45 protein-coding genes, 1 tRNA gene and 2 pseudogenes are annotated in these 57671 nt (G+C 58.8%); 22 read left to right on the top strand and 26 right to left on the bottom strand.

The genetic code is table 11. From position 1 onward, the window contains the following. Window positions 1-15 precede the first annotated feature (15 nt). The gene (locus GGQ88_RS02935; RefSeq protein ID WP_183611585.1) at window positions 16-1239 is read right to left on the bottom strand and encodes a hypothetical protein; all 1224 of its coding nucleotides are present in this window, start codon (window positions 1237-1239) and stop codon (window positions 16-18) included. 250 nt (window positions 1240-1489) lie between these two features. Here GGQ88_RS02935 and GGQ88_RS02930 point away from each other — a divergent pair, with 250 nt between their 5' ends. Next, the gene (locus tag GGQ88_RS02930; RefSeq protein WP_183611583.1) at window positions 1490-3931 is read left to right on the top strand and encodes a TonB-dependent receptor domain-containing protein; all 2442 of its coding nucleotides are present in this window, start codon (window positions 1490-1492) and stop codon (window positions 3929-3931) included. A 174-nt stretch (window positions 3932-4105) separates the two neighbouring features. Further along, window positions 4106-5377, top strand: coding sequence for a PQQ-dependent sugar dehydrogenase (locus tag GGQ88_RS02925; RefSeq protein ID WP_183611581.1), 1272 nt, complete (start codon window positions 4106-4108; stop codon window positions 5375-5377). 57 nt (window positions 5378-5434) lie between these two features. Here GGQ88_RS02925 and GGQ88_RS02920 read toward each other — a convergent pair whose 3' ends face one another. Next, on the bottom strand, window positions 5435-5839 hold the full coding sequence (locus GGQ88_RS02920; RefSeq protein WP_183611580.1) for a YybH family protein: 405 nt from the start codon (window positions 5837-5839) through the stop codon (window positions 5435-5437). A 620-nt stretch (window positions 5840-6459) separates the two neighbouring features. Here GGQ88_RS02920 and GGQ88_RS21190 point away from each other — a divergent pair. Further along, window positions 6460-7065 (top strand): c-type cytochrome, encoded by a 606-nt coding sequence (locus GGQ88_RS21190; protein ID WP_246385410.1) that lies wholly within the window; start codon window positions 6460-6462, stop codon window positions 7063-7065. Window positions 7066-7089: 24 nt separating this feature from the next. On the opposite strand, the gene GGQ88_RS02910 is transcribed toward GGQ88_RS21190, so the two are convergent. Next, window positions 7090-7644, bottom strand: a complete 555-nt coding sequence (locus tag GGQ88_RS02910; protein WP_183611578.1) for a rhodanese-like domain-containing protein — start codon at window positions 7642-7644, stop codon at window positions 7090-7092. A gap of 70 nt (window positions 7645-7714) precedes the next feature. Between GGQ88_RS02910 and GGQ88_RS02905 the strand changes: the two genes are divergently transcribed. Both GGQ88_RS02905 and GGQ88_RS02900 read left to right on the top strand, forming a co-directional pair. Then, on the top strand, window positions 7715-8518 hold the full coding sequence (locus tag GGQ88_RS02905) for a quinoprotein dehydrogenase-associated SoxYZ-like carrier (RefSeq protein WP_183611577.1): 804 nt from the start codon (window positions 7715-7717) through the stop codon (window positions 8516-8518). Next, window positions 8515-9465, top strand: coding sequence for a quinoprotein relay system zinc metallohydrolase 1 (locus GGQ88_RS02900; protein ID WP_343057058.1), 951 nt, complete (start codon window positions 8515-8517; stop codon window positions 9463-9465). Before GGQ88_RS02905 ends, GGQ88_RS02900 begins: the two co-directional genes overlap by 4 nt. Here GGQ88_RS02900 and GGQ88_RS02895 read toward each other — a convergent pair. Both GGQ88_RS02895 and GGQ88_RS02890 read right to left on the bottom strand, forming a co-directional pair. Then, window positions 9449-11734, bottom strand: coding sequence for a TonB-dependent receptor (locus GGQ88_RS02895; protein ID WP_246385409.1), 2286 nt, complete (start codon window positions 11732-11734; stop codon window positions 9449-9451). The genes GGQ88_RS02900 and GGQ88_RS02895 overlap by 17 nt on opposite strands. Further along, window positions 11724-12803 (bottom strand): TonB-dependent receptor domain-containing protein, encoded by a 1080-nt coding sequence (locus GGQ88_RS02890; protein ID WP_343057057.1) that lies wholly within the window; start codon window positions 12801-12803, stop codon window positions 11724-11726. The genes GGQ88_RS02895 and GGQ88_RS02890 overlap by 11 nt, the downstream gene beginning before the upstream one ends. Between GGQ88_RS02890 and GGQ88_RS02885 the strand changes: the two genes are divergently transcribed. Both GGQ88_RS02885 and GGQ88_RS02880 read left to right on the top strand, forming a co-directional pair. After that, window positions 12797-13989 (top strand): IS3 family transposase gene (locus GGQ88_RS02885; protein ID WP_234782508.1). Its coding sequence is split into 2 segments (ribosomal slippage): window positions 12797-13055 and window positions 13055-13989, totalling 1194 coding nucleotides; the frame shifts between segments, so codons are not numbered across the junction. The genes GGQ88_RS02890 and GGQ88_RS02885 overlap by 7 nt on opposite strands. A 34-nt stretch (window positions 13990-14023) precedes the next feature. Further along, window positions 14024-14689: a response regulator transcription factor gene (locus tag GGQ88_RS02880; protein WP_183611576.1), complete on the top strand. Its 666-nt coding sequence runs from the start codon at window positions 14024-14026 to the stop codon at window positions 14687-14689. Here the strand turns inward: GGQ88_RS02880 and GGQ88_RS02875 are convergent, their stop codons facing one another. The 5 genes from GGQ88_RS02875 to adh all read right to left on the bottom strand — a co-directional run bounded on the left by GGQ88_RS02875 (window position 14690) and on the right by adh (window position 20470). After that, window positions 14690-16903 carry a hybrid sensor histidine kinase/response regulator gene (locus GGQ88_RS02875; RefSeq protein WP_183611575.1) on the bottom strand — a complete coding sequence of 738 codons (2214 nt, stop codon included), beginning with the start codon at window positions 16901-16903 and terminating at the stop codon, window positions 14690-14692. Continuing rightward, a complete protein-coding gene (locus GGQ88_RS02870; RefSeq protein WP_183611573.1) occupies window positions 16900-18054 on the bottom strand; it encodes an FIST N-terminal domain-containing protein in 1155 nt (384 codons plus the stop codon). Before GGQ88_RS02870 ends, GGQ88_RS02875 begins: the two co-directional genes overlap by 4 nt. 56 nt (window positions 18055-18110) lie before the next feature. Then, window positions 18111-18530 (bottom strand): DUF779 domain-containing protein, encoded by a 420-nt coding sequence (locus tag GGQ88_RS02865; RefSeq protein ID WP_183611571.1) that lies wholly within the window; start codon window positions 18528-18530, stop codon window positions 18111-18113. A 2-nt stretch (window positions 18531-18532) separates the two neighbouring features. After that, window positions 18533-18841 (bottom strand): EthD family reductase, encoded by a 309-nt coding sequence (locus GGQ88_RS02860; protein WP_343057056.1) that lies wholly within the window; start codon window positions 18839-18841, stop codon window positions 18533-18535. A gap of 108 nt (window positions 18842-18949) precedes the next feature. Continuing rightward, complete coding sequence (gene adh, locus GGQ88_RS02855; RefSeq protein ID WP_183611569.1) at window positions 18950-20470, bottom strand: aldehyde dehydrogenase; 1521 nt, start codon at window positions 20468-20470, stop codon at window positions 18950-18952. A 150-nt stretch (window positions 20471-20620) separates the two neighbouring features. Between adh and acs the strand changes: the two genes are divergently transcribed. The 5 genes from acs to GGQ88_RS02840 all read left to right on the top strand — a co-directional run bounded on the left by acs (window position 20621) and on the right by GGQ88_RS02840 (window position 28291). Beyond that, window positions 20621-22576 (top strand): acetate--CoA ligase, encoded by a 1956-nt coding sequence (gene acs, locus GGQ88_RS02850; protein WP_183611567.1) that lies wholly within the window; start codon window positions 20621-20623, stop codon window positions 22574-22576. A gap of 164 nt (window positions 22577-22740) precedes the next feature. Further along, window positions 22741-22992 (top strand): hypothetical protein, encoded by a 252-nt coding sequence (locus GGQ88_RS21630; protein ID WP_343057055.1) that lies wholly within the window; start codon window positions 22741-22743, stop codon window positions 22990-22992. Then, a complete protein-coding gene (locus GGQ88_RS21745; RefSeq protein ID WP_425490401.1) occupies window positions 22904-23293 on the top strand; it encodes a phage integrase central domain-containing protein in 390 nt (129 codons plus the stop codon). Before GGQ88_RS21630 ends, GGQ88_RS21745 begins: the two co-directional genes overlap by 89 nt. 804 nt (window positions 23294-24097) lie before the next feature. Further along, the gene (locus GGQ88_RS02845) at window positions 24098-26515 is read left to right on the top strand and encodes a TonB-dependent receptor (RefSeq protein WP_183611565.1); all 2418 of its coding nucleotides are present in this window, start codon (window positions 24098-24100) and stop codon (window positions 26513-26515) included. A gap of 81 nt (window positions 26516-26596) precedes the next feature. Beyond that, window positions 26597-28291, top strand: coding sequence for an amidohydrolase (locus GGQ88_RS02840; RefSeq protein ID WP_183611564.1), 1695 nt, complete (start codon window positions 26597-26599; stop codon window positions 28289-28291). 353 nt (window positions 28292-28644) lie between these two features. Here the strand turns inward: GGQ88_RS02840 and GGQ88_RS02835 are convergent, their stop codons facing one another. From GGQ88_RS02835 to GGQ88_RS02800, 8 genes and pseudogenes are all read right to left on the bottom strand, one after another. Next, window positions 28645-29877 (bottom strand): rhodanese-like domain-containing protein, encoded by a 1233-nt coding sequence (locus GGQ88_RS02835; RefSeq protein ID WP_183611563.1) that lies wholly within the window; start codon window positions 29875-29877, stop codon window positions 28645-28647. Continuing rightward, entirely contained in the window at window positions 29874-30497 is a 624-nt protein-coding gene (locus tag GGQ88_RS02830; protein ID WP_183611561.1) for a cysteine dioxygenase family protein, read from the bottom strand. The genes GGQ88_RS02835 and GGQ88_RS02830 overlap by 4 nt, the downstream gene beginning before the upstream one ends. 393 nt (window positions 30498-30890) lie before the next feature. Further along, window positions 30891-32016, bottom strand: a pseudogene (locus GGQ88_RS02825) (IS3 family transposase). Between the two features lie 82 nt (window positions 32017-32098). Continuing rightward, window positions 32099-32328: pseudogene (locus GGQ88_RS21185) on the bottom strand (IS110 family transposase); the annotation flags it as partial. A 184-nt stretch (window positions 32329-32512) separates the two neighbouring features. Continuing rightward, window positions 32513-34879, bottom strand: coding sequence for a TonB-dependent receptor (locus tag GGQ88_RS02815; RefSeq protein ID WP_221214462.1), 2367 nt, complete (start codon window positions 34877-34879; stop codon window positions 32513-32515). A 272-nt stretch (window positions 34880-35151) separates the two neighbouring features. Beyond that, window positions 35152-35979 carry a hypothetical protein gene (locus tag GGQ88_RS02810; protein ID WP_183611556.1) on the bottom strand — a complete coding sequence of 276 codons (828 nt, stop codon included), beginning with the start codon at window positions 35977-35979 and terminating at the stop codon, window positions 35152-35154. Between the two features lie 45 nt (window positions 35980-36024). Further along, window positions 36025-36402, bottom strand: coding sequence for a DUF6152 family protein (locus GGQ88_RS02805; protein WP_183611554.1), 378 nt, complete (start codon window positions 36400-36402; stop codon window positions 36025-36027). Between the two features lie 250 nt (window positions 36403-36652). Continuing rightward, a complete protein-coding gene (locus GGQ88_RS02800) occupies window positions 36653-38902 on the bottom strand; it encodes a TonB-dependent receptor (RefSeq protein ID WP_221214461.1) in 2250 nt (749 codons plus the stop codon). A 669-nt stretch (window positions 38903-39571) separates the two neighbouring features. Between GGQ88_RS02800 and GGQ88_RS02795 the strand changes: the two genes are divergently transcribed. Then, on the top strand, window positions 39572-39937 hold the full coding sequence (locus tag GGQ88_RS02795; protein ID WP_183611552.1) for a DUF6152 family protein: 366 nt from the start codon (window positions 39572-39574) through the stop codon (window positions 39935-39937). 97 nt (window positions 39938-40034) lie between these two features. Further along, on the top strand, window positions 40035-40826 hold the full coding sequence (locus GGQ88_RS02790; protein WP_183611551.1) for a hypothetical protein: 792 nt from the start codon (window positions 40035-40037) through the stop codon (window positions 40824-40826). Window positions 40827-40836: 10 nt separating this feature from the next. Here the strand turns inward: GGQ88_RS02790 and GGQ88_RS02785 are convergent, their stop codons facing one another. Then, window positions 40837-41865, bottom strand: coding sequence for an ATP-binding protein (locus GGQ88_RS02785; RefSeq protein ID WP_183611549.1), 1029 nt, complete (start codon window positions 41863-41865; stop codon window positions 40837-40839). Window positions 41866-41903: 38 nt separating this feature from the next. After that, window positions 41904-42581: a response regulator gene (locus GGQ88_RS02780; protein WP_183611547.1), complete on the bottom strand. Its 678-nt coding sequence runs from the start codon at window positions 42579-42581 to the stop codon at window positions 41904-41906. 106 nt (window positions 42582-42687) lie between these two features. Here GGQ88_RS02780 and GGQ88_RS02775 point away from each other — a divergent pair, with 106 nt between their 5' ends. The 3 genes from GGQ88_RS02775 (at window position 42688) to GGQ88_RS02765 (ending at window position 45914) form a co-directional block, all read left to right on the top strand. Further along, window positions 42688-42903, top strand: coding sequence for a hypothetical protein (locus tag GGQ88_RS02775; RefSeq protein WP_183611546.1), 216 nt, complete (start codon window positions 42688-42690; stop codon window positions 42901-42903). A 228-nt stretch (window positions 42904-43131) separates the two neighbouring features. Further along, window positions 43132-44469, top strand: a complete 1338-nt coding sequence (locus GGQ88_RS02770; protein ID WP_246385407.1) for a DUF4185 domain-containing protein — start codon at window positions 43132-43134, stop codon at window positions 44467-44469. An 80-nt stretch (window positions 44470-44549) separates the two neighbouring features. Beyond that, on the top strand, window positions 44550-45914 hold the full coding sequence (locus GGQ88_RS02765) for a hypothetical protein (protein ID WP_183611544.1): 1365 nt from the start codon (window positions 44550-44552) through the stop codon (window positions 45912-45914). Between the two features lie 50 nt (window positions 45915-45964). Here the strand turns inward: GGQ88_RS02765 and GGQ88_RS02760 are convergent, their stop codons facing one another. Both GGQ88_RS02760 and GGQ88_RS02755 read right to left on the bottom strand, forming a co-directional pair. Next, the gene (locus GGQ88_RS02760; RefSeq protein WP_183611542.1) at window positions 45965-47248 is read right to left on the bottom strand and encodes a hypothetical protein; all 1284 of its coding nucleotides are present in this window, start codon (window positions 47246-47248) and stop codon (window positions 45965-45967) included. 148 nt (window positions 47249-47396) lie between these two features. After that, window positions 47397-49493, bottom strand: a complete 2097-nt coding sequence (locus GGQ88_RS02755) for an oxidoreductase (protein ID WP_183611541.1) — start codon at window positions 49491-49493, stop codon at window positions 47397-47399. A 185-nt stretch (window positions 49494-49678) separates the two neighbouring features. Between GGQ88_RS02755 and GGQ88_RS02750 the strand changes: the two genes are divergently transcribed. After that, complete coding sequence (locus GGQ88_RS02750; RefSeq protein WP_183611540.1) at window positions 49679-50068, top strand: RidA family protein; 390 nt, start codon at window positions 49679-49681, stop codon at window positions 50066-50068. Window positions 50069-50367: 299 nt separating this feature from the next. Here the strand turns inward: GGQ88_RS02750 and GGQ88_RS02745 are convergent, their stop codons facing one another. Further along, window positions 50368-50631: an Arm DNA-binding domain-containing protein gene (locus tag GGQ88_RS02745; RefSeq protein WP_183611539.1), complete on the bottom strand. Its 264-nt coding sequence runs from the start codon at window positions 50629-50631 to the stop codon at window positions 50368-50370. Between the two features lie 166 nt (window positions 50632-50797). Further along, a tRNA-Ser gene (locus tag GGQ88_RS02740) sits at window positions 50798-50890 on the bottom strand. 222 nt (window positions 50891-51112) lie between these two features. Between GGQ88_RS02740 and GGQ88_RS02735 the strand changes: the two genes are divergently transcribed. Both GGQ88_RS02735 and GGQ88_RS02730 read left to right on the top strand, forming a co-directional pair. Beyond that, entirely contained in the window at window positions 51113-51883 is a 771-nt protein-coding gene (locus GGQ88_RS02735) for a DUF1134 domain-containing protein (protein WP_425490407.1), read from the top strand. A 141-nt stretch (window positions 51884-52024) separates the two neighbouring features. Further along, window positions 52025-53197: an amino acid aminotransferase gene (locus GGQ88_RS02730; RefSeq protein WP_183611536.1), complete on the top strand. Its 1173-nt coding sequence runs from the start codon at window positions 52025-52027 to the stop codon at window positions 53195-53197. Window positions 53198-53328: 131 nt separating this feature from the next. Here the strand turns inward: GGQ88_RS02730 and GGQ88_RS02725 are convergent, their stop codons facing one another. Together GGQ88_RS02725 and GGQ88_RS02720 are read right to left on the bottom strand one after the other, a co-directional pair. Continuing rightward, window positions 53329-54249: an SDR family NAD(P)-dependent oxidoreductase gene (locus GGQ88_RS02725; protein WP_183611534.1), complete on the bottom strand. Its 921-nt coding sequence runs from the start codon at window positions 54247-54249 to the stop codon at window positions 53329-53331. Next, on the bottom strand, window positions 54246-55166 hold the full coding sequence (locus GGQ88_RS02720; protein WP_183611532.1) for an SDR family NAD(P)-dependent oxidoreductase: 921 nt from the start codon (window positions 55164-55166) through the stop codon (window positions 54246-54248). Before GGQ88_RS02720 ends, GGQ88_RS02725 begins: the two co-directional genes overlap by 4 nt. A gap of 160 nt (window positions 55167-55326) precedes the next feature. On the opposite strand from GGQ88_RS02720, the gene GGQ88_RS02715 reads away from it, so the two are divergent. Together GGQ88_RS02715 and GGQ88_RS02710 are read left to right on the top strand one after the other, a co-directional pair. Beyond that, window positions 55327-56754, top strand: a complete 1428-nt coding sequence (locus GGQ88_RS02715) for an MFS transporter (protein ID WP_183611529.1) — start codon at window positions 55327-55329, stop codon at window positions 56752-56754. 86 nt (window positions 56755-56840) lie between these two features. Continuing rightward, a complete protein-coding gene (locus GGQ88_RS02710) occupies window positions 56841-57584 on the top strand; it encodes a nuclear transport factor 2 family protein (RefSeq protein ID WP_183611528.1) in 744 nt (247 codons plus the stop codon). Window positions 57585-57671 lie beyond the last annotated feature (87 nt).

Raw genomic sequence — 57671 nt, 5'->3', positions numbered from 1 at the left:
TGATGTGCGTGCTCGTTATCGCAATGGATGCACGGCGATAAGCCGTCGCTCAGCATGGATCGGATCAACCGAGGTCACTTCAAACAGCGCCTCGTAGTACCGGTGGCGGGCCGGACCACGCTCAAGATCGTCGAGTGCGGCGGCGTTGGAGACGAGCCGCACCATGTCTTGCATCGCCAGATCGCCGATGCCCGTGATGAAGATCAACCGCCTCCCGTCAGACGTGCGCAGACTGGCAATCATACCCAGATCCGCACCGTCGGTCGCCTTCGCAAGCTTTTGTGTCGATTGATCGCGAACCGTAGCTTCGCCTTCAAGCCGGAAGCGTGAGGCAGCAGCGAGGCTGGGGGAGAGAATGCCGAGATCGGCGAGGCGGCCTACATAGACTACCGTTCGGGAGCGCAGCGCCGATTCGGTTGCGCTGGACACGGGCAGCAGCTGTGACCTGCGTATCTTGCCGGCGCGGGTGAGGGGGAGGGTGGCCTGCAGATCCCACGCGGCCATGACTGTGCTGACCGGTGCGAAATGCAGGTCGAGATCGTAAAGCCGGTAGAACGCTTCGGGATGTGTCTTGAGGTGTTGCCCGAGTTGATCGCGGGACTGGATCGCTGGATCGCGGATCAGGCGACTGACGCTGCTCTGATCGCGGGTTTCGGCAAGGATGAAGGAATCCCCGGTCACAAGGGTGATGGGCTGCGAATCGTCAAGGCCGCCCCAGAACTGCGTTGATGCGAGCTTGCGCGCGTTGCCCTCGGCTGCGTCAGGTTGTGGCATCAGCATGGCACCTGCAACAATCAGGCAAATGATGCCGGCAAGCAGGAACCAGTGCCAGCCTGCGGGCCGGACCGCCTTGCGCACGAATTCGGTGAATGGGCTGCTGGCAACGCCTTCTGCTTCCGGCATCTGCAGAACCAGACGGTATTCGCCTTTGGGAATGACCAAGCGTGCGCCGACTGAGCCTCCATAGAACTCGTCGACCCGCTTGCGCAGGCGGTGAACATAGACCCGCACGCCGGAATCGTTGGGACTTTCCTGCAGGCCGGTTTCATTGCCGAAGACGGCATGGGCGATCTCGATTTCCTTCGGCGCGCGCGCATCGGCCGAGCGTTCAGCAAGATAGTCGAACAACTTGAGCTGCGCTGCCGACCGGCTGGCCGAAAGTGACGCGCGAAACCGTGCGATCTCGCGTTCCATTTCGGGCGATCCAGGCACGTCTTTGGCGCCGATCGGGCTGTCCAACCTTTATTCTCCCCACTCTACCTGCGAGCTCAGGCACGTCTGGTCTGCCCACCTTAGGGGAGACCCCTTGCAACTTACAGTTTGCATTTACTTTAGGTTTAAAATAAATCGACGTCCAGACGTGAGTCGAGGCTTCAAACCTTTGGTCATGGCAAACCGGCCGATTGCAAGGGGCGATCGACCGATGATGCCGGGCCGTTTCCTAAGGCTGACCCCGACCCGCTGCGGACACAAAAAGGGAGAAATTACAGTGAGACATTCGATCCACTGCCGTGCTGCTCGCTTCGGTGCTGCAAGCACATTCAAGAAAACGCTGCTTGGTGGCTGTGCACTTTCGATGATGGCCTTTTCCCCCGCAGCAATCGCTCAGGACCAGCCCGCCGATCAGCCGCAGGCTGCAGAGGAAGCGTCTAAGGGCCTCGGCGTCGGCGAGATCATCGTCACGGCACAACGCAAGTCGCAATCGCTCAGCCGGGTGCCGGCGAGCATCGTGGCAAAGGGCCAGGAAGAACTGGATGTGCAAGGTGTGCGCTCGGTCGGCGACATCGCCCAGATCACGCCAGGCATCAGCTTCGGACAGAGCGCGACGCTCTATGGTACCGGCCAAACCACGATTGCCATTCGCGGCGTGGATTCATCGTCCGGCATCCCGACGACCGGTATCTACATCGATGACACGCCGGTGCAGACCCGCGTCGGCGTCAGTCCGTCGTTGAGCAATCCCTACCCGCAAGTGTTCGATCTCGATCGTATCGAAGTGCTGCGCGGGCCGCAGGGCACGCTGTTTGGCAGCGGTTCGGTTGGCGGCGCACTGCGCTTCATCATGCCAAAGCCGAGCTATGACAGCCTCTCGCTCTATGGCCGCACCGAGCTTGCGACCACGCGACACGGCGCTGAAAGCTATGAAGCAGGGCTGGCCATCGGTGCGCCAATCGTCACCGACAAGGTCGGCGTGCGTGCGAGCGCATGGTATCGTCGCGATGGCGGCTATATCGACCGACTGGATCGTGTGACCAAAAAAGTTACCCAGAAGGACATCAACAGCTCTGACTCCTTCACCGGACGCATCGCGGTTGGTTTGAAGCCTTCCGAAACCCTCACGCTTACCCCGTCGTTCTATTATCAGCATCAGACGATCCGCGATGGTTCGCGCTTTGAAGTCGATGAAACCAATCTGGATACCGGTGATCAGCGGCTCAGCCTCAACGTACTTCCTGAAAATCACCGGGATGATTTCTATCTCCCTGCGTTGAAGATGGAACTGGAGCTGGGTGGCGCAACGCTGGTTTCGGACACATCGTATTTCTATCGCACCACCGACACGGCGTCGGATGACACCACGCTCAGCCTCGCGCTGAGCGGCCTGACGTCGGGCGCGTTCCCCCCGGGCTTCGTCGACTATACGCCAGGCACGAACAGCCGGACCAAGCAGACTGCGTTCACGCAGGAGTTGCGCCTGCAGAATGACAATTCGAACGAACCGTTCAATTGGATCGTCGGAGCATTCTACCAGAAGTCCTATGTGCGCGATCAGTATGCAGGAACAGACCGGCGCTTGCTCGACGTGGTCAACCTCGGTCAGGAAACGCTTGGCGAACCGCCATTTGATTCGCTTACCGACGTGTTCGGCGTGGAATTGTATCAAGGCCAATTTAGCCTGTTCCAGCGCAATATCCATCGTGACGAGCAGATCGCAGCCTATGCGCAGGCCGACTATGAGATCGTGCCCCGCCTGAAGGTGACACTCGGCGGCCGCTACACGATCGCGAAGTATCGCTACGAAAACTTCACCGCAGGTCCGTTCTACACCACGGACGGTCAGACCGAAAATCTGCGCGTGACCAGTCGCAACTTTACGCCGCGTCTGGGTCTTTCATTCCAGGCAGACCGCAACAACCTGTTTTATGCCAGCGCTGCAAAGGGCGTGCGTGGTCCGGGTGTATCCCCGCCAGTGGGTTCGACCTGCGCCGACGATGCGGCAGCAATCGGCATCGATCCGCTGACGTCAAACAACGTGAAGCCGGATTCGATCTGGAGCTATGAGATTGGCAGCAAGAACCGGTTGTTTGACGGCAAGCTCGCCATCGACGCATCGGCGTTCCACATCGACTGGAAGAACGTGCAGACGCTGTTCGCGCTGCCCGTGTGCACGCTCTATACCACGTTGAACCTTGGCGATGCCAAGATTGACGGGTTTGACCTTGCGGTTGCAGTAAGGCCAATTGAGCAATTGCAACTCGGTGCCTCGGTTGCTCATACCGATGCGCGCTACACCACTGCCGTTCCCGGACCGAACAATACGGTGGTCCGCCGGTCCGGCGAGCCTCTGCCCACAGCGCCTTGGGCAGTTCAGCTCAATGCCCAGTGGACGCAGCCAGTCGGTGAAGGTGAGCTCTATGGCCGCGCCGACTTCTCCTACACCAGCAAGAACAACACGCCGTTGGATCTGAACTCGCCGTTGGTCGATCCAGACCTGCCGCGCGCACCTGCCACGTCGCAGTTGGACCTGCGTTTTGGGGGACGTTTCACCAAAGTCGGGTCGTCGAACCTCGATCTCAGTGTGTTCATCAACAACGTGACCAATGAGCAACCCTTGCTGGCACTCTATCACGACACCCCGGGTGCAAGCTGGTTCCGTGGCGGAAGCTTCCGCCCTCGCACGATCGGTGTGACACTGTCACTGCGCGACTAATGTAGCCGAGTGCCAGAGCCCATGCATTTGGGCTCTGGCACTGGCCCGTAATGACAAGAGCGTGACCGTCCCGGCAATCATCCCCAATCGCGTGGGAGGATTAAGGTGTTCCCGCGCCGCAATGCGCAGATTACGCTGACGGATCGTTGCGGAATGACCTGGACGGAGCTCTAAATGGCATATCGGGCAATTTCCCTCTTTACCCCCAAGGGCATGCTTGTTCTTGGCGCTTGCGTGGTGGCCTTGTCTTCGCCGGCGCTTTGTGCGGACGTCGAGGAAGTCGGGCTGAGGCCGGTTCCGGTTGCTGACGCCCCGTATAGCTTCGATAGCGCCGAACAGCACGATATCCGTGTCCAGGTTATCGCACGCGGCCTTGCCCACGGTTATAGTCTGGCGTTCCTTCCTGGCGGCGATGCGCTGATCGTCGAACGTGGCGCGCGCCTGCGCCTGCTGCGCGGTGCCACGTCCGCCAAGCCCGAGCTTTTGCCAACCGCAATTGCCGGGGTTCCCGACTACAGCGTCCAGGATCATCTCCACCCCGATGATGTGCTGGGCATTCAGGACATCGCCCTGCATCCCCAATTCGCCAGCAATGGCCTGATCTACTTCACCTACAACAAGCCGATCACCTTTGATGCGAAGGCCGGTCGTTTGACTGTGTCGTCGATCCTGGCAAGCGCACGGTTGGACGGGATGCGCCTTACCAGTGTGAAGGACATCATGGTTGGCGAACCGGTGATCGGCGCTGGCGGATCGCGCATCCAGTTTGGCGCCGATGGCGTGGTTTTTGTATCGGTGGGTGCGTTGAGCACCGGCGACATCATGTCCGCCCAGCGGCTGGACAACATCTATGGCAAGGTCCTGCGCCTGCGCCTCGACGGCTCCATACCCGCGGACAATCCATTTTTCGGCCGGAAGGGCGCACGCGCGGAAATCCTGACGTACGGGCATCGTGATCCGCTGGGCCTGGCGATCGATCCGCGCAGTGGCGCGCTGATCGCTTCCGAGCATGGACCGCAGGGTGGGGATGAGTTGAATCACATCCAGCCCGGCCGCAACTATGGCTGGCCAACCTCGACTTATGGCAACGAATACGGCGGATCGCCCTTGCCACACGCGCCCGTGGCACCGGGCACGCAGGGTCCGATGATGACCTGGCTTCCGGCCATCGCGCCTGCCGGGATTGCGTTCTATGACGCGACGCGCTTTGCCCACTGGAAGAACAATCTGTTCATCGCAAGTGCCCGCCGTGGCCAGATCAATGGCACTGGCGCCATCATCCGGGTGGTCTTCAACGACAAGCTGCAGGAGCTTCGGCAGGAAGTCCTGCTCGATAGCCTTCACCAGCGCTTCAAGGACATCCGGCAGGGGCCTGACGGATTGCTCTACGCCCTGACCGACGAGGCCGATTCCATCGTCGTAAGGCTCGCGCCGTCAGCAGAGTAAGCTGATCGGGCGCTCTGCGGGCACGAAATGACGTTCCCGCAGAGCGCGATAGAGCGATTACTTTGATGCCGATCGCGATGCATCGTCGATAATATAGCGCCAGCCGCCATCGGCCTGCTTGCGCATGACTTCGATGCCACCACCCGTCAGGTTCTGGACCTTGCCGTCGGGATCGGTGAACGTCATCTTCCAGTGGTTCGTGGTCAACGCGATATCATGGTAGACGTGGTGTACGCGGTCTCCCAGAACGATCTGCGGCTTGAGCGCAAGGATGCTTTCGAAGTCGGTGCGGACGGCAGCTTTGCCAATGAGCAGCTTTCCATCGGGATTGATGTACGTCACATCCTCGAGATAGAAATCGACAAGGCCTTCAAGATCGGCACGGTTCATACGCGCCTGCCATTCGTCATAGACTTTGTCGAGATCGGTGACCGGTGAAGCCTTGCCTGTGCCTTTTTCCATTTGGGCTGCGTTGCCAGCGCAGGCGGAACTGCCGAATCCCGTAACCAGCGCACCTACTGCAGCAAATTTGAGAAAATCCTGGCGGGTTACGCCGTTTGTGACCTCGCAAGCAGTTTCGGTACTTGTCTGCTCTGCATTAGTCCGGCTCCGCAAAACCTGAAGGATGGATCCAATCATTGCAAATCTCCGTGGTCAAGCTCTGCCAGTTTGCCCAGCAATGACAGGCAGTTGATAAGTCAGCATCGTCAGATGGCGACAAGGCGGGGGTGGTGTCCATTATAAGTTCGGACGGAAATCTTGTTGTTTCGGCCTGCAATGGCCGCTCACGATCTGCCACTTCCTCAAAAGCTCGCACTTCCAGTGAGAATCCATCTGACGTAACGGCGTGGATGGCCCTGCACCAGCGTAGCTATGCAACGATGCTGCCGTCGTAGGTCGTCGTCGGCGCGACTGCGGTGATGCGCATGACGCGCAAAAACGCTGATCCGCAATTTGGACTGTCTGGTGAACGTACGGGCATCGGTCCGCGCGCTGTGGCTGGGGGTCAAAAGTCCAATTCACCTTCAGCCCAGCTTCGTGGCACAGCGCTTCACGCAAAACGCGATAAGGGAGAGACGTCTGTGACCATCCTGCAGCTTCGAGACCGCTTGCTGCCAAGCGTGGCCACGATTTTACTGGCCGCTTGCTCGAACAATCAGCAACCCACTTCCGATAAGTCGGCAGCCGCTGAAGCTGCGCCGGTCGTCTCCCCATCCATTGCACCAAGCGAAGTGCCTCCTAAAACGGCAAGCACAAATGCCGCGCCTGACGAAGGGACCCTGAGCCCAAGCCCAAGCCCAAGCCCAAGCGCTTCTGCACCTGGCGCATCGCCTGTATCCACTCCTTTGACATCGTCACCGGCTACCCAAGCGCCCGAGAAAATTGCTCAGGCCGCGACACCGCCTGCCGCCTGGGCGCGGTGCGCCGTGTGTCATGCCGCTGAAAAAGGTGCACCGGCCAAACTCGGGCCTAATCTATACGGTGTCTATGGTCACAAGATGGGCCAAGGCTCCTATGCGTTTTCCGATGCCCTCAAGGCATCGGCGCTGACGCTTGACGATGCGACGCTTGATAAGTGGCTTGAAAATCCGCGCGCACTCGTTCCCGGCAATCGCATGTCGTTCCCCGGCCTGAAGGATGCGGCCAAGCGCGCTGAAATCATAGCGTACCTCAAGCAGCAGCGCTGAATCGTTGCGGGCCTCGCTCGCTGGTTATGGAGCGACCATAACCGGCTGCACATCAACGAGCTTGCGCCCAGCCGCGTGCCAGCCGTCAACCCCTTCGGCCAGCCAGTAGACCTTCTCCACGCCCCCGATGGCAAGACGGCGCGCGGCGTTCCAGCCCATCCAGCAATCCGTGCGGCAGTAAACGACCACGGGCGCGTCAGGGTGTTGCAGACGCTTTGCCCGAACCGCCGCGAGCAGCGCCTGCCACAGAACTGGATCGGGATGCGCACGACCCGTTTCGGGATGCCAGAGGGCGCCCGGTATCGTGGTGTGGGGCTGGCTAAGCTTCCACGCGCCCGTCGCAGGATCACGGTAACCCGCTTCAACCGGTACGACATCGATAAAAAGCGCGCGCTTCTGCCGGTGCCAGCGCAACGCTTCGGCAAGTGTGATGCGCGCCGCCGGATCGGGCGCGACATCTACCGGCGCGCGGTAATGGGTGGAGCGATAACCATCGCCATCGAAACTGGATTGGGCAGATGCCGGCTGACAGGCCAAGGCTGCGCATAACAGCAATGCGATCCAGCCATTTCGCGCCATATCGTTTCCATCCTTTAGTCCAATATACCTGGCCCGCAGACCAACTACATAGGTCTTTGGGAGAAGGCTTATGACGACAAGACTGGCCGCCATGATCGCATGTGCATTGCCGACCGCCGTGTTGGCCGGGCCTGCTGCCGCAAGTACTTTTCCGGCCGATCCGCTGGATTCACCGATGTGGGAATTCCATGCACAGCGCTTGTTTGGCAAAGCGCATATCGTGTTCGATCAGGCGGTGCGCGTCCAAATTCCCGTCATTGCCGAGAACCAGCGCGTTTTTCCCGTGACGGTCGATGCACGCAACTTGCCTGCCGTGGAGCGTATCGTAATCTTTGCCGATCTGAACCCCATCCCGGTCGCGATAGATTACACGACGCTTTCCTCCGCGCCATTTATCGCGACGCGGATCAAACTGGACCAGCGCACCCCGGTGCGTGCGGCCGTGCTGACAAGTGACGGCGTCTGGCATCTGGCCGGGCAATGGATCGACGCGGCAGGCGGCGGTTGCTCCGCGCCGCCCGTCAGCCGGGTGAAGGGCGATTGGGCCGATCATCTGGGCGAAGCGCGCGCCGCCGCATGGAACCAAGATGGCGGGCAGACCCGCCTGCGCATGACGTTTCGCCATCCCATGGATACCGGCCTTGTCGAGAATATTGCGGCCTACAACATCGAGCGGCTGACCATTCGGGACAGAGGCGGGATTGTTCTTGGCCAGATATCGGTGAATGGGTCGGTGGCCGAGGATCCTGCTTTTACCGTGATGGTGCGCAATGACGGCCACCCGATTGCGTTCGAAGCAACCGACAGTGCAGGGCTGCAATTTGCAGGGACAGCTACTGCTGGTGCCTTGCGCATGGCCTCAGCCAACCCGTGATCGTTTCACGGCGCGCGGTACTGGGGGGCAGTGCCGGATTGTTGGGATCAGCGATGATCCGCGCCCAGCCCTTCGCGGAAGCTTACCTGCCGCGCGCCGAACTCGTGGCGGATGGCATCTGGCTGGTGCGCGGCGCTGATGAGCCGATCTCCTTTGCCAATGGCGGTGCGATTGCCAACGTCGCGATCATCGCGACCGACGATGGCCCTGTCCTCTTCGATGCCGGCGTATCGCTCGCCCATGGGCAGGCACTGGCAGCCCTGGCCTTGAAGGTAACCGGCAGGCCGGTTGCGCGCGTGATCATCAGCCATCTGCATCCAGACCACGCACTGGGCGCGGCGGCGTTTGCGCCACAGATCGTCCACTCTCTGCCCGCCACCCGGGCCGATCTCGAACGCGATGCCGAAGGCTTTTCAGACGCGATGTACCGGCTGCTCTCAGGCTGGATGAAGGGCACGGCTTTGGTACTGCCTCAGGGTGACCTGGGCGACGGCCTGGTGACGATCGGGGGCAGGGCGCTGCGGTTGCTGGCGCTGAAGGGGCACTCGCAGGGCGATCTGGCTTTGTTGGATGTTGCGACAGGCACGCTCGTTGCCGGTGACCTGGTATTCCACAACCGTGCGCCAGCGACGCCCCACGCGAATATCGCGCAGTGGCAAGCGGCGCTGGACCACCTCGAAACCATTCCCCATCGCTTGCTGATGCCCGGTCATGGCCCATTTGACCGCGCGCGCGAAGCGATAGGCCAGACGCGCGACTGGCTTGCATGGCTGGATGCAAGCCTGAGACAGTCCGTCGCGTCTGGCCTTGATATGACCGAGGCCGGTGAGGTGCCCATCCCACCGCGTTTTGCGACACTGGCGTTTGCGCGCTACGAACTGCAGCGCAGCGTCTCGCATTTCTTTCCGGCCATCGAGGCCGAGCTGCTACCTAAAACTGCGCCCTGAGCGAGACGGTCAACCGGCGTGGAGCCCCGGGTGCAAGGGCGCGTGGGTTCGTGGCGCCGGGTGCTTCGGCAAGGTCGATATCGTCCACCTCGGAGAACGTGCCGAACGTTGCATAATGTCGGTCGAACACATTGCGCAATTGCGCGACCAGTTCCACGCCCCTGGCGAGGCCGACCTTCCCATCGAGATCGAACACGCTGTAGGCCGATGTGCGGGGGTTGGCGTTGCCATCATCCCCTGCGAGGAATTGTCCCGCCCGTGCGCGCATGGTGAGGCCCAATGCCCAGTCTGCGCCTTCGCGCGCCAATCGCACAGTGGCCGCATGGCGCGGCACGGCGGGCAATTGATCTCCCCGTTCAACGGTTATTGATCCATCGGCGTCGGCCGCCGGATTTTGCGGACTCGACATCGTATAGCCTGTGCGGAAACGGGCATCGGTGAAGGCATAGTTGGCTGAAACGCGGAACGATCCGCGCCGCCAGTCGACCGACGTTTCCACCCCTTGCCTGCGCGTCTTGCCCAAATTGGCAAAATAGGCACGCCCCCTGATTTCAGAAGCGGTCATGCGAATATCGCGGTTTGTATCGGCGCGCCACGCATTTACGCGCCAATCAAAAGTTGAGCCGGACCCCGCGATCCCGCCATGCCAATTGCTCGCGGTGACATGTTCAAGCGGTGGATCGGCTATGAAAAAGTTGGCCAAGGTGCACGGCGCTTCGGGATCGGCGCAGCTCAGTTCCGCAGGGGTCGGATTGCGGTTGGTGCGCGAGAAGCCTGCCGTCGCATGGATGCCGCGCCCGAGCGCATAATCGAATTCGAGCGAGGGATTGAAGGTGTCAAACTGATGGCTGCCATCAAGCGCCGTTCCGATGCGATCATCCAGAACCACGCGATTGTGCGAATATCGCGCGCCGGCCTCCAGCGAGAGCCGCGAGGTTAGCGGCACTTCCGCACTGACAAAGACGGCAACGTCTGTCAGCCTTGTTTCAAGATCGACCGAGGTGATCGAACCGCTTGCCGATTGCAGCAATAGACCCAGTGCTTCAACCGATCGATCATCTTCCAGCTCGCCCAGTTCGCTTGTCGCACCAAATCGCGTGGCCGCATGCTCCCACGATGCGCCAAGGGCAAACCGCCGTTTGCCGATGCTGGTATCGCTTTCATCAAGCCATTGCAGCGTCGCGCCGTGTGCATTGGTCCGTTCATCACCTCGGTTGAATACCGCCGCATCTTCGGCATCGGAATCGGGGTCGCGCGCAACAGGCAAGCCGCCCGACAGCAACGGGTCGGTATAGCCATCGTCCGCGCTGCCCACGCAAAAGACGCCGGGATCACGATCGCAGGCACTGAAATCGGCCAGATCGCCGTTGGCGCTACGCCGGGAGAGGTGCTGGTAATGTCCGCGAAGTTCAAGGCGTCCGGTTTCGCCAAGCTCTATCGACGGAGCGACGACGAGGCGCCCGAAGCGCGTGTCGGTGGTATCGGGCCTGGTGAAGACTGCAGACCAATCGGCCGCCAGCAGTTCTACGGGCGATACCCCATTGCCAGTCAGCGATGTGGAGGCAACGAGCGCGGAGATTTCGAGCCCCCAACCATCACCATTGTGCCGCCCTTTGGCAAAACCGCGATAAAGCCGTGACGGGCTGGCAACGCGCCAGCCGGGTTCGTCCCGCCAATCACCTAGCAACAGCAGATCGCTCGTTTCATTCGCCAGACCGAGCGAAAGCATGCCACCTTTGCTCCCGGTCGTATCGATGTCGAAGATCGCCCGGGAACCTGCCAGACTTGTGCCATCACCTGTTTGCAACAGCAGCGAACCTGCCAGCGCATTTCGTCCGAGAACGGGGTTTGCTTCGTTGACCTGCGCCGAAACAAGAGCCGCATCGGGCACCAGGTCGAGCAACAGGACATCCCCGAACGGCTGATTGAAGCGCACACCATCCAGATATACTGCCAGCCCCTGTTCCGCACCCTGGATGGCGGAAACCGAAAAGCCACGCCAACCGATCGAAGCCTGCCAGGCATTGCCGCTTGCCTCGCCCAAGGTGAGACCTGGAATTGAGCGCTCCAGCGCGCGGCCGAGGTCGGGGCGCGCCGAGGCATCGATCTCTGTAAGATCGAGCGACTGCGCCTCGTCCACATCGAATGCTCCGCCCGGTGCGGTTACGACAATCGTGGCGTCAGCCTGCGCCAGCGCCATTGGCGCGGTGCAAACCGTGATGCCAATGACGATGCCAAGCGTGGTCCAACGATCTTGATCAAAGGCCAAGGCGCAAGCCTGCCCAAAGTGTTCGGGGAGATCCCAGATCTATCGAACCCCCGGAATTGCGCGTCGTGACGGCAGCATCGAACATGTTTTCCCCGCGTAGCAAAAGGCTCGCACGGCCGACAAGCGGCAAAAGAATGAAAGCGTCGAATGTGGTTGCGGCTGGCAGGCTATCTTGCTGCAAATCATCTTCGAACTGTTGACCGATATGGCGCGCTGTGGCGGCGATACGCCATCCCGTGGCTGGGGTGATCGCCAATGTGGCAGATGCAGCAACGCGCGGCGTCTGTGCCGGTCGTTTGCCCGTCAAGGCGCTAGCAGGCCCGTTACGCAAATCCGCATCGGTCCAAGCCAGCGAGCCGCTGAAGTGCGCAATGCCGTGTGTCACTTCTGCGCTGGCTTCGATCCCTTGCGCGCGGATCTCTGCGATGTTCTGGCGCTGACGCAGGTTAGTGCCGATGGTGACGTTGGCGATTGCGCTTTCGATGCGGTTTTCAAAGCCCGTGACTGACAACCGCACGCCCTGGACGGGAGTCAGATCGAGGCCTGCCTCGAACCCCTTCTGCCGTTCATTGCGCAAGGCAGCATTGGCCTGCGTCGTGATCGGAAAGACGGTAAATGGGCGATAGAGTTCGTTGAGCGTCGGCTGGCGCAGACCGGTGTAGGCTGCACCGCGGATTGCGATAGCCTGACTGAGGCGAATGACAGCCCCGCCGCGCCAGGTGGCTGTCCAGCCAGTCTGCGTGGCATAGTCGGTGCGGCTGGTAACCACGCCAGCAGCGCTGCGGACTTCGAAATACCCGTCATCGATAGTTGTGCGGTCAGCGCGCAATCCGCCTGTCAGCACCAATGCGCCCAGCGTCAGATCGTTTTCGGCATAGAAGCCAAGATCGGAATTGACCCCGCCCGCTGTTCGCCGTGCGGTGACCGCACCGGTAGCGGCATTGAGCGCATTTTCCTTCATAGTGCCCGATGCGCGCCGCCAATCGATGACCTTCCCCCAAGAAAGTGGTCCATTTTGAGAGTTAGAGAACCGGCTATTTACGGCTTGAAAGGAGCTGCTGAATGGCACGGAAGAGATACACGCCAGAACAGATTATCGGGATGCTGCGTGAGGCCGAAGTTCGGCTCTCGCAAGGAGAGAAGGTCGGCGCGATCAGCCGGTCGCTGGGGATCTCGGAGCAGAGCTATTATCGCTGGCGACGTGAGTATGGCGGGCTGAAGGTCAGCCAGGCAAGACGACTGAAGGATCTGGAGAAGGAGAACCAGCGGCTGAGGAAGGCAGTCTCTGATCTCACGCTCGATGCGCTGATCCTGAAGGAGGTTGTCGAGGGAAAGTACTGAGCCCTTCGCGGCGTCGGCTGGCCATCAATCATGTACAGGAGGCATTGGGTGTATCCCAGCGTCGTACCTGCAAGGTCGTTGGCCAGCACCGCTCGACCCAGCGCAAGTTGCCCACACCGCCAGCCGATGAGAAGCCGCTGACTTCAGCGATAATCCGGCTGGCCCAGCAATATGGCCGGTATGGCTATCGTCGGATCACGGCGCTGCTGCGGAATGAAGGCTGGGTGGTGAACGTCAAGCGGGTCGAGCGGATCTGGCGTCGTGAAGGGCTCAAGGTGCCGCAGAGGCAGCCCAAGCGCGGTCGTCTGTGGTTCAACGACGGATCATGTGTGCGGCTGCGTCCGCAGTATAGCGGCCATGTGTGGAGCTATGACTTTGTCATGGATCGCACCCATGACGGGAAGGCGTTCCGCATGCTGACAGTAATCGACGAGCACTCGAGGCAGTGCCTGGCGATCCATGTCCAGCGCAAGCTCAAGAGCGATGATGTGCTGGCCGTGCTCACTGAGCTGTTCCAGCGCCATGGCCCACCCGATCATATCCGTAGCGACAACGGGGCTGAGTTTACCGCCAATGCCGTACGCGATTGGCTAGGTCGGATCGGCGTGAAGACGCTCTACATCGAGCCGGGATCGCCATGGGAGAATGGCTACAACGAAAGCTTCAACGGCAAGCTCAGGGACGAGCTATTGAATGGGGAGATCTTCTACACATTGAAGGAAGCGGTCATCATGATCGAGCGCTGGCGCATCCACTACAACACCGTCCGACCGCACTCATCGCTCGGATACCAGCCGCCAGCACCACAAACTATCTTGCCTCGCCCTGCTAGACTGCCTTACGCTACGCTTCAGGCCGCCCAGCAGGGCGACAACAACCGCCGGAACTCTAACTTAACCGGTGGACCACCCTAATGGGGCAGGTCACCAGGTCTTTGGGAACAACTACATGGGACAGATTGCCGGTTCGACGCATTCGAGCCCGGACCGCGTGTTGATCGTCGATGACCATTCACTTGTACGCGATGGGCTTCGCTCGCTGTTCGTCGATGCCTTTCCTGCCTGCACCATCCTTGAAGCCGACTGTCTCGAGAGGGCGGTGCGAACCCTGACCGACGAAGGGGACGTTGATCTCGTGCTGCTGGACCTCAATATTCCCGATGTCTCGCATCTCTCTGGCCTTGAGGCGTTGCGCGACAAGTTTCCGGCAACGCCGGTGGTGATGGTTTCCGGCGTGACTGACCGCAAGACCGTGCGCGACGCACTGGCGGCCGGAGCTGCTGGCTTCGTCCCGAAATCCCTGAAGCGTGCGGCAATCATCGATGCGTTGATGCAGGTGCTCTCAGGCGAAATCTTTATGCCGGAGCTTGAAGGCGATGATTCTGGTGCTGCAGAGGAAGACCTGATCCGCACCCGCGTCGCCAGCCTGACGCCGCAGCAACGCGTTGTCCTGGGCCACCTTGTGGCAGGGCGTTTGAATAAGCAGATCGCCCATGAACTCGACGTTTCGATGACGACCATCAAGGCTCACGTTTCTGCCATCTTGCAAAAGATGAACGTTTTCTCGCGCACCCAGGCGGTCATCATGGCCGGGAAAATCAACTTCAAAGCTTGATCAGATTACTTCCAGTTGCCTTAGCAAGGAGCGCAGCTGTGCAGGCTTTACCGGCTTGTTCAGCATCGGCAGCGAGAGGTTTGCGAGCAGGGCCTTCGTTTCTTCTGCCCGGTCTGCGGTGATAACCATGGCGGGGATATCGCAGCCGGCAATGGCACGCATGGCGGCAATGGCATGATCGCCGGTCAGTCCATTATCGAGCTGATAGTCGACAATGATCATCGCTGGGCGGCGGACCAGTGCAGCGACCAGCCCCGGATCATAAGGATCACGTGAAACCACCACCTCCAGGCCCCAATTTTCGAGCAACGCTTCCATGCCGGAGAGGATGGCAGGATCGTTATCGACCACCACGACCATGCCGCAAGCCTCAGATGAGGTAAGCGTCACTTGCTCTTCGCTCGCGCCGATTGCCACAGGTGCAACGCAGGGCAGTTTGATCGAGAATGCTGATCCTCGCCCAAGCGACGTCTGGAGCGCGATTTCATGGTCGAGCATCGTCGAGACCCTGCGCACGATGGCGAGACCCAACCCTTTGCCAGGAATTTTCTGCGTCCGCCCCAATCGGCGAAATTCCTCGAAAATCTCTTCGCAGTCCTCACGCGCTATGCCGGGGCCGGTGTCACGCACGGTAACCTCGACGATGCCAGCGCGCTCCACCACTTCAACCGAGACCTGTCCGACCTCGGTATAGCGGATCGCGTTCGAGACAAAGTTCTGCAGCACTCGGCGCAAGAGGCGTGCGTCTGACCTGACCCAAAGCGCGGTATCGGCCACATCGAACTGCAGACCACCGGCCGCTGCCAAAGGTGCATATTCCACCCGCAACGTGTTGAAAATTCCCCCAAGCGGGAGATCGACGATCTCGGGCTGGATCGCGCCTGCGTCCAGCCGTGATATCTCAAACAGCGCTTCAAGCAGGTCCTCGACAGAATCCAGCGCCGTGCTTGTTTGCTGCACCAGAGAACGGGGGCGTTCCGGCAAGGCCTGCCCGTCCATGGCCGAAACGAACAGTCGCGCCGCATTCAGGGGTTGGAGCAGATCGTGACTGGCTGCGGCAAGGAAACTGGTTTTCGACCGGTTGGCGCTTTCAGCTTCATTCTTGGCTTGCACCAATTGGAGATTTACTTCGATCAGCTCGGCCGTGCGCTCGTTTACGCGGCGCTCCAGCGTCTCGGCAGTTTCGGTTAGCGAACGCTGCAATCGCATGTGGTCGGTGACATCATCGAACGTGAAGACCATCCCGCCATTGCTGAGCGGGACAGAGCGGATGATGAAATTGCGCCCGTCAATCAGGCAATCTGCAGCAAGACGCTGCGTGGTCTCATGGCGCCAGTCCAGTGCCTCCGGGCTATCGAGACAGAGGACGTCGACGCACCAGCGGACCAGCGCCGCATGATCGCTCACCTGATCGACGTGCCCGCCGTTCAGCGCCAGCACCCGCATCAGTCCTTCGTTTGATGCCTGCATTTTTTGCTGGGCGTCAAACAGGCAGACGCCTTCCGAAAGGGTATCAAGCGTTGCCTGCAGGGCAAGATTTCGTTCAGCCAGTTCAAGTGCGCGCTGCCGCGCATCCTCGGCCTTCACCGAAGTGATGTCGGTATAGATTCCGACGATCCCGCCACTGCTGGTCCGAATTTCGTTGATCTGGATCCATCGCCCATCAGTGAAGGCCTGCACATGTGCGCCTTCGGCCCTGCGGTGCTGGTCGACCCGGTCGCGTACCCAACGTTCAGGAGCAATGTGCGAACCGATGGTGGCTCCGGTAGTGGCCAGCCTTGAAGCCAGCTCGGAGAACGCGGGAGCCTCCTCTGAAATGTCCTCGAACCCGGGAAAGATGCGCAGAAACGCGCGGTTGCATAGGATCATCCGGTCGTCAGCATCAAACAGCGCAAACCCATCGCTGAGAGATTCGATCGCATCGCGCAGCAAGACGCGCGCGGCAGTTGCATCATCATTTGCGGCTGCCAGCTCGGCAATCACGCGGTTCAGCTCGCTCAACGCGTTTTCAAGTGCGCTGGTGCGGTCACGCACGACCGCCTCAAGCGCAATCGCTGTTTCGAACATCGAAAAAGCGCCGCCTTCCATGTCGATCGAGCGTTCGACCCGATCCATCAGGGCGCTGTTGATTTTCTCAAGTTGATGGACGCGCGCGCGCAAGTGCGCGATTTCGTCTTCACCCTTTAAGGCTGCGGGATAGGCGATGCCGCTCATCTGCCCACAGCGAGCCCGGTGAATGTCTGGTTCATATGCGCCGCACGGAACTGCTCGCCATACGTATTGAAGCCGAAGACACGATGGGCGACGTACATCTGCGATACGGCGTGCGCCTCCTGGCGGTCTTCCGCATCCAGACGGTTCAAGACGCAATCAAACCCGATCACATGATCGATCGTGCCAACCTCGCGCTCTATGTCGGCAAAGAGTTGTTCCATCGCCGAAACCCGATCGACCGGCTCGCCCAGGGACAGGACCACGCCGACGTCGATAGCGCAATAGAATGTCAGTGATCCATCAGGGTTTGCCGACTGGATCGACCGGACGTGAACCTGCCCTCCGGTTCGAACAATCGGCGGATGTGCCGCGAAAAAATGCGCATCGAGCACAGATGACGGATTGCCCGAAAGACGCTTGTATTCGGCAGCGGCGGGCGCTGCGTTGATTTCATAGACCGTGCGGGTTTCCGGGTCCGCCTCAGTGATCACCATCTTCGACGGGCCGGGACGATAGAAATTTGTACAGAACACATGGAGCGGACGAGCGCTGGTGAGCAGGACGATCACCGCAGCATCCGCATGGAACGCGCCATCATGGAGCACGGCGGTGTTGCGAAATGACAGCCCATCGCCGCCAGAGCCGCCGATTAGCTGAATATCCCCGCCGAGGGCATGCTGCGCGGTCATCGTCAGCAATTCTTCGCGGTGGGAAAGCCCATCGACAAAAAACAGCGCTACCTGGTGTGGCTTGTCATTGCCCACCTGACGCCTGCGTTCTTGCGCGACCAGATGCCGGATTGCGCCTTGGGCGGCCTGTGCTTCGAAATGATCAAGATCGTCAAAGCGCAGCGACGCCATCGAAAACACGTCTTGCGGGAAGCCGATCAGCACGATGCTGTTGGTATCATAACCCCGGTCGGCCAGCTCACCCGCGCTGGTGCAGCCAAACAAGGGGATTTCCGGCAACTGCAATGCCAGCTCCCGTGCCAGCTCAGCGCGCGGATAGCTGTTGGAGCAGAATAACAGGGCCCCCGCCAGACGCACGCTGCCAATGGCTGCAGCCAGTTCGGCCACCGCTTGCGCAGGATCGGTGACGCGCGAGGTGCAGGCCACCAATCTTGGGTCGTCGAGGTCAACCTGCACGGCCATCATCATCTCCCAACGGCCACGCCTCTTAACGAGCGTCTGGCCTTGATCCATGATCTCTAGGCTGACCCACCGGTTGCACCAAGCATATAAGGGTCTCCGCGTGGGGGTTCTCCGGCAAGCTCAAGCAATGCCGCTTCCTCATCACTGAATATCCGGCTGCGAACAATGAAGCGAAAACCCTCGGGCGCTTCGAGGCTCATTCCGGCACCACGCCCCGGCACGACATCGATCGTTACCTGGGTGTGCTGCCAATAGACGAACTGGGCCGCCCCGATCCAGACGGGGGTGTTGCCATGAATGTGCCCAAGCAGGATGTCCTGACCGCCTACGCGAAATTCGCCCGCGACAAAGCACATCGGCGCAGACCCGTCGCAGCATCCGCCCGATTGGTGGAACATCAACGGCCCATGCGCGGCGATCAGCTGCGCAATCAGATCATCCGCAGCGGCCGTTGTCGTCACGCGAGGGGGGAGCATGCTCAAACGACCTCGGCGATGAACACGCTGGCGCCGCCGGTGGCAAAATTGACGATATCGCTCGTGGCGGCCTGTGCCTCGGCTGTGGCCATGGCCGTTGCCATCGTCGTGGCATCGGCGAAGTAGATCTGCGCCATGCGGTAATAAGCTGGCGCACTGCCATCAGGACCTTCCATGCCTTTCAGCAGAACGATCTTGTCGACCATGGGGATCATCCCGGCAATCGGCATGTGGGTTGCCGCATAATAGTCTTCGAATGCCTGCGGATCTACAGGAGCATTATACATCACATTGACGACGACTTGTGCCACGACATCTCACCCTTTGCTTGTGCGGCGTTCAGGTGACGCCGTTCTCAACGACTGATGGCGCGCCTGACAGGTGTCAGAGCGTGCCATCTTTCAGATGCTATCGTCCAATCAGAAGAAACCGAGCTTCTTGGGGCTGTAGCTGACCAGCAGGTTCTTGGTCTGCTGATAGTGATCCAGCATCATCTTGTGATTCTCGCGGCCGATGCCCGATTGCTTGTACCCGCCAAAGGCAGCGTGAGCAGGATAGGCGTGATAGCAATTGGTCCACACGCGCCCGGCCTGAATGCCGCGACCGATACGATAGGCACGCGTCCCATCGCGAGTCCACACCCCGGCGCCGAGGCCGTATAGCGTGTCATTGGCGATTTCGAGCGCTTCCTCATCGGTCGAAAACTTGGTGACGGCCAGTACCGGACCGAAGATTTCCTCCTGGAACACACGCATCTTGTTGTGTCCTTCCAGCACGGTTGGCTGAACATAGAAACCATCCGCCAGTTCACCGGTGTGCATCATGCGCTCACCGCCGGTCAGGACCTTGGCACCTTCATCACGGCCGATCTGGATGTAGCTGAGGATCTTTTCCAACTGGTCGTTCGACGCCTGCGCGCCAATCATTGTCGCGGCATCAAGCGGGCTGCCCAGCTTGATCGCCTCAACCCGCGCAATCGCCTTTTCCATGAAGCGATCATAGATCGATTCATGGACCAGCGCGCGGCTTGGGCAAGTGCATACCTCGCCCTGATTGAGCGCAAACATGGTGAAGCCTTCGAGCGCCTTGTCGAGGAAGTCGTCGTCCTGATCCATCACGTCGGCAAAGAAGATATTCGGGCTCTTGCCACCCAGTTCCAACGTGCAAGGGATCAGGTTTTCCGACGCATATTGCATGATCAGGCGGCCCGTGGTGGTCTCACCTGTGAACGCGATCTTGGCGATCCGCTTGTTGGAGGCCAACGGCTTGCCCGCTTCGATGCCAAATCCGTTCACCACATTCAAGACGCCGGGCGGCAGCAGATCACCGATGATTTCCATCAGGACGAGGATCGACATGGGCGTCTGTTCGGCAGGCTTGAGCACGATGCAGTTGCCTGCGGCGAGTGCCGGCGCCAGCTTCCACACAGCCATCAGCAGGGGGAAGTTCCACGGGATGATCTGCCCGACCACCCCCAGCGGCTCATGATAGTGATAAGCCACCGTGTCGTGATCGATTTCTGAAATCGAACCTTCCTGCGCACGCAGGCACGATGCAAAATAGCGGAAGTGGTCAATCGCCAGCGGAAGATCTGCTGCGGTAGTCTCGCGAATGGGCTTGCCGTTGTCGATTGTCTCCACCAGCGCCAGCGCATCGAGGTTGGCTTCCATGCGATCGGCAATCTTCAGCAGGATGTTGGACCGCGCGGTCGTCGATGCCTTGCCCCAGGCATCCTTGGCGGCGTGGGCGGCGTCCAAGGCCAGTTCGATGTCCTCAGCCGTACCACGGGCGATCTGGCACACGATCTGACCCGTAACGGGAGAGATGTTGTCGAAATACGCACCGCGCACTGGTGCAACCCATTTGCCGCCGATGAAATTCTCGAACCTGTCGCGAATGAGCGCGGTGCCAGCGAATTTGCTCATGGCCTGTTCCAACATCCTAGTGTCTCCAGATAAACTTCTAATGGTTTCAAACCTCCTTTTGCGCCTCCCCCACAGCCGCGCCAATTGTACCTTGGAACGATGGTTCAGCTTGGCGGGATAGTGATAGAGGCGGAAAAATAGAGAACATTTCGAGAGGAGCCTGAGATGGGCGAAGCAGTATATCCGGTCCCGTCCGAGTGGGCGCAGAACGCGTTGGTGGATGCCGCGGGTTACGACGAGATGTACCGCCAGTCGGTCGAGAACCCGGAAGCGTTCTGGGCCGAGCACGGCCAGCGGCTCGACTGGATCAAGCCATTCACCAAGGTCAAGAACACCTCGTTCGATGAGGCCGACTTCGGCATCCGCTGGTTCGAGGACGGTACGCTCAACCTGTCGGCCAATTGCCTCGACCGCCATCTGGCAACGCGCGGCGACGCGATCGCGATTCTGTGGGAGCCCGACGGCCCCATGAAAGCAGACGGAGGGGGCGAGCCGCACCGCGAGATTACCTACCGCCAGCTCCACGAAGACGTCTGCCGCTTCGCCAACCTGCTCAAGGCCAAGGGCGTGCAAAAGGGCGAGCGCGTCACGATCTATCTGCCGATGGTGCCCGAAGCCGCCGTGGCGATGCTCGCCTGTGCGCGGATCGGCGCGATCCATTCGATCGTCTTCGCAGGCTTCAGCCCCGACGCGCTGGCCGGTCGCATCACCGACTGCGACAGCCGCATCGTGCTGACCTCGGACGAAGGCCTGCGCGGGGGCAAAAAAGTCCCGCTGAAAGCCAACGTCGATGAGGCGCTCAAGCAGTGCCCCGGCGTCGATACGGTGATCATGCTGCGCCGGACGGGCGCAGATGTCGGCTTCGTCGAGGGTCGCGACGTCGACTGGGCGAGCGCCGCTGCGCAGCAGTCGGCCGACTGCGCGCCTGAGGAAATCGGCGCGGAAGACCCGCTGTTCATCCTCTACACCTCAGGCTCCACCGGCAAGCCCAAGGGCGTGCTGCACACCACCGGGGGCTATGCGGTGTGGGCCTCGATGACGCATCAGTACGTGTTCGATTATCGTCCCGGCCAGATCTACTGGTGCGCCGCCGACATCGGCTGGGTCACCGGACACTCCTATGTCGTCTACGGTCCGCTGATGAACGGCGCGACCACCGTGATGTTCGAAGGCGTGCCCAACTTCCCCGACGCGAGCCGGTTCTGGCAGGTCGTCGACAAGTTCAAGGTCGAGATCTTCTACGGCGCCCCCACGGCATTGCGTGCGCTGATGCGCGAAGGCGATGACTGGGTGACGAAAACCAGCCGCGCCTCGCTGCGCCTGCTCGGCTCGGTCGGCGAACCGATCAATCCCGAGGCGTGGGAGTGGTATCACAAGGTCGTCGGCGACAGCCGCTGCCCGATCGTGGATACCTGGTGGCAGACCGAAACCGGCGGCGCGATGATCACGCCGCTCCCGGGTGCCACACCGCTCAAGCCCGGCTCGGCCTCGCGCCCGTTCTTCGGCGTCAAGCCTGCCCTGCTCGACAACGATGGCGCGCTGCTCGAAGGCGCCACCGACGGCTGCCTGGTCATCACCGACAGCTGGCCGGGACAGATGCGCAGCGTCTGGGGCGATCACGAGCGCTTCTTCCAGACCTATTTCAGCACGTTCAAGGGCATGTACTTCACCGGCGACGGCTGCCGCCGCGACGAGGACGGCTACTACTGGATCACCGGGCGCATCGACGACGTGATCAACGTCTCGGGCCACCGCATGGGCACCGCCGAGATCGAATCTGCGCTCGTCGCCCATAGCAAGGTGGCCGAAGCGGCCGTCGTCGGCATGCCGCACGACATCAAGGGTCAGGGCATCTACGCCTTCGTCACCTGCAATGTCGAAGTGGAACCCGACGAAGCCCTGCGCCGCGAACTGGTCGCCTGGGTCCGCCACGAAATCGGCCCGATCGCCACGCCCGACGTGATCCAGTTCGCGCCGGGCCTACCCAAGACCCGCTCGGGCAAGATCATGCGCCGCATCCTGCGCAAGATCGGCGAAAACGATGTTTCCAACCTCGGCGACACCTCCACCCTTGCCGATCCCTCAGTTGTCGATCATCTGTTAAAGTACAGGGCATTTTGAACAACAAATTCTCGTATAACAAGCGTTGCGGATACTGTTCGGCCCTAGCAAAGTCGCAAATACAGTCCGCTATCTTGGCATCGCGAGGACGCTCTAGCCCTTGCTGAGAACACCGAAATCTGAACTGTAAGGCTAGCGTTGCCCGATCGTGGGATTATCGGTGCATGCTCAATGGTCGGTCGCATGATGTGGGCTTAGGCACGGCAGGTCCCGTAGGTATCTCCCTGGCCGATGCTCGCGACGCACGCGACGCGCTGCGCCTTAAGGTCAAGGTGGGGCTTGATCCCTTTTTTGGAGCGCCAGCAAGAAGCTGCTCTCGAAATCGCGTTGGCCAAGGCAGCGAATGTAGCCCAGATTACGTTTACGACTGTTGCAGAAGCGCATATCGGAAAGAATGGGGAAAGCTGGTGGAATGACAAACACCGACAGCAATGGAAGAGCATGCTAGCCACCTACGTCTATCCGGTGATTAGAGAAGTGCCCATTGACGAGATTGGCACTAGCCACGTTCTGGATATCCTTGAGCCGATATGGAAAGCCAAGGCTGAGACGGCCAGTCGGGTGAGGGCGCGGATTGAAACGACCCTCGATGCCGCCAAGGCGCGCGGATTCCGTGATGGAGAAAGCCCGGCAAGGTGGCGCGGCCATCTCGCACTAATACTACCAGTACGCTCTCGACTAACGCGCGGCTCCGCCCCACCCCACAGTCTGCCTTAGTCGGCAATGGCCTCACCGGAGATTCTTGGCCAGCCAAGGTCAACATGCAACCATGTCAGTCCGGACGGATCTACCACAGGCAATCGCCCCCCGTTGAGATTTAAATCCGGCCTTCACGTAGACAGACGAGATGAATTGCAAGAGGATTATTGCGAAGCAAGTGGCCCGGTGCTGAAGGAAGCGGAGGCGCAATGCACCGACTTTCCACCTGGCCTTGTCCATAGACATGGCAAGCCACCTGCACCCTCTGCGAACGTGCCTCGAAATGTCCCGCAATTTGCTGTTCGCCCGGGCGCCTTCGGGTTGACCGTGGTGCCCCAAATAGATTGTGCTGCAGAGTCCCTTTGCCACCCGCATGAAATACAACGTCAAATGGGGAATCTGACGCAAGCCGTAGCGCTATGCCGTCGGCCGAAATGCCGCTGCTAAGCACAGGCTAACTGTGTCGGAGAAATTGACGTCAACGACAATGCCACACTGTTACATAGCGATATCCTATTAATCGACACCGAAAATATAATTGTTTGAATAATCCACAAGGTGTAAATAGACAAAGATGACATTATCACCGTATGTTTTAATAGATTATCTCTAATATTTTTTATTGCCTCATGCTCCATAATAAAAGTGAGGTAATATACGGCGTTAATCTGTCTTTAGGCGCCAAATGTTTAAAGATTATACTATTAAAATAAAAATATATAAAATAGGGGATTGGATATGTATTTACCTGCGAATTTCGCAATTTCGGCTGTTCGGAATGCGAAGCTTGCGCCTGTGTCATCACGGGTCGTTCTAGCCGCTATGCTCCTGACTTGGGGCTCGATCGCTCCCGCATATGGGCAGGAGGACTCAGGTAATACGACCGTTTCTGCGCAGTCGGAGCCGTTCGCGGACATCATTGTTACCGCTCGCCGCAAGGCCGAAGCAAGCCAAACAGTGCCCATTGCAATCACGGCGCTTGGTGGCCGAGAACTGGAGGCACGCGGAATCACAAAGCTCGCCGACATCGGTCGCTCTGTCCCCGGGGTTGTCACTTTCCCGGCAACTGTTCGTGGCAGCAACACCCCGGTTTTCATGATCCGCGGCATCATGAACCGTGACCCAGCTCTCACGAATGACGCATCAATCGGACTGTACTTCGCAGAAGTGCCGTGGGCACGAGCCGACGGCGCGAATGCGGCGTTGATTGACCTAGAGTCCGTCGAAGTCTTGAAAGGCCCGCAAGGGACGTTGTTCGGTCGCAATTCCACGGCTGGTGCCATTCTGGTGACACCCAAGGCACCGAGCCAAGAACTTGAAGGCTATGCAAAGCTCAGCGCCGGCAATTATGACCTGCTGGGTGCGGAAGCCGTCATCAACGCTCCGTTAGGTGATACGCTCGCGATCCGTCTTGCCGGTAGCCATGAACAGCGTAGCGGCTTTGCACGAAATGTTACTAGCGGGCGACGCACAAACAACGCCGACAGTTATTCGGCGCGGGCATCTTTAAAATGGGAGCCGACAGACTTCTTTTCCACGACGTTTATCGGCACCTATTTCGAGAGCGATGTGGCGCCGGACGGATCGAAGCTTATTGCCATCCCGCCGGCAGCCCCCTCTGCATTTGTCAGTAGTCTGTACACGCGTCTCGTCGACGCGCTCGCAAGGACCAAGGCGCTCGGCAAGTACGAATTCCTCAGCTCGATGTCGCCGTCTGTCTTTGCACAGAAGATTAACGGCGTGCCAAGCGTGTTGACCGGAGACCCTTATTCAAGGGTGAAAACAAAATCGATCCAAAATTCCACGACGATCGACATTGGGTCAGCTGGCATATTAGGTGATCTTGTTCTTAAGAACATTGTCTCATATCGTAAAGTCGAGAACGCCTATACATCCGAAGCGATTCCGGTCGATTTTCTGAATGTCAGCAACGCGGCGACCTTGTCGGTAAGGCAGTTCACGGAGGAGCTACAGGTTCAAGGATCGAAAACAAATTTTGACTATATTATTGGCGCTTTCTATTTCCGGGAGAGCGGTAAAGAAGGTAATTTGGCCTACTCTTTGTCACCGATATCAAGTTTGACCGATAACAATATCGTTAACACGAGCTACTCATTCTTTTTCAATGGAAACTATAGCCTGTCCAGCCTCGGCCTTAATGGCCTTAGCATTTCGGGAGGTGTTCGTTTCAATAATGATCGCCGATACATAGACAACCGTAATCGTCGTCAAACCACGCCAGGGCAGGTCGCATCACCGCAATACACCTGTCTGCTGCAACCAGCGATACCAGTGAATGACGGTAGCTTGTGCAGCTTCCGCACTTCCCGAGTATTCTCGGAACCAACATGGAATATCGGCCTCAATTACAAGACGGCCGGATCGCTTTTGTATGCGACGGTCAGCCACGGATACAGAACTGGGGGATTCAACGCCTTTGCCACAAGCCTTCCGGTAACCGTACCATTCAATCCCGAGTTTGTTGATAATTTTGAACTCGGGGCGAAAAATGATTTCGAGTTCTCGGGCCTAAAGGTGCGTTGGAACTTTGCTGGATACTATATTAAATATTCGGACATCCAGCGCTCACTCAATGTCTTGACTGGAGCCAACACGCTCTCTCAGATTACAGTTAATGCAGCCAGAGCCCATACCTGGGGCGGTGAAAGCGAACTTGTCATTCGTCCAACGGCCAATCTGGAGTTGCTCGCATCCTATTCCTACTCACGCCCAAAATATGACCAATTTACGGACAACTTTCGTGAGCCAAGCAGCGGTGTTATCTACCCGATCGACATATCCGACAGTGAATTTACCAGTGTGTCCAAGCACATGGTAAATGTTGGAGCAAGATACACCATTCCCGTTGCGGGCGATAAAGGTGAGATCGCGCTTTCTGGAAATTACTACTATAGGTCCTCTTTTTATAACGGTGCGGATATCAACACCGCACAATGTACCGTGCCAGGCAATCCTAACCCGGCGGCAGTTTACACCAATTGCTACAACCGGGCGAGCAGGTTGCCCGGCTACGGTTTGTTCAATGCTCGCATGGAGTGGCGGGACACAATGGGCCTGGGGATCGACACGGCTCTCTTCGTCAGTAATCTGACGAACAAGTTCTACTACAGTAACGCAATTTCGACTCTCGGCACTCTTGGCGGCTTGGCAGCGTCATTTGGCCAGCCTCGCATGTTCGGTGGGTCCGTGACAGTTCACTTTGGCGGGCACAGAAACTGATTGCCGGGCGAGGAGACTTTGCCGCTGACGCGCTCAGTATCCTCGCCGACCACTCGCCTGATCATAGAAGGAACCACCAAAATGCAGCTGAAATATCTTGCCGGATTGGCAGCATTTCTGTTGCAAACCGTGCCGGGCCTTGCGTCGGAAAAAGCGGGACCAAGTATGATTTTGCTCAACGGCAAGATAGTCTCGGTAGACGCCAAACAGAGCCAGTTCGAAGCTATCGCTATCGATGGCGAGAAAATCGAGGCGTTAGGCAAGACCGCGGAAATCCGCAAATTGGCGCGCAAAGGCACAAAGATCGTCGATCTGCAGGGGCGTACGGTCATTCCAGGCCTGATTGATGGCCATATTCATGCTATTCGAGCCGGTGCAGAGCATAGCTCAAGCGTTGTGCTGGGCGAGGCTCGGAGCATCTCCGACGTTCTTTCGGCACTGCGTACCGCTGCTCAGCAATCACCGGAAGGGGATTGGTTATTGACCCGCGGCGGATGGCATATCAATCAACTTTCAGAGCAGCGAGCACCGACCGCCGCTGAGATCGACAGCGTTGCCCCTCACCATCCGGTCTTCTTGCTGCACCAATATGGCTTTATCGTGCTCAACAAGCTGGCGATGCAGCGGCTTGGTATCAGTTCGCAGGCAGATGTTGCCGCTCCCTTGCAAGTGGTCTTAGGTCCGGATGGCGCACCTAATGGGATTATTATCGCCAAAGGTGGCTCGATACAGGTAGGGCAGCTGCTTACGCGGCTTCCCAAACCAAAATTCCAGAACCAAGTTGCTGGCACCGAGTCCTACTTCAAATATCTGAACAGCCTGGGCATTACCGGAGTCATTGATGACGGTGGGGTATTGGGCGCGGAACAGTATCAGCCAATATTCGATGTCTGGAGACGGCGGAGGCTGACAGTGCGCGTCCGCTACAATTTACAATCGGTAACGGAAGGTCAAGAATTGGCCAATGTACAACAGCTGACGCAGATGACGCCGCCTCTCTACGGCGATGGAATGCTCCGGGCACTTGGCATCGGCGAATATATGACAAAGGGCATGTTCGATACGTCGTTTCTGTCCCCTGCCGTACCCCGATCGAACGAAGCGATGAAAGAAGGGCTTGTCTATGCGCGATGGGTTGCCAGCAAGGGTTATGCGTTGGAAGTTCATGTCACGCATGATGAAACCGCACAGGCGTTTCTCGATATATTCGAGGAATTGAACACAACCACGCCCATTGCTCAGTTGCGCTGGAAGCTCGCACATTGCGATGATTGCACTGAAGATACGCTGCGTCGCATGAAGGCGCTCGGCATGGGTTATGCAGTGCAGGACCGCACCTATTTCGATGGCGATGACTTCGTCGCAGGCAAGGGCATCGAGGTCGCGCGCCGCTCGCCCGCAGTTGGAACGGCCGTGCGCTTGGGCCTTAATATAGGTGGAGGAAGTGACGGCAGCGTTGTCTCGCCGGTCAACCCCTTCATCGGGCTGCGTTGGCTTGTCACTGGGCTGGCGGTAACGGGTACACCGCTTAGGGCACCGTCAGAGCTAGTTTCCAGAATGGATGCGCTCCGGATTTACACGCTTAATAACGCGTGGATGTCATTTGAGGAAAATGATCGAGGATCGTTGGAGTCGGGGAAGCTTGCGGACATGGTCATCCTTGACCGCGATTATTTGACAGTTCCTGTAGAGCAGATCGGAGAGATCCGCCCCTTGGCGACGATGGTCGGTGGCAAGATCGTTTACGCTGCCGAACCTTTTGCAACGTTGCGATAGCGGATCGACCGGATCCGTATCGGATATCCGGTCGATATCCAGCAGTTTTAGAAGTGTCCAAGCTGCTTCCGCGCTAAGTGTTCGAGTGAGACCATCTTCACCACCATGGCCTTCGTCAGGTCAGTACTTGCCATGTGATCCCGGATTACGGTCATCACATGCTTCAACATGATCAGCCGAAAACGGGAAAAACAAACAGTAATCCGTTATGGCGAACTGCAGCAGACGCGGTTGTAGTCACCTTTGCGAGTGTATCAACCAAGCAACTGACCCTACTGGTGATTGGAGGAGTGTCAGAACTTTGGCCACCGATGACTTTGCGCCCGTGATCAACGAACCTGTTGGCGCATAATTCAAATGACAAAGAAGCCGTGGGTGCCATCACGGCGCAGCTGTTCAACCAATCCATATTCCCAATCGAGGTAAGCCTGCATCGCGGCGGCTGCGTTTTCGGTTCCTTCGTAAGGGCGTTTGTAGCGGCCATCGGGACCGCGCGGCGATGGGGCAGCGTCAGCCCCGACTTCCAGGACGGCACCGCTGGGCCATTCGACAACGAAGACGTCCCAACCAAGTTGCGCCAGCCAAGAGGCAGTCATGTCAGCGCGAGGACCGAGGTCGTCGGCCAGCACAATTCGCGCACCGCGCACAGAGGCGAAGTGATCGGTCTCCTGCACCAGTTGACCGCCTTGGGCGTTGCGGAACCCCGGCAGGTGTCCTTGTGCGTACGCATCAGGCAGGCGCACATCATATTGATAAAGCGTACGTCCGGCATCAGCGCGCAGGTGAATCAGCTCGTCCCATGTCAGCCGTCGCACGCCAGCGCGATAAGCTACCTCGCGCGCCTTTTCACCCGCTTCGTCGACGAACTCACGCTCGGGTTCGGGGGCTTTGCGTGCTTGCCCCGTTTCCAACCCGTGACCAGCCAGAGTCCAGCCGATGGTGCCGTTGCGCAAAGCGTAAACCCGGTTGGGCACCCCGGCATTGATCAACGACTGCGCGCCGATGATACTGCGAGTACGGCCCGCGCAATTGACGATGATTGTTGTGTCCGGATCGGGCACCGCTGCGCGGACCCGCAAAACCAGCTCGGCACCTGGCGTACTAACCCCACATGGGATGCTCATAGTGTTATATTCGTCATATCTGCGCGCATCAAGGATTGCGATGTCAGCCCTTTCGTCGATCAGTGCTTGCACTTCGGCGACGGGCAGCGAAGGGGTGTGCCGACGATGCTCGACAAGCTCACCAAAGGCTTTTGAATAGCTGTTAACGTCCGCGAACAGCTCATAGCCCGCATCGCGCCATGCGCTGATGCCGCCGGCGAGAGTCGAGACATCGGTAAACCCCAGCGCACGAAGTGTGCCAAGCGCGGCATCGACCAGTCCCTCGCCATTGTCATATACCACCACTGGCACATCCCTGCGTGGCATTCGCCAGCAAGCTTCGGCGTCCAGCCGCCGCAATGGGATCTGCGCGGCAAACAAGGGATGGCCCGAAGCGAAGTCTGGTTCCTCGCGCAGGTCGATCAGCGCAATTTCGCTGCCCGCCAGCAAAGCACTGCGCACATCCCGCGGTTTTACCATCATGAGGTCACCAAGTGGTTCCAGACATTTGGAATCTCCGAATTGGCATAACCCGAAACGAAGCGCTTCTCGGTGCCGTCAATAGTGTAGGTGGCGCGTTCAATCACGCCGATATTGCCTCCATAGACATGGATCGAAATCGAGGCCTGATCGGCACTGGCGTTGTTGACGCGGTGGATGTCGCCGATCGTGGGGCTGACCTTTTCCACTTCTCCTTCAAATAGCACGTCCGGTGGCCCAGTTGTGCGCAACTCACCGTTAGCCCCCATTTCGAACCGCTCGGACCGTTCACTACCGCGCAGCATGCCGATCAGGCCCCACGTCCTATGATCGTGAATTGGTGTACCTTGCCCCGGTCCCCAGACGAATGATACGACACTGAAACGCTCGCGGCTGTCGCAGTGGAGAAGATATTGTCGGTATCGTTCGGGATCGGGCTGTGCATAGACAGCAGGCAGCCAGTCGTCATGCGCGATCAGCCGCGCGAGCAGCTTGCTCCCGCTCTGCAGTATCTCGCTTTCACCCTCGGTGGATGAGAGCAGTTCGGAAAAGCTTTCCACGAATTGGCGCAGACGGGCAATACCCGGTCCCGTTAAAAAGGCTGGAGCCGAAAGCGTGCTCATCGTTGCTTACTTGACGGTAGCAGGATGAGGCCATGTTGAAACGGCGTGCTCTTCTTGCAACCTGTTGACGTGTCCGGAAAGAAGTTGAGGCAACCGATCATTCGGAAAACTCCTGTACCAAAGGCGAAACTTAGTTGATCTTTGAACACGAATTAATCGCATTGAGCCTTGGCACTATTACGTTTGGCAACCAATGTTTCTGCTTCAAAAGCAAACCCCGTTTGCCCGAGCAGGCTATAATCGTCTAGGGCCGATAACAAGCAACTTTTATGCGCGGAGCATGGGCGTAAAGTCGGCACAAGGCCGTCTTGATCGTGACCTGACCCCCTGCTTTCCGCCAGCTGGGATTAGAGCCCGGCGGTTGTTGCACTGCAACCCAACCTTGGACCACCCTTAGCTAGAGTTTTGTGCCTCGCTCGGACCCGGTGGGCTGGTGGCACCGGGTGAGTTTGCCAGCAGGATCGGGGGGATATTTCCGATCGCGCTGTGCGGTCTGTTCTCGTCGTAGTGTCTACGCCACCGCTCCAACTTTTCGCAAGCGTCTTCCAGCGACAGGAACCAGTGGGTGTTCAGGCATTCACTCCTCAGTGTGCTGTTGAAGGCTTCAATGAACGCATTGTCAGTCGGCGTGCCAGGCCGGGAGAAGTCCAACGTCACGCCCCGCTGGTAGGCCCAAAGATCCATGTCGCGAGAGATAAATTTGCTGCCATTGTCGACTCTGATCGTCTTTGGGTAACGAGCGACGCGGCAGGCCTTTTCCAGCGTGGCGACCAAGTCCTCACCACGATAACTGAACCGCGCATCCAGCACCGGAGAGACCCGTGAGAATGTGTCCACCACTTCAGGATGCGCAGTTTGCGGCCAGTTGCCAATTGGTCATGCACAAAGTCTATGGCCCAGACGTCGTTCGAGTGGGCTGCCGTCGTCCTGTCTTCCCGAAGCTTGGCCTTCACACGCCGCTTGGGCGTCTTGTTGCGCAGCTGAAGGCCTAACTCCCTGTAAAGCCGATAGACCTTCTTCATGTTCACCAGCCAGCCATCGCGGCGCAGGATGTAATAAACACGTCGATAGCCGTAGCGGACATGCGTCTCGCAGATCTCCTTGATGCGCTTTTTGAGCATGGCCGGATCGGCGCGGTGGGATTTGTAATGGTAGGTCGAAGTATCGACTGGCAGAACCTTGCAGGCCCTTCTGATCGACACACCCCAATCTGCCAGCATCCCATCCACGAGCTCGCGCTTGCGATCCGGCCTCAGAGCTTTCGCTTGATGACATCCTGCAGCATCTCGCGATCCAGCGTCAGGTCCGCCACGATCCGTTTGAGCCGCGTATTCTCATCCTCGAGCTCACGAAGCCGGCGCATCTCCGTCGGCAACAACCCTGCGTACTTCTTCTTCCAATTGAAGTAGGTCGCCTGGCTGATCCCTGCGTTCCGACAGATCTCAGCCGCTGGCGAACCTTCCTCGCCCTGCTTGATGACGAACGCCTTTTGCGCGTCCGTAAACTTTGATGCTTTCATGCCACGACTCCTCGTCCAGCCAAGGAAATTTACGGCACAAAACTCTATCCAAAAATGGTCCAGTTTTCAGGATGCAGAGCAGCTTCACATAGGGCTTCACGTAAGCGGGCGGCATGAGCCGGACTTCGTGGCCCAATGCGATCAGCTCGCGAGCCCAATGGTGCGCCGATGCACACTCATCCATGCCGACCACGCAGCCTGGAAGGTCGGTGAGCAAGCCGATCACTTCTGCGCGCCTCAACTTCCGACGCACCAGAACGCCTCCGTCGCTGCCGAGCGCATGTGCTGAAAAGCGCTCTTCGCCAAACCCAATCCGACGGTGGCAACCTCCTACTTCATGTGACGACGCTCGACGTGGACCTACAACGGCCGCATCGTTGCACAGCTACGTTGGTGCAGACGCCGTCCACGCCATCATGGCAAATGGCGCAAGTCGCGAAACTAGGAAACGTCAAAAGGAAACGCGCCACCGCTTTATGCAGCAGCGCGTTCCGGATCAGATGGCCATTCGGTATTGCACACCGATCTGTCTGGGCCGACTGACAACGCCGCGCAGAACGCGTTCGAAGCTTCCGTCTTCCAGAAGTTCACGCCGCTCGAAACCGGAGTTCGGCTGATCACCGTAGTTCAGTCGCTTGTCCAACAGGTTCTTGGCGTAGACCATCAACTGCGCCCCACCAAACTTCACGCCGAAGTTGGCATTGACCAGATTGAGCGGCTGACGTGTGAAGAATACGGCGGTGCCATCAGCAACCGAGGGCACTTTGGTCGAGCTCGTGTAGCTGTAGTCAGCGGCAACGAACAGATCCACCGAGCCACTGAGCGGCGTTTCATAATAGCCTGACAAGCTTGCGGTCCATTTGGGCACAAACCCGAGGGGGCTGTTGGGCGCCTGCGGCAGGAAGCCCGGATCGACCAACGTGGCATCGAGATAGCCAACCCCGAGCTGAAGCGTCAGCGGAACATCGGCAATTGGACGACCATTGATCTCGAACTCACCGCCATTGATCCGCGCCTTGCCGGCATTGGTCGTGAAAGTGAGACCACAGATAGGCAGTGTTCCGATCTGCTGGATGTTGGACCAGTCCATGCGGAAAGCGGCTGCTGAAACATTGAGCTGTCCGCTTGCCAAACGGCTCTTGGCACCAACTTCATAGCTCCACAGCGTATCTGAGCGATATCGGCCCGCGCCAGCGCGCGTCAGGCCCAGATTATCGAGATCGGTATCGCAGAACGATGGCAGGGACCCATTGGTGCCACCAACTCGAAAGCCTTTCGATACAGAGGCGTAGATGTTGCCACGATCTCCGATTTCATACGATACGACGGCCTTGGGAACCAGACCGGATTCACGGTTGGCGATTGGCGCATTCACGCTGCCTTCCGGACCGAACAAGGCACCAGTATCGACGCTGCCCGTGCGATTCTGGGTGATCCAGTACTTCCGCAGGCCCAGCGTAAAGGTCAGCCTGGAAAGCGGCTCGTAGTACAGCTCGCCGAACAGGGCAGTATTCTTCTCGATTGAATTCGTCCGAACCTCGGCAAGGTAAGATGGTTCGAGTCCCGCTTCGGCCAACTCGGGGACAAAGACAGCGGGGTTGAAATCGTTCTTTTTTACCCTGTTGTGAAAAACTCCGACGATCCCCGACAGGCCCTCGATCAACGCGCCCTTTTCGAACGACAGACGCGTTTCGTGCGCAAAACGCGATTCACGCGAAATGATGAGGTTGTAGAACGGCACCCGATCGAAGCTCACGCCGAGTTCTGATTCAAAGAAAAAGTTGGTTCCTTCGGTGTTGTCATCAACCTGCGTGATCTTGCGGCTGAAGACGCTGTTTGAAGACACGATATTGAACCCCGTGCCGCTATAACGAAGCACCAGCGCACCAAGGCTCCAATCGTCCTTCGAGTATTCCTGGACGTTGGCGTCGCGATCGAGCGTGTACGATTGCACCTTGTATTCGGGCAACCGCACATAGGCTCCCGGGAAGCCATGCAGGCGGTTGCTCTGACCGAGGACGCTTGCGGTTGCCTCAAGCGAATCCGAGAATTTCGCACGCAGAGCTACCGTGCCAGACAGGTTGCGGCTTCGGGCATCACCGTTTTTGGTCACCAGATTTCCGGAGACATCGGGGTATCGGCGCGTGATGAAGCCGGAATCCTGCATGTAGCCCCCTGCGGCACTCAGTGAGAGTTGATCCGGCACCAGGACGACGTTGGTCCGGACGTTGCCGTCATAGTCAAATCCGCCGCGCTTGGTGTGCCCACCCTGCAAGCTTACCGAGCCTTCGTTGTCCGTTAATGAAGGCTTTTGCGTGATGTAGCGAAAGTTGCCGCCCATCGAACTGGCACCGAACAGCGTCCCCTGCGGTCCTTTGAGCACCTCGATCCGATCAAGGTTCAGCACCTGAGGGCTGACCGAAGACGGGATTGGCGTGTCATCGATGTAAAACGCGGTCGTACCAATGCCGACGACGCCGCGGATGCTCGTTTCACGGTCTCCGCTCCACAGCAAGGTTCCGCCCTGACCGAACTGGAATGAGAGATTGGGAACCTTGGTCGCGTAGTCGACGAAGTTCGTGATATTCTGCTTTGCCAGAAAGTCTGACGAGTAGCTGGTAATGGCGGCGGGAACCTCTGTCAGCGTCTCGTTCTTCTGACGCGCGGTCACGATGATGACTTCGGCTTCGGCAATGCCTGCATTGGCATCGCTCTGAGCAGAGGATTGATCAGCTTGGGCAAATGCCGTGCCGGTTGAAAGGGCCAGGGTGCCGCACAGCATGCCGGTGCGGCCAATGTTTGCGCCCCACATGGCGATACGCCGCCAGCGGGCAGTATGGCTCGTGTAACGGTGTTCCATCATGTTTTCTCCCCTTGTGGTTTTAGCGGCGCGTTTCTGCGCGTCGTTGGTCAGGTCACTTGTTGCCGGGGCGGTGCACAGGGGGCATTTCCCGTTTTGTCAGCTGGGGTCCTTGCCCCCATTGCCGCCACGCGCGGCAACCGGATTGGTTTGGTAACATTCCGGTGTTTCTTGCGGTGTCTGTTGCAGTTTGTGAACGCGTGTAACCGCATGTGAACTGTCTGCGAACGTTTCACGCGCCCGCTTGCGGACACGTTTGCGGGTGTCCTCGCATGCTACTCAGTCTTGAGGTCGACAGTGCCGTCCGGCTTGATTTCATCGTGCAGGTTGTCGCAGATATATTCCGGCATGCGGTATTCGGGCAGCCGCTCGTAGATCCAGCGGAACTCATAGGGCGTCTTGAGATAGCCAGGATCTTCGATTGCAATGTCGAGATAGAGCTTTCCATTGGCCGCTATCTGATAGTGCTCCGTAATCGTCATGGCATCGCTGTGTGGGATTTCGAAGAACTCGACTTCCTTCTTCACCCCGCGCGTTTTGATGACGAGGGTATCGCCTTGCCAAGTTGCCGTTGAAAACCCGAAGTAGCTTGGCGGCATTTCGTCGGCTGCGGGCAGGGGCTGATCCATGTAGATCCGGCGGGTCTGCATGAAGAGCTCTGCCAGAACAGTGATCTGCCCTGGAGTCTGCAGAATCTGGATTGGATAGATCGCCTGCATGACGGTGGGCATGCCTTCGGGCAGGCAAAGTGTGCTGGGGTCCAGCAGTGGTCTTCCAGCCTTGTGCGCCTCTTGCCGCTTCGAGCGTTTTTCTTTCCATTGCGTGGCATATGGCTCTTCGAGATCCGGCCCCTGATCAGGCGGTGGAATGTCATCGAAGTCGCCCGAATAAGACGGCCACGGCGCTGGATACCGCGCCCATACTCCCGTCAGATCACGCGGATTCCTGGCTAAAGCCGAGGGAGTAGGCCGCGCCACAGAAGCTGCGCCATTTTCCTTTGATCCCGTTTTTGCGGTTTTGTCGACAGTCGCGGCATTGGCCACCGATGCGACAAACGCAAGGCTGGCGACGAGCCAGACTGACCCGATGTTCCTGAAAGTCATAGTGTCTCAATCTGTCCTGTGTCCGGGATCAAGGCAGGTGCAGCCTCAGAGCGCGCCGAGCTTTTGGCCGTTTGGCAAAGTGGCGCCCTTCAGCGCGCCTCCAGCCTTGCCGTTGCGCAGGGGGAATAGGGTGACATCGATCCTGTCACCGGCTTTGACGCTGTTGAACCTCCACCCGGTTGAGGTCAAAGCCGAGGGGCTGGCACATTCAAGCCCGTAACGCGTCTGGCCGCTTTGCACGATCAGATAGACGTGAGGATTGCCCCACTTGAATTCGAGGACCGTCACACCCTTGAGTTCGATCAGTTTGTTCTGATCAAACATCGCAAAGGAATGATGAGACGACGCAGGGGCACTGACCAATGCCAGAGCCATGGCCAGCGCTGCTGAAAGTCTGCCTCTGACACTCATGCTTTTCTCCATCCCGTGTTTTCGTTGCAGCGGCCCACAGCGAAGCCTTGCTTCAACCGGGAAGCGGCGACCTGTCGTTGGTTTCGCGCAGCAGACGTCGGTGCGCTGTACTGAGCAGTCTAGCGGTTCGGCGCGCGTTGTGGTGCGTGGAGCGGTCGCGAAACCGTTTGCCTTACGTTCGTAACATTGCGTTTGGGGGGATCTGGGCTGGCGCGAAGGGCGGCCGGTACGAGGTGGAATTGCCACCCCGCACACTACGCCCTCAAAAACTGAACTGGTACTGCACGCCGATCTGCCGCGGTCGGCTGACTATGCCGCGTGGCAAACGTTGATAGCTGCCATCGTCAAGAAGCTCCTGCCTCTCGAAACCGGACGAGGGTTGATTGCCGAAGTTCAGTCGCTTGTCGAACAGGTTTTTAACAAAAACCATCACTTGTGAACTTCCGAAGCTCAAGCCCGCGTTCGCATTGACGAAGTTGAGCGGCTTTCTGGTATAAAATCCCGAATTCCCATCCGAAACCTTCACCGAACTTGTATAGCTATAGTCTGCAGCCATAAACAGCTGCAGAGAGTTGCTGATTGGAGCTTCATAATAGCCAGAGATTGTCCCCGTCCACCGCGGCACGAGTGGAAGGGGTGAGTTTGCGGGTTGTGGGAGCACACCGGGCTCTTGCAGAACACCATCGGTATAGCCCAACCCAAGTTGAATCGACAACGGCACGCCTGCGAACGGGCGTCCTGACACTTCAAACTCTCCGCCCCGGATGCGAGCCTTGCCCCCGTTTGTGGTCACGGACAACGTGCATGAGGGCAGGAAAATGGTCTGTTGGATATTGGACCAGTTTATCTGGAATGCCGCTACCGATGCACTCAGGCGCCCATCGGCAAGACGGCCCTTTGCCCCGACTTCGTAGCTCCAGAGAGTATCGGACTTGTACTGCCGCAATTGTTCCTGATCGACCCCCAGGTTGGCAAGGTCTGCTGAGCATATGTCAGGCAGAGATTGCTCACTGCCGCCTACACGAAACCCTTTGGACGCTGATGCATAGATCGTACCGCCATCATCAAGCTTGTAGGAAACCACAGCTTTAGGAATAAACCCGGTCTGACGGTTCTTGAGTTCAGGATTGTCGGAAAATCCGTCAGGGAAAAACAAATAGCCGGTATCAATTGCGGCATCCGTCTTTTGGTTGATCCAGTACTTTCTCAATCCCAGTGTAATATTCAACTTGGATAAAATTTTGTAGTATACTTCGCCGAACAACGCCACGTCTCGGTTGCGATTGACCAAGTTGCTGGCGCCCAGATAGTCGGGCTGTATCCCGGCCTCTGTCAGCGCAGGAACAATAACCTCCGGCATGTTCGTGCGAACGTGCTCTTTCTGAAAATATACGCCAAGGATTGCTGAAACTCCGGGTAGTATCGCCCCCTCATCTACGGAAATACGATCTTCATGCGTAAACAGTCGGGTCGTTGCAATCGTATCGGAATATATCTTCGAATTGGTGAAGTCGATATCTGGCTCTGCATCAGCAAAATATGTGATGCTACCTTCCGAGTTGTCCTCTCGTTCCTCTATGCGGCGAGAAAAATAGCTTGTCGAAGAGACAATCGAAAAGCCATCTCCGGCGTAGTTCAGAACAAGCGAACCGATGCCCCAGCGGTCGTTCGAAAATTCCTGCACATCCTGATCGCGGTCCACAGTGTAGGACACCGGCTGATAGCCTGGCAAAGGAAAGTATGTGGCCGGAAATCCGTGCAGCTTACTGTCCTGGCCAATGCCATTGATGCTGGCCTCGAGTGTGTCGGTCAGCTTGATGCGCAAGGTAGCCGAACCAGCGAGCACCTCGCTTCGGCCCTGACCCTTCCTCGTGCTAAGCTTGCCTGATGCATCGGGAAACCGGGTGGTGATAAAACCGGAATCAACCGTATAGCCTGCAGCGACGTCCAATCCGATCCGGTCGGGCACCAAGATGAAATTGGATTGAGCGTTGCCATCGAAATCAAAGCCCCCGAGCTTTGTGCCAGCGCCTTGCACTTCAAGCGCGCCCGAATTTTCAGTCAATGATGGCTTGCGGGTGATGAAACGTAGGTTTCCGCCCATCGAACTGGCGCCGAACAGTGTCCCTTGAGGCCCCTTCAGCACTTCAATGCGGTCGAGATTCAAGGTCAGCGGGCTGACAGATGACGGCACCGGCGTGTCATTGATATAGTAAGCTGTTGTTCCAGACCCCGCTACGCCGCGAATGGTCGTCTCACGACTTCCGCCCCACAGCAGATTGCCCCCCTGCCCATACTGGAAGCTCAAGTTCGGGATACGTGTGGCATAGTCCGTGAAATTTTCGATGTTCTGCGTTTCCAGGTAGTCGGACGAGTAGGCCGTGATCGAGGCGGGAACATCGATCAGCTTTTCGTCTCTGCGACGCGCCGACACGATGATTTCATCTGTGTTGACAGGGCTCTGGAAATCGTTCCTTTCCTGCTTTTGATCTTGCCCGTAGGCCGCGCTCATGGGGAGCACCAAGGATGCCCCTGCCAGCAAGAGCGCCCAGCAGGGCATTGTCCGCGTGATTTTCGCCTGGGTAGCGCCACCTTCGCGCTGTAGGAACAAAGCTGTCACGTAAGTCATAGATTTTCCCACCATTCCCTGTTCATGTTTATCGTTTTCGAGGACGCAACAGTCAGATGGCGGATGGCCGCCTGTCATATGTCATTCTGATTGATCGGATTTCCTGTGGCGAAGTCGGCGAGCTTCACCTGTCTGATCCGCTAATTCCCAGAGTTCGCGACTGTGAGATACTGAGCGAACCGCACATCCTGGAAACCGCCGCATCAGGATCGTTTCAGTTCACCTTACCGAAGTAAACTGTTTCGGGCCGCGGGAAACGGTTGGGAAACGTTCGGCCATCACGTGTAACGCAAATGTGCGGGGCGCGATCTGACGCGACAACAAAGTGCCTGATGCGTCAATCGCGCGTCGCAACTGTCCGTAAATTCGGATCCACTGGTGGTTGCGCAGGCTATTTAGGGCGATTTGCACTACGATAAACGGTTTCACGACCGTTCTGCATTTCCTGCCAACAGAGTGCAGTAGTAGTTCACTGCTCAATAAAGAAGCGCACGGCCCCGAATGTGCGTTTTAGGACGTAGGCGAATATATGCCTCAGGCAGGAGCTCGTGGATGAAAAGACTCAAAATTTGTGCAGCCATTCTTTCCACGGGTGCATTCATGGTTGCCCAGCCTGTGGCGGCGCACCATTCATTTGCGATGTTTGATCAGAAGAATGTCAAAATTCTGAAGGGCGTCACCGTCACAAAATTCCAGTGGTCCAACCCTCACGTCTACTTGATCGTCAATAGCGGCGGTGGGACCTTTGCTCTTGAGTGCAACAGTCCATCAAACATGACGCAAGCCGGGTGGAAATTCAACACGCTCAAAGAGGGGGATAGTATCGATATTTCGTTTTTCCCACTGCGAAATGGGAAGCCAGGCGGTGCGTTGAAAGTAGTCACCTTGAAAGGTGGCAAGACGCTGGATGCGTGGTGAAATAGCTAATTCAACAATTTATGACGAATTATTGTTGAGACCAGATCTTACATACTAACAACAATTTGCCAGAAGCATATTCTGGATTGAGGGATTGATGCATCTCAACGCAATGGCACGTCTTGCCCTAAGCTCAGTTGTGGCGATTTGCGGAGCAAGTCAGGTGGTGATGGCAACTTCTGCAGCCAGCACCCCGACCACGCATTTCGCTGTGGTGCAACCGGAACCCGACATTACGGGGGTGTGGGAGCGCGATCCTTTCCCGTTTGGTGACGATGACGAAACGGCACTCACGCCGCCTCCAGGAGAGGGCCCAGACCTTAACGAGCCTTATGCCAGCCAATGGAAGGCGTTGCAGGAAAAGCGACAAGCGCTGCTCAAGGCTGGAACGCCACTAGTCGACGCAAGTACGCAGTGCCTTCCAGAAGGTACTCCTGGCATTATGGAAGCGATATATCCAATCCAGATTCTGCAGAGCAAAGGGCAGATTACGGTACTCGCCGAGTTGTTTATGCAGACACGGCGCATCTATATGAATGCAAAGTTTCCTGAAGCAGATGACCTGCCACCATCCTACTACGGATTTTCGTCGGCAACGTGGGATGGAAATGTTCTGATCGTCAAAACGCGTGGCGTACAGGAGAGTGTAAAGTTCTATGATATCCCGCATAGCGATGCGATGATCGTCACTGAGCGGTATCAGTTGATCGGCGAAGACAAACTTCGAATAGATGTGTCAATGGATGATCCGGTATACCTGAAGAAGCCTTACACCTTCACGTGGGAGTACAAACGAAATCACGCTTACCGGATCCCCGAATATGTATGTGATCATCGCCTAGACGTGATCAATGCGGACGGAACGGTATCGTTTGGGGGGGCAAACTAGGCTCAGGACCCTAGTGCGACGATGTGTCGATAAGGGTGACCACAAGATCAATTTCGAAAATCGAGGTGGAATTCTCGCGTTGATATCGAACATTGCCGCCATGGGCGCGTGCGATGCTGCGAACGACAGCCAATCCGAGTCCTGAACCCCCATTGGGCTGTGGGCCGCGGACAAACTGGCGAAAGACATCCTGCTCCATTGCCGGTGGCACGCCTGGCCCCTTGTCTGTTACCGAAATTAAAGCCTGATTGTTGATGAACCGGTTGGCGACGCGCACCTCGCAAGGATGCGCGTGCCGCCTTGCATTCTCTACCAGCGCAAGGATAGCCTGCCGTATGCGGCCGGAATCCGCATGAATTACGCCGGGTTCGAGATCAAGGACCAGCGAAAAGCCGGCAGGTTCGAGGATGGAGCGTAGCGCCGGTGCCATGCCCTTTATTTCGGCCGAAAGATCGAAGTCCGACATGGACAGGTCCAGCCGTCCACTATCGGCCAAACTCACACTGCGCAGATCCTCAACCAGCCGCGTCAGACCGACCACTTGTCCAAGCAGTCCATCGACAAGCGCGTCATCAAGTTTGAAAACGCCATCCTTTGCGCCCTGCAATCGACCCTGCAGAATTGTCAGTGGCGTTCGAAGTTCGTGCGCGATCTGCGCATTCCAGATGCTGACGTCTTCTGCCATACGTTGCAAGCGATGGGCCATCGCATTGAAATCGTCCACCAGCGCGGCAGTTTCGCCGTGCAGTGCGCCAGCAAGGTTCACGCGGCTGGCCAGATCGCCTTGTGCGATCCGGCGTGCAGCATCGCCCACGGCACTGACCGGTCGGATGATCCGACGGGCGAGCCAACTTGCCACGGCGACGGCAATGATCAAACCGACAAGGCAGACGACCAGCGTTATGCCGATATCAAGACGCGTGGTATCGACGTGCTCGGCTGGTACGGGCGTGAAGAAGCGCCATCGTTCCAGCACCGAGTAGACCAGATAGAATGCGGCGGTGCTGACGGCAATCATCAGCACTGACAATGCGGCCATTGCCACAGAGAGCTGACGAACAAGGCCTGTTCCGCGTGTCACGCGTGCGACCATAGCCGGTAGCCAACGCCGCGCACGCCTTCGGGCATATCCGAGACGCCAGCCTGTTCCAGCTTGCGCCGCAACTTGCTGATGTGGCTGTCGACCGTGCGGTCCAATGCGTCCGAACCCGGCATGCAGGCATCCACCAGTTCGCCGCGGGAAAACACCCGGGTGGGGTTTCGCGCCATGTGTGCGAGCAGGCGGAACTCGGTCAGCGTCAACGGCAGATCTTGTCCGGTCGCTCTGGCGATGTGGCTGTCGGTATCAATCTCGATCGGGCCGATCCGCAGGACGCCACTTGCTCTGGCAACGCCCGCGCGACGAAGGACCGCCTTTGTCCTTGCCACGACCTCTACCGGGTTGAAGGGTTTGACGACGTAGTCGTCGGCTCCCACGCGCAGGGCCTGAAGCTTGTCGAGATCCTGATCGAGCGCGGTGATGACGATTACAGGCGTGGCACCGCGCCGTCGCACTTCCGACAAAACCTCCCAGCCGTCGACCAGCGGCATGGTTATATCGAGCAACAGTATATCGGGCTTGAGCGCAAGGTGGAGATCCAGTGCTGTCCGTCCATCGCCAGCCTGCACCGTACGAAATCCTTCGCGCTCTAGGTACGCGCGAATGATGTCGGCAATGTCCTTGTCGTCTTCAGCAATCAGAGCGAGCGGGTTCATGCACTTGGAATAACAGCAAACGCACGTCGTGCGCCAGTCGGCTCCACAGAACCTCCACGCAGGTTCCACCTTCGCACAACAAATCGGGCCGCTTGGGGCAGTAACCTTGGCCCCCGTCGCATCGAGCGATTTCCCGGTCTTCAAGCGCGATTTACAGACAGCCTTCACGGTCGTCGTGATCGATGAGGTCACGAACATGAATCGCCTGGATCTGTTCTTCACAGAGGTTGGACGTCATGGCCAGGCCCTTGGCAGGCGCGTGTGGTTCGCCCTTGAGGCGATGTTTCCCGAAAGCGTCGTATGGGAAGCCGCCACGCCCTAGCGTTGGGGCTGCGGGTGCTTCCGATCGCTTGTTACACCTTGTAGTGCGAACGGTTTCGAGACCGGTTCGCAATGTTCAGGATGTCTGTCCAATATAGACCTGCGTGACATGGTCGAAAGCGCATGCCGAACATTGCGAGATTGGGCTGGGCTGCCCTGGCCTGCACGTAGCCGATTTCCGGGCATGGCTGCTGCTAGGGTTGAAATCACTTGATGGAGAGGAACCACCTTGTCGCAGCGGCGTCAGCTTCTCAAGCAGCTTCTGGCCTTTGGTTTCTGGGGGATCGGTGGCAGGCCCGTTGCCGCGCGTCGCGGGGACGGCCAACTTGGCAAGCGCATCGTGGCTGTGCGCCGCCGCGCTGATACGCTGGTCCAGCTTCCGACCATCGGTGACGGGTACAAGATGACCTGGACGGCAGACGGACGGCAACTGACCGTCGTAAACGATGGTGCGGGCTGGATTGATCCGCCGGACAGGTTCTTCAAACGATCGCTGTGGTCGTTGCGTGGTGCCGATCCGCGCGGCATTGCTGCAAACCTTGAAGAGCACTATCCCAATGTGGACCAGTCGCAGGAGGCTGAAGATGCCCCGCACTATCATGGCCATGGCTTGCTGGCAGCGCAGGGACGGATTTACCAGTTCCTGAGCGCGCTTGACAGCGCGCAGGACCGTCCGCGCCATTGGAAGACCGCCAAACTGATCTATTCAGATGACAATGGCCGGAACTGGCGCAATCAGGATGGAACGAGTCCGGTGCATTGGGAAAACTGGGGCGAGCAAAGCAGCGACAGTCTGGCCTTCTTCAATGAGCCCGACGGCTGCTTTTCGCTCCTGACAATGCTGCAGATGGGTCAGGATTATCGGGCCAACCGTGATGGCTACGTCTACGTCTATGGCCCCAACGGCAATGTCGACGGACGCATGAACGAGCTGATGCTTTTCAGAGTGCGGATCGACCAGATCCTAAACCGGAAAGCCTATGCGTTCTTTGCCGGGCGGGGACCGGACGGAAGCCCACGCTGGAGCGGCAGCTTGGGCGACCGGCGCCCGGTCCACATCTTCCCGCGGAGCTGGGTCAATCACAAGAACCTGTTTCCAGGTGACCTTGTGGTGGAGACATGGCTGCCGAGCGTCGTATTCAACGAGGCTCTGAATACCTATATGATGGTCAGCTCTGGCAACGGCTGTGCCGAGGATGGCACAGAGTTCGGCAAGGCCAGCTATCTTGGCGTCTGGGTTTCCGACACGCCTTGGGGGCCATGGCGGCAGGTGCATGAGGACAAGGCCTGGATAACCGGAGACGATCTGCAATCCCGGCTTTATTCACCGCAAATCGGGCCGCAGTGGATTGCTGCGGATGGCCGGTCGTTCTGGATGGTGTGGTGCGATCTTAAAGGCATACGCAACATGTCCGGAGAGCCGGAACAGGAATCACAGGACAGCGGCGAAATGGCTGACGTCGAAGGAACGCCCGAGCAACGCGCGTTGGCAGCGAACAAGGCTATGCAGGCGTCTATGCCGCGGTATGGTTTCAATGCGCAGCTGGTTGAACTTGATGTTGTTTAGCACCTCTCTGCTGCTGTGCAGGATCGCCAGATACGCGATGGCTGCGGCTTGAGCAGGTCGCAAGGGATGGATAGGGGCAATTGGGTGCAGGCATCATCGACAATCGGCGTGGTAGACGGTTGCGCGGAAAATTGCGTCTGATGAGCAATCAAAGCGAAACCCTTCCTGAAACCCACAGCGATATGCTGGTGGCTGAAGGACGTGCGGTCCGCGAATTCATCAAATCCAATCGTTCCAGCACGCTGCTCAGCCTGTTCGACTTCTTGCTGAAACAATCCTTGCTGGGGCGCAGGCCCAAAGAGATTGAGATTGCCGAGGATGTTTTTCAGGAAACCATCGAGGGAACGGGGGCGCAAGGATCCCGCGTGCGCGTGGGGGTCCATCGTCTCAGAAAGAAGCTCGAACTCTATTATGAAGACAAGTCCGGGCCACGTATCGTCATCCCGCAGGGCGAATACACCTTGCTATTGGTCCTGCCAGCCAGTGCTGTCGAAAGCGAGGATATCCAGGCAGGGGCTGGTCCGCAGGAAGGAGGGGGACGCAAGGCCTCGTTGTGGATCGCAGCGCTTGCACTCGTGCTTGGCAATGTTGTGGTGGCCGGCATCTACTTCAGCGACCGGCTGGGATTTGGCTATCAGTCGGTGCGATCGACATTGTGGCGGGGTTTTGAGCAGGGGCAGCCCACCACGATCGTGACGGGCGACTACTTCATGTTTCTTAGCAAGAGCGACACCGGCAAGTTTGATGAATTGACGCAGGATCTTTCTATAAACAATCCTGATGATTTCTATGAACGTACCTCTATCGACCCGACGTTCGATCACAAATTGATGGATGGCAATTCCCATACGATCAGCTCGGAAACGCTCGAGGCCGTCAGCGCACTCTGGCCTGTTATCCGCCCATTTGGCGCAAATCCCGTTTCGGCATCGCAATTGGATGCAGGGACGATGAAATCATCCAATATCATCTATGTGGGCGCCATCGATGGCCTGACCCCTTTGATCGGAAGTCCCCTTTTTCAGGCGTCGCAGTTCAGATGTGCGGAAACCTGCTATGAACTGGTCGACAAGACCAACGGCCAACGCTTTCTTTCTGCCAGTCCCTATCTGCTGGCGGATCAGATCATCCCCCGCCGCGACTATGGCTATATTGCCAGTTTCCCCGGCCCATCGGGCAAGCGAATTCTTGTCTTGTCGGGGACGGGCGAGGCCGGTGTGATGCAGATGGTAAGTCTGGCGACGAGCGATCCGATAAGGCTGCGCGAACTGGGGCAGCGCATTGGCGGTAAATTCGGCTCGTTCGAAGCGCTGTATCAGGTGCGTACAATGTTCTCGCAGAGTTATCAGAGCACGCTATTGATCGCTCATCCTATCGATATGTCGAAGGTTTGGGACAAGACAAGGCCTTTGGGGCGGTTGGATGCCCCCTCAGCGAGGCCCTAGCGTGCGGATATGCCCGGCTTGCAAAAAGTGAAACGCAGCTGGCGATCAGGTTAGTTGCTCGTCAAGGGCCGCGCGACGAGCAGCTTGGTTTCGAACACAAGCCCACCCACCGTGCGGACACGGTAAAGCGCTTCGAAGTTGCTGATGTTCCCGGTCTGCCGGGCCAGCGTGTCCAGCAGCTGCTTGTCTCTGACAACCTTGACCATCTGCGACAGCGCGGCATCGCCAATCCCTGAAATCAGCAGGTTGTGGCGGCCCGAGGTTCCGGGAAAGCTGGCGATGTAGCCATAGTCGGTTCCATAAGACGGTGTCTGTGCAGAACCGCCGCGTTGCGGGGCGGCGTCATCGATGGAGTTGCGAGCTTCGTAGACGGTGCCCGTCACCTTGTCCCTGATCAGGTTGAAATCGGCGGTCGGTGCAAAGCCGGACATGTGCAAGATGGGTGAGCGCAGCGCGGGAAGTTGGGAAAAGTACTGAATAAAAACGATATTGTTTGAATCGACGCGATCCTGCGAAATCCGTGACATCGGCACCACATCTGCCGGTGCCTTGCTCATGGGCGACACAAGCTTGAGAATTTCAAGCGTGGCATTGGCCTGAACCGAGGGCACCCGGTAAATGCCCCGATCGTGCAGCCTTCCTTTGTGCTCAGGATGCATCATCAGGTAGCGGTTCAGATCTGCCTCAGACTGAAGCTCGGACTTCCTGGAGAGGAGTTCCAGCATGCCCTCGTTGCCGCTCGTGCCGAACAGGTAGATGTCGCCAACGGCGATGACGGGTGCCCTCCCGCCCGAAATCATCGGCTTCCACAGCACTGTCTTGGCAAGCGGTGAAGACTGGAACCGGTCGTCTGGCCATAAGAACGCGGCAATCCAGAGCAAGGCGCTGGCCGCTGTGGCGATGGTCAGAAATCGACGCATCCACAGGCGCGAGGAAGATGGGGCTGACAATGCTGCCAGTTCTTCGGCAGCTTCCACTTCCTCATGCGGATCGACAAGGACCAGACGGTATTCCCCTTTGGGGACAGTCAGACTTGGCCCGGCCTTTCCGGCATTGTACCGCTCCAGTCGCTGGCGCAGCCGATGCATGTGGCTTCGGACCATCGAGTTCTGAGACGTGTCGAACGCCCCACTCTTGCCGAAAACCGCCATGGCCACTTCGATTTCCTTGGGCGCGCGCGGATCATCGACGCGTTCAAGCAGGTAATCGAACAGATTTGCCAAAGTAGTGGAACGGCTGTCTCCGAGCAGCACGGCACGAAAGCGCGCTGCTTCATCGGCGATCGATACTTCACCGCCATTTTCATCATTTTGTGGAGACGTTGGCGCTATCAAGGACTTTCATTCTCCGGACAGGCGGCCGCGTTTCCATACCATAATTTCGCCAGGCGCATCAGCGTGGCAAATTCACGCAAGACCCCTTTGCCACCGCAAACGTGGCAGAGGAATGCTGGTATTGACATGTGCGGACGCGTTCGCAGGGTCATGACGTGCCATTGTTCACAAGTTTCGACTGCCATGGCCCAAGTTCGGCATTTTCACGCAGGAATGGCACTTCGTCGCCCCAAGGCGCGCGGTCGATCTCGCGGGCGTAGCGATGTCCGCTGAAGGTCGCCGCGGCTATCGTTCCGGGCGCCACGGCATCGCCGATCCGTTCAACGGTCTTGATACCGGCATCGGCCCATTCACTGGTGCGGGCAAGCAAGTCTGCGTGCAGGGAATCGTTCGAGAGCCGCGCTGTGACCATGACGACGGCGTTGGCTGGCAAGCTGCGGGTTGATCCGGTGAAGGCGCAGGCGATTGCTGCTTCGCCACCTGCGAAGCCGACAAGCGCTTCGTTTGTGCAGATCTTCACGCCGATTTCGAGCAGGCGGCGCTGGATACGTGTCTGCTCGAGCGTGTTGACCGTCCACGCAGATGCGAGCGGGGCAGGGGTGACGAGAGTCACGTCAAGGCCTTGCAGCCGCAGCTTTTCGGCAATGACGCCACCCATGTAATAGTGGTCGTCATCATAGACGACCACCGGGCCGGCAATTTGTTTGCCGTCCATCACATCATCGGGCGTGAAGATGGAGGATTGATCAAGATTGGCAATCGGTGCGCGGTGATAACGGGCCACGCCGTCACGCCGCCAGTGGGAGCCGGTGGCGATGACGATACGGTTTGCGCCTGTATCGAGCACATCCTGCGCGCTCATGGCGCTGGCCAGATAGACCTGGACATTGGGCAGGAGGTTGAGCTGCTCGACGCGGTACTCGCGCACCCGTCCCCAGATCGCAAGACCCGGGAGGCGCGGTTCACGTGCCGATCGTCCGCCGAGTTCCTCGCTGGCTTCGGCGAGCATCACATCGTACCCACGCTTGCCCAGCGAAACGGCACACTCGAGTCCGGCCGGGCCTGCACCGATGATCAGTACCTGGTCATCGCTTTCGCGTTCCGGAATGTATTCGGGATGCCAGCCTCGGCGCCATTCTTCGCCCATCGTCGGGTTCTGGGTGCAGCGGATGGGTGTGTAGGTGTTGTCGGCCGCAGCGCAGATGTTGCAGCCGATGCACTCACGAATTTCCCCCGGTCGCCCTTCCTCAACCTTGCGCGGCAGGAACGGGTCCGCGATCGAGGGGCGTGCTGCACCGATAAAGTCGAGCACGCCGCGACGCACTTGTGACACCATCGTATCGGGTGAGGTGAACCGTCCGTTGCCCACCACCGGTTTGCCGGTGACCTTCTTGACGAAGCTGACGTATTCTTCGTGCACGCCTTCCTCGCCAAAGCGCGAAGGGCGCGAATCGTTGCTCCAGTCACCGACGGTGAGATCCCAAAGATCGGGCAGATCTGCGAGCATTTCGATAACCTCGCGGCCTTCCCCGTCTGCGCACAGACCTGCAGGACCGATCAGTTCGTCAACGCAGATGCGCACAGGCACAGCGCAGGTATCGCCGACGGCGTCCTTGGTCTCCTCGATCAATTCGCGCAGCAGCCGCACCCGGTTTTCGAGCGCGCCGCCGTATTCGTCGGTCCGCTGGTTGTAGCGCTTGGACAGGAACTGCATCGGCGTCACCAGGCCATGCGCAGCGTAGACATAGATGATGTCGAACCCGGCGCGCTTGGCGCGCAACGCGGCGGCCTTGTGCCAGCGGCGCAAGTTGCGGATGTCTTCCTTGTCCATCACCCGCGATTGCACGGGATCATACGAGACCGCGGTGTGGGACGAAGGGCCCATCGGAATTTCCCGAGAGGTCCGGTTCTGCGCGCGGAAGCCATGATGGCCAAGCTCTACGCCGGCAAGAGCGCCGAACTGATGGATCCCGTCTGCTGCGCGGGCCAGTGCAGGGATGTCAGCATCGTCCCACAGCCGCGCTTCGGCATGGGGAGAGATGTCTGCCGATGGGTGAATCTCGCACACCTCGGTGCAGACCACCGCCCAGCCGCCTTCGGCCTTGACGCGGCGCATGGCGGCCATGCCCGACGGGGCCCTGTGGCCCATGCCGTTGCAGTGCGGCACCTGATAGAACCGGTTTTTGGCGGTTACTGGACCAATGCGGACTGGTTCGAACAGAATGTCATAATGTGGGCTTCGCATGATCTCTTCCCCAAGAATCGGACCTGTTCGGCGCTATCTGAGCAGACCTTCGATGCAGGCTCGATCTGGGCATAGCCGGGATGCTTAATTGTTGCAATATATAGACTGTGAAGGATATATATGAGTCATTGTTACGATGAATACGCCATTTGGCGTGTTGTTCGGATGGATTGAAAGGAGATCAAATGTCAAATCCAATCGAGTTCAGCAGCCCCGACACCGTGATCGCACCCTTTGGTGCCTATTCGCACTCTGCGGTGGTTTCGGCCTCGGCCCGCTTGCTGTTCACGTCAGGCCAGGTGGGTGAAAACCATGATGGTGTGGCCGCAACCGTTGAAGAACAGTACAGGGTAGCCCTGACCAATATCGTCAATATTCTGGCTGCCCATGGTGCTACGCCAGCGAATATCATCAAGCTGACGACGTACCTTGTGGAGCCAATCGCCCCTGCGCAAATGCGCGCGATTCGTGAGGCCGTGTTTGGCGATATCAAACCCGCCGCCACGATGCTGCCGATCACCAGGCTTGCGGCACCGGAATATCTCGTCGAAATCGAAGCTGTGGCCGCTTTCTAAGCTCGCCTTTTCGTGTGTGGGGTTCCCGTACCACTTTTGCCGAAAGCCGCGGTAGCAAAAACGAGGAAAATCAATGCTCTGGGGCGAAAGCCCAATTGGGTGTGTTTAGCGAAATCAGTGACCTAACCTATTGTTGAGGTTTTTGACGCTGCTAATCCGAAGTCGACATAGCCCGCGATCGGGAAGCGTATTTTTCCCTCCATCGATCTCACGATCAATCGCGCCGCTGCTCGGCGAGGTTGCTTCGCCGATGGCAAGGATCGACAGGCCGTCCTGTTCAACTACCCGGCATCCTCCGGCTACTGGTTCGGCTTCTGCTCGGCAACAGGGGCGATGCCGCGCTGGATGTCACGGCGCATATCGATTGCGGCTTCGCGCGATCTGGCAAGCTTGACCAGGTCCAGTGAACCCAGACCAATGTCGCGTCGGCGGCCATTCACGGTCGCACGCAGGACCCAGTATCCCTTCTGAGAACCCGTGATCATCAACGATAGACCGTCGCCATCCAGGTAGCGACCGGGGATTTTGATGTCTCGAACCTGCGCGCCGGTGAGTTTCCCCATAGCCATCCATCCTGCTTCCGCTCCCACAATTGCTACCACAGTGTGTGGTAGAAAGTGTGGGAGCAACCGAAACAAAATAAGAACCAGGCATCCCGACGCAAGACCGGAAACCCGCAGTTTTCTGCGGGTTTCCGGGGTGTTTTTGGATGTCTTGGGACACTATAGATGGCGGAGACGGAGGGATTCGAACCCTCGGTACCGGATTTACCAGTACGACGGTTTAGCAAACCGTTGGTTTCAGCCACTCACCCACGTCTCCGGATCGCAGCGGCGAGGCGGGGCTATAGCGGGGGTTGGGGGGGGCGGCAAGGGGGCCGGGGGGAAAATTCGGGGGGATGGTCGCGGGTGTCTGGCTTGCCGGAAATTGGCGCTTTGGCGCGTTTCGGACTCGGCTCATCGCCGGTTCATTGTCGTGACGGCAGCTATGGATTCTGATGCGATCGACAGGGGTTCGCACGCGTGTTGCGGACGGGACGGGATGATGATCATGATTCGAACGAAATTCCGGGCACTGGCCACGGGCTTGGCGGGGGCGATGGCGCTGTTCGCCAGCGGGGTGAGCGCGCAAGTGCAGACGGTCGATCCCAACGCGGTGATCGACGGCGATCTCGCGCCTTCCGCGTCAGCCCCGGCAGCGACCCCGGCGGGTAGCGAGGTGGGGACTCTTCCAGCACTTCCGCCCGAGCCGGTCCCGACGCAGTCAGCACCGTCCTCCGCGCTTCCCGGCGGCGCACCTGCCGAAGTGGGACCACGTGCAGCCCCGCAAGCGGCCGGCTACCACGAGGACGACCTGATCGGCGCGGCCGAGGGTGTGTTCGGGAAGGGCGCGGCGGGTCTTGCGGACATCATCCGCGATCTGCTCAAGAAGCAGGGGGAGCCCAATGCCTATATCGACGGACGCGAGGCGGGCGGCGCCATCGTTGTTGGCGTGCGTTATGGGTCGGGCACGTTGCATCACAAGATCGAGGGCGAGCGTCCGGTCTACTGGACCGGCCCGTCGATCGGTTTTGACCTGGGCGCCAATGCGGCCAGCACGTTCGTGCTGGTCTACAACCTGTATGACAGCGAGGAACTGTACACGCGCTATGCGGCGGGTGAGGGACAGGCCTACCTCGTCGGCGGATTCCATGTCAGCTACTTGCGCAAGGGCGACAAGGTGCTGATCGCGGTGCGTTCTGGTGCCGGGCTGCGGTTGGGCATCAATGGCGGCTACATGAAGTTCAGCCGCAAGCAGAACTGGATGCCGTTCTAAGCCGGGACTTGGCGTCGATACGCAACATCGTACCGAAATCGCGCGTACCGGCCTTCTAATTGTGACGCAGGGGTTGCTCAACGGGCAATCCCTCGGCATGGAACCGCCGCGTTTGTAGCCCTTGCGAAGGACCGCCGGACCATGCTCGAAAACCTTGCACCACAGCCCGCCGATGCGTTGCTGGCGCTGATCAAGCTCCACAATGCCGATCCGCGCGACAGCAAGATCGACCTTGGCGTGGGCGTTTACCGCACGGCGCAAGGCGGCACCCCGGTGTTCAAGGCGATCAAGGCAGCCGAGGCGAGGCTGCTGGATACGCAGATCTCGAAGGCCTATCTCGGGCCTGAGGGCGACATGGGCTTTGTCCACGCGCTGATCCCTTACGTGTTCGGCACCGATTTCGATCGCTCGACGGTCGAGGGCATGCAGGCTCCCGGTGGCACCGGTGCGGTTCGGCTGGCGGTCGAGGTGGCCAAGAGGTCGGGCATCAAGCGGCTGTGGATGGGTACGCCGTCATGGCCCAACCACGCGCAGATCGTTGCCGCTGTCGGCGTTGAACTCAAGACCTTCGCGCACATGACCGCCGATGGCTTTGCCGATCTCGACGCACTGAAAGCGGCACTGGCGAGCGCCGAGCCGGGCGATGCGGTGCTTCTGCACGGCTGCTGCCACAACCCGACTGGCGTCGACTACACGCCGGCGCAGTGGGACGAAATTGCGCCGCTGCTGGTGGAGCGCAATGTCCTGCCGATCCTCGACCTTGCCTATCAGGGCTTGGGTGACGGCATGGACGAAGACGCCTATGGCCTACGCAAGGTGCTGAGCGTGGTGCCCGAGGCCCTGGTGGCTTATTCGTGCGACAAGAACTTCGGCCTCTATCGCGACCGCGTCGGTGCGTTCTACGCGGTGACGTCCGATGCGACCGCGCTGACCAATGCCATGGCCAATGGTGCGACGATCGCGCGCGCTTCCTGGTCGATGCCGCCGGATCACGGCGCGGCTGCGGTGCGCCTGATCCTTGAGGATGTCGAGCTGACCGCGCAGTGGCTGGCCGAACTTGACGACATGCGCGACCGGATGCGTTCGGTGCGCGATCGCCTGGCCGCCGCGCAGCAGGTCGGCACGATCAACATGGCGCCGCTCGGTGTGCAGAACGGGCTGTTCTCGATGCTGCCACTGAACGGTGAGCAGATCATGGCGATCCGCGAGCGGCACGGCGTCTATATGGCGGGATCGGGCCGGATCAACATTGCCGGGCTGACCGATGGGAACATCGACCAGTTTATCGCCGCTTTGGGTGACGTGGCGGGCTGAGTTTCCTCAAAAACCGGTGCGCCCCCGCGCAGGCGGGGGCCTCAGGCCGGATTGTCGAGAGCTATCGCGTTGTGCCTGAGGCCCCCGCCTGCGTGGGCGCGCCGTGCATTTCTATCAAGGTGTAGCGGCCCTCAAAAATCAGCCGCTTTCGACTTTGCCCGTGCTGCGGCAAAGCTGTCATAGCGGTACTTCTCGAATGCCACCCGTTGATCGAAGCCGGGGTCCTTGGGATAGTCCTGATATTCGGCAATGATCTCGTCGAAGATCTCGCGCATCTCCTGCTTGTGATCGGGGTGCGAGAAAATGTGCAGGCGGTTGGCCTTCATCGCCTCGATCACGCGCGCGCCGATGACGTCGGGCTCCATGCCGAATTCGTGGACACCTGCGAGCCGCTCCACCGCAGCGCTGTCGACCGGCTTCATTGCGCTTTTCAGTGCGTCCGGGCGGATGTCGTCGCTGGCGTAGATATAGCTCTTGACCAACCCCGGGCATAGCACCGACACGCCGATCTCGTACTGCAGCAGCGAGTAATGCAGCGATTCCGAAAGTCCGCGCACAGCGAACTTGGTCGTGTTGTAAATGCCGGGCGTGCCCGCCGCGAGAAACGCCGCCATCGAGGCGGTGTTGACCACATGGCCACCCTTCTGCTCGCCCGATTTCACGCGTTCGACCATGCGCGGGACGAAAGTCATCACGCCGTTGATCACGCCGTGGAGGTTGACCCCCAGCAGCCAGTCCCAGTCGTCGAAGGTGCTTTCCTCGATCGGCTGAAACAGGTTGACCCCGGCATTGTTGCATAGGATCGAAACCGGGCCGAACTTGGCCTCGACCTCGTCGGCGGCAGCCTTGAAACCCTCGCGACTGGCGACATCGAGCTGGACGCCCATCACCTCGCGGTTGTCGAGCGATGCCAGTGCTTTGTCGATCGAATCCTGTCGGATATCGGCGATGGCGACCTTGCAACCCTCGTTCAAAAGCTGGCGAACAAGCCCGATGCCGACGCCATTCGCGCCGCCGGTGACGAACGCGGTACGGCCTGCAAAGTCCTTCATGCTGCGCGTCCTTCCTTGAGCTTTTCCTGCCGCGCGATTTCCTGCGTGATTGCCGGGTTACGGAACAGCATCGCGAACGTTTCCTTGTACTCCGGGTTTTCGGGCAGGTGGGTCTGCACCGCCGCGGTCATCGCCTCGCCGCGTTCCTTCACCCCGGTCAGGAATTCGGCGTGTGTCAGGATATAGAGCTCGTCGTTGAGGATGCCTTCGAGCACGCGCTGCCCGACCTCCTCCTTGGTCTGGTAAAGATGCATGAAGTTGCCACCCGATGCGCGACGCTTGTCGGCTTCGGCATAGCCGGTGTCGGCCAATTCCGCCGGGCGGGTCTTGGCTGCATCGGCGATGTTCGACTGAACGGCGCCCGGGCAGAAGGCTGAGCAGATCACACCGCGTGACTCAAGTTCGGGGCGCATGCATTCCATCATCGAAGTGACGGCGGCCTTGCCCGAAGAATAGATCGTGGTCATGCCCACCGGCACCAGCGCCGACATCGATGCGGTGCAGACGATGTGCCCACCTTCGCCGTGAGCTAGGATGCGTGGCAGCATGGTGACGATGCCATTGATCGTGCCGCCGACATTAACGCCCATGACCCAGTCCCAATCGGCGAATGTAGCAAGCTCGGTGGGGCCTACGACGGCAACGCCTGCATTGTTGACGAGGATGTGGATGTTATCGAACTTCGCCTCGACAGCATCGGCGGCTTGAGCGAACTGCGCGCGGTCGGTCACGTCGAGCCGGACCGCCAGCACGTGGTCGCCGCCGTCGAGTTCCGCGACAGCCGAATCGAGGTGGTCCTGACGGATATCGGCGATGGTCACGTTCATGCCGGCACCGAGCAGCGCCTTTGCGATGCCCAGACCGATGCCGCTGGCACCACCGGTTACGAACGCGGTCTTGCCGGTCAAGTTTTGCACAAAGCCTCTCCTCTGCAGGTGTCCGCCAAGTCCGCTGCGGGCTTGGAGAATCATTTTTCGCCTTTTCTATTCACCACTGGAGAATTGTATGCAAGACTAACAATATTGGCGATGCGAGAATGTCCGCAAAATGGACACGCGCGGCACGAGAGGAGAGATCATGGCAGGCGTCGTTATCGCGACAGGTCCCGAACAGGGGCGCTCGGAAAGCACGGCGGTCCCCCTCGCGCCAGGTGGGTCTGAGCGGCAGTGGCCATCGAGCGGCGCGGCGTACTGGGCGCTGTTCGTTATCATCCTCGCCACGTTCCTCAACTTCTTCGACCAGACCGTGTTCGGCATGCTGGCGCAGCGGATCAAGGTCGATTTCGGCCTGAGCGACGAGCAGCTCGGCTTCCTCGGCGGGCCTGCAACGATCATCTTTTTCGTGTTCGCAGGTATTCCTCTGGCGCGTCTGGCGGACATCTATCCGCGCAAGTTCGTCTTGGCAGGCGGCATGGCGGCGACGGGGCTGGTGATGGGGCTGGGCGGAATGGCGCAGGGCTTTGCGCAGTTCGTGGGCAGCCGCATGTTCCTCGGCGCGGGCGGATCGGCCCATGCGCCAGCAGCCTATTCGATGATCGCGGACTACTTTCCCCCGCGCAAGATCACCCGGGCGTTCTCGCTGCTGCAACTGGGGTTCATCGGTGGGACCACGATCGGCGTGCTGGTCGGCGGAAAGCTGATCGTGATGCTGGCGGGATGGCCCGATCAGACGGTGATGGGATTTCATATCCACAACTGGCAGCTGATCCTGCTGGGGCAGGCGGTGTTGGGATTGGGCGCGGCGGCGCTTCTGCTGACGGTCAAGGAACCGCCGCGGCTGATCGTCCCGCCTGCGCTCGCCAGCGAAGCGCCGGTCGCCCAAACGCTGAGCCAGCGCGCCATTGCCTTCACCGGGCTCGATGCGGCCAAGGCGATCCATGCGCGGGGCCGGGTGTACTACCCGCTGTTCATCGGGCTTGCCCTGTCTGCGGTCGAGACGTTCGGCCTCGCTTTCTGGCGCGTCCCGTTCATGATCCGCACCTACGGCTGGGACGAAGGCCAGATCGGCATGGTCATGGCGCCGATGCTGCTGGTGGGGTCGCTTGCAGGCATCTTCTTCGGCGGGTTCTTCGTTGAGTGGCTGGCCAGGCGTTATGCTGATGCCAACGTGCGCGCTGCCACGATCCTGTTCGCGCTGGTCACGGTTTGCGCGATCAGTTCGCCGCTGATGCCGACGGGCGAGGCAAGTCTTGCAGTGATGGCGCTGGGCGGGATGTTCGGCCTTGCCGGAGCCGTTCCGCAGAACGCGGCGATCCAGCGCATTGCGCCCAACGCCATGCGTGGGCAGGTCACCGCCATCTACCTGTTCATGTTCACCTTCTTCGGCGCGATGGGCAGCTTTGTCGTCGGAACCGTCGCGCAACGCATTGTCGGTGTCGAAGCGGATCTGTGGAAGGCGCTGGTCATTACCGCAGGCGTACTCCTGCCGATTGCCACGACCGCGATGTTCTTCGGCATCCGCCCCTACCGCGAGGAGGTGGCGCGGCTCGAGGCGGCGGGTCTTTGATAGATTGACCGAATCTGGCCCGTTGACAGCCGCCAAAACCTCGCGCATTTTGTTAGTAAGACATACTAAATATATGGGAGATGGACGTGTCGGATAACATTCAAACGAGCGCGCTGGTGAGCCGCCTCAACGACCTCGAACAGCGCCTTACGGTGCGCGAGGACGAACTCGACATCCGCAAGCTGCAGCACCTTTACGGCTACCTGATCGACAAGTGCATGTATAACGAGACGGTCGATCTGTTTACCGACGATGGCGAAGTGCGCTTCTTTGGCGGCATCTGGAAGGGCAAGGAAGGCGTGCGCCGGCTCTATGTCGAACGCTTCCAGAAGCGTTTCACATACGGCAACAACGGCCCGATCGATGGCTTTTTGCTCGATCATCCGCAGATGCAGGACATCATCAACGTCCAGCCCGGTGGCGAGATCGCACTCGGTCGTGCGCGCTCGATGATGCAGGCGGGGCGGCACAAGGACTACGAAGGCGATGCTCCGCACCTGAAGGCGCGCCAGTGGTGGGAAGGTGGCATCTACGAGAACACCTACAAGAAGGTGGACGGCGTGTGGCGGATGCATGTGCTGAACTACATGCCGATCTGGCACGGCGATTTCGAAAGCGGCTGGGCCAACACCCCGCCCGAATATGTGCCGTTCCCCAAGGTGACCTATCCGACCGACCCGACCGGTCCGGACGAACTGATCACCGATCACTGGCTGTGGCCGACGCACAAGGTCAACGCTTTCCACATGAAGCACCCGGTCACAGGCGAGGCCATGATTCCCCAGCGCTGGCAGGGTGACATCGACCGCGAAAACGCCAAGAAGGGATAAGTCTGTCCCCATCCCGTTCGTGTCGAGCGAAAGAGAGAAACAGCGCAAATGGATAGACATGACGAGACAACAACGGGGCAAGGGGGC

The sequence above is a fragment of the Novosphingobium hassiacum genome (assembly GCF_014196055.1).
Lineage (GTDB): Bacteria > Pseudomonadota > Alphaproteobacteria > Sphingomonadales > Sphingomonadaceae > Novosphingobium > Novosphingobium hassiacum.
The sequence above is the reverse complement of the archived record's forward strand: the minus strand, read 5'-3'. Positions and strand labels throughout refer to the sequence as shown.

Excerpts from the sequence above, each read along its gene's own strand:
- GGQ88_RS02925 (WP_183611581.1), top strand. The coding sequence starts at position 4,106 with ATGGCATATCGGGCAATTTCCCTCTTTACCCCCAAGGGCATGCTTGTT.
- GGQ88_RS02920 (WP_183611580.1), bottom strand. The coding sequence starts at position 5,839 with ATGGAAAAAGGCACAGGCAAGGCTTCACCGGTCACCGATCTCGACAAA.
- GGQ88_RS02910 (WP_183611578.1), bottom strand. The coding sequence starts at position 7,644 with ATGGCGCGAAATGGCTGGATCGCATTGCTGTTATGCGCAGCCTTGGCC.
- GGQ88_RS02905 (WP_183611577.1), top strand. The coding sequence starts at position 7,715 with ATGACGACAAGACTGGCCGCCATGATCGCATGTGCATTGCCGACCGCC.
- GGQ88_RS02880 (WP_183611576.1), top strand. The coding sequence starts at position 14,024 with ATGGGACAGATTGCCGGTTCGACGCATTCGAGCCCGGACCGCGTGTTG.
- GGQ88_RS02875 (WP_183611575.1), bottom strand. The coding sequence starts at position 16,903 with ATGAGCGGCATCGCCTATCCCGCAGCCTTAAAGGGTGAAGACGAAATC.
- GGQ88_RS02870 (WP_183611573.1), bottom strand. The coding sequence starts at position 18,054 with ATGGCCGTGCAGGTTGACCTCGACGACCCAAGATTGGTGGCCTGCACC.
- GGQ88_RS02865 (WP_183611571.1), bottom strand. The coding sequence starts at position 18,530 with ATGCTCCCCCCTCGCGTGACGACAACGGCCGCTGCGGATGATCTGATT.
- adh (WP_183611569.1), bottom strand. The coding sequence starts at position 20,470 with ATGTTGGAACAGGCCATGAGCAAATTCGCTGGCACCGCGCTCATTCGC.
- acs (WP_183611567.1), top strand. The coding sequence starts at position 20,621 with ATGGGCGAAGCAGTATATCCGGTCCCGTCCGAGTGGGCGCAGAACGCG.
- GGQ88_RS21630 (WP_343057055.1), top strand. The coding sequence starts at position 22,741 with ATGCTCAATGGTCGGTCGCATGATGTGGGCTTAGGCACGGCAGGTCCC.
- GGQ88_RS02845 (WP_183611565.1), top strand. The coding sequence starts at position 24,098 with ATGCTCCTGACTTGGGGCTCGATCGCTCCCGCATATGGGCAGGAGGAC.
- GGQ88_RS02840 (WP_183611564.1), top strand. The coding sequence starts at position 26,597 with ATGCAGCTGAAATATCTTGCCGGATTGGCAGCATTTCTGTTGCAAACC.
- GGQ88_RS02835 (WP_183611563.1), bottom strand. The coding sequence starts at position 29,877 with ATGATGGTAAAACCGCGGGATGTGCGCAGTGCTTTGCTGGCGGGCAGC.
- GGQ88_RS02830 (WP_183611561.1), bottom strand. The coding sequence starts at position 30,497 with ATGAGCACGCTTTCGGCTCCAGCCTTTTTAACGGGACCGGGTATTGCC.
- GGQ88_RS02815 (WP_221214462.1), bottom strand. The coding sequence starts at position 34,879 with ATGATGGAACACCGTTACACGAGCCATACTGCCCGCTGGCGGCGTATC.
- GGQ88_RS02810 (WP_183611556.1), bottom strand. The coding sequence starts at position 35,979 with ATGACTTTCAGGAACATCGGGTCAGTCTGGCTCGTCGCCAGCCTTGCG.
- GGQ88_RS02805 (WP_183611554.1), bottom strand. The coding sequence starts at position 36,402 with ATGGAGAAAAGCATGAGTGTCAGAGGCAGACTTTCAGCAGCGCTGGCC.
- GGQ88_RS02800 (WP_221214461.1), bottom strand. The coding sequence starts at position 38,902 with ATGAGCGCGGCCTACGGGCAAGATCAAAAGCAGGAAAGGAACGATTTC.
- GGQ88_RS02795 (WP_183611552.1), top strand. The coding sequence starts at position 39,572 with ATGAAAAGACTCAAAATTTGTGCAGCCATTCTTTCCACGGGTGCATTC.
- GGQ88_RS02790 (WP_183611551.1), top strand. The coding sequence starts at position 40,035 with ATGCATCTCAACGCAATGGCACGTCTTGCCCTAAGCTCAGTTGTGGCG.
- GGQ88_RS02785 (WP_183611549.1), bottom strand. The coding sequence starts at position 41,865 with ATGGCCGCATTGTCAGTGCTGATGATTGCCGTCAGCACCGCCGCATTC.
- GGQ88_RS02780 (WP_183611547.1), bottom strand. The coding sequence starts at position 42,581 with ATGAACCCGCTCGCTCTGATTGCTGAAGACGACAAGGACATTGCCGAC.
- GGQ88_RS02755 (WP_183611541.1), bottom strand. The coding sequence starts at position 49,493 with ATGCGAAGCCCACATTATGACATTCTGTTCGAACCAGTCCGCATTGGT.
- GGQ88_RS02750 (WP_183611540.1), top strand. The coding sequence starts at position 49,679 with ATGTCAAATCCAATCGAGTTCAGCAGCCCCGACACCGTGATCGCACCC.
- GGQ88_RS02745 (WP_183611539.1), bottom strand. The coding sequence starts at position 50,631 with ATGGGGAAACTCACCGGCGCGCAGGTTCGAGACATCAAAATCCCCGGT.
- GGQ88_RS02735 (WP_425490407.1), top strand. The coding sequence starts at position 51,113 with ATGATCATGATTCGAACGAAATTCCGGGCACTGGCCACGGGCTTGGCG.
- GGQ88_RS02730 (WP_183611536.1), top strand. The coding sequence starts at position 52,025 with ATGCTCGAAAACCTTGCACCACAGCCCGCCGATGCGTTGCTGGCGCTG.
- GGQ88_RS02725 (WP_183611534.1), bottom strand. The coding sequence starts at position 54,249 with ATGAAGGACTTTGCAGGCCGTACCGCGTTCGTCACCGGCGGCGCGAAT.
- GGQ88_RS02715 (WP_183611529.1), top strand. The coding sequence starts at position 55,327 with ATGGCAGGCGTCGTTATCGCGACAGGTCCCGAACAGGGGCGCTCGGAA.